General features: G+C 69.0%; 56 protein-coding genes and 2 pseudogenes (1 of these 58 running past the window's edge). 36 read left to right on the top strand and 22 right to left on the bottom strand.

Annotated features, from left to right (window positions below):
* Positions 1-195: 195 nt before the first annotated feature.
* From MBA17_RS21805 to MBA17_RS21795, 3 genes are read left to right on the top strand one after another with little or no spacing between them, the layout of a single operon-like run.
* Positions 196-1,041, top strand: coding sequence for a peptidoglycan-binding domain-containing protein (locus MBA17_RS21805; protein WP_238498371.1), 846 nt, complete (start codon positions 196-198; stop codon positions 1,039-1,041).
* Positions 1,042-1,099: 58 nt separating this feature from the next.
* Positions 1,100-1,990: a peptidase inhibitor family I36 protein gene (locus MBA17_RS21800; protein ID WP_238498370.1), complete on the top strand. Its 891-nt coding sequence runs from the start codon at positions 1,100-1,102 to the stop codon at positions 1,988-1,990.
* Between the two features lie 33 nt (positions 1,991-2,023).
* Positions 2,024-2,971: a peptidase inhibitor family I36 protein gene (locus MBA17_RS21795; RefSeq protein ID WP_238498369.1), complete on the top strand. Its 948-nt coding sequence runs from the start codon at positions 2,024-2,026 to the stop codon at positions 2,969-2,971.
* A gap of 54 nt (positions 2,972-3,025) precedes the next feature.
* Here MBA17_RS21795 and MBA17_RS21790 read toward each other — a convergent pair whose 3' ends face one another.
* Complete coding sequence (locus tag MBA17_RS21790) at positions 3,026-3,523, bottom strand: NBR1-Ig-like domain-containing protein (RefSeq protein ID WP_238498368.1); 498 nt, start codon at positions 3,521-3,523, stop codon at positions 3,026-3,028.
* 798 nt (positions 3,524-4,321) lie between these two features.
* Complete coding sequence (locus MBA17_RS21785; RefSeq protein ID WP_238498367.1) at positions 4,322-4,462, bottom strand: hypothetical protein; 141 nt, start codon at positions 4,460-4,462, stop codon at positions 4,322-4,324.
* Positions 4,463-4,703: 241 nt separating this feature from the next.
* Here MBA17_RS21785 and MBA17_RS21780 point away from each other — a divergent pair, with 241 nt between their 5' ends.
* Together MBA17_RS21780 and MBA17_RS21775 are read left to right on the top strand one after the other, a co-directional pair.
* Positions 4,704-5,543, top strand: a complete 840-nt coding sequence (locus MBA17_RS21780) for an alpha/beta fold hydrolase (RefSeq protein ID WP_238498366.1) — start codon at positions 4,704-4,706, stop codon at positions 5,541-5,543.
* Positions 5,544-5,720: 177 nt separating this feature from the next.
* A complete protein-coding gene (locus tag MBA17_RS21775; protein WP_238498365.1) occupies positions 5,721-6,893 on the top strand; it encodes a hypothetical protein in 1,173 nt (390 codons plus the stop codon).
* Positions 6,894-7,057: 164 nt separating this feature from the next.
* Here the strand turns inward: MBA17_RS21775 and MBA17_RS21770 are convergent, their stop codons facing one another.
* Positions 7,058-7,462: a nuclear transport factor 2 family protein gene (locus MBA17_RS21770; RefSeq protein ID WP_238498364.1), complete on the bottom strand. Its 405-nt coding sequence runs from the start codon at positions 7,460-7,462 to the stop codon at positions 7,058-7,060.
* A gap of 86 nt (positions 7,463-7,548) precedes the next feature.
* On the opposite strand from MBA17_RS21770, the gene MBA17_RS21765 reads away from it, so the two are divergent.
* From MBA17_RS21765 to MBA17_RS21750, 4 genes are all read left to right on the top strand, one after another.
* A complete protein-coding gene (locus MBA17_RS21765) occupies positions 7,549-8,109 on the top strand; it encodes a TetR/AcrR family transcriptional regulator (protein WP_238498363.1) in 561 nt (186 codons plus the stop codon).
* Between the two features lie 163 nt (positions 8,110-8,272).
* Entirely contained in the window at positions 8,273-9,583 is a 1,311-nt protein-coding gene (gene nhaA, locus MBA17_RS21760; protein WP_238498362.1) for a Na+/H+ antiporter NhaA, read from the top strand.
* 36 nt (positions 9,584-9,619) lie between these two features.
* Entirely contained in the window at positions 9,620-9,772 is a 153-nt protein-coding gene (locus MBA17_RS21755) for a hypothetical protein (RefSeq protein ID WP_238498361.1), read from the top strand.
* Between the two features lie 170 nt (positions 9,773-9,942).
* The gene (locus tag MBA17_RS21750) at positions 9,943-10,218 is read left to right on the top strand and encodes a hypothetical protein (RefSeq protein WP_238498360.1); all 276 of its coding nucleotides are present in this window, start codon (positions 9,943-9,945) and stop codon (positions 10,216-10,218) included.
* 91 nt (positions 10,219-10,309) lie between these two features.
* On the opposite strand, the pseudogene MBA17_RS50505 reads toward MBA17_RS21750, so the two are convergent.
* Positions 10,310-10,459, bottom strand: a pseudogene (locus MBA17_RS50505) (IS30 family transposase); the annotation flags it as partial.
* A gap of 227 nt (positions 10,460-10,686) precedes the next feature.
* Between MBA17_RS50505 and MBA17_RS21745 the strand changes: the two are divergent.
* From MBA17_RS21745 to MBA17_RS21735, 3 genes are all read left to right on the top strand, one after another.
* The gene (locus tag MBA17_RS21745; RefSeq protein ID WP_238498359.1) at positions 10,687-11,352 is read left to right on the top strand and encodes a choice-of-anchor C family protein; all 666 of its coding nucleotides are present in this window, start codon (positions 10,687-10,689) and stop codon (positions 11,350-11,352) included.
* A 746-nt stretch (positions 11,353-12,098) separates the two neighbouring features.
* The gene (locus tag MBA17_RS21740) at positions 12,099-12,548 is read left to right on the top strand and encodes a helix-turn-helix transcriptional regulator (protein ID WP_238498358.1); all 450 of its coding nucleotides are present in this window, start codon (positions 12,099-12,101) and stop codon (positions 12,546-12,548) included.
* 112 nt (positions 12,549-12,660) lie between these two features.
* On the top strand, positions 12,661-14,196 hold the full coding sequence (locus tag MBA17_RS21735) for a long-chain-fatty-acid--CoA ligase (protein ID WP_238498357.1): 1,536 nt from the start codon (positions 12,661-12,663) through the stop codon (positions 14,194-14,196).
* 13 nt (positions 14,197-14,209) lie between these two features.
* Here the strand turns inward: MBA17_RS21735 and MBA17_RS21730 are convergent, their stop codons facing one another.
* A complete protein-coding gene (locus tag MBA17_RS21730) occupies positions 14,210-15,082 on the bottom strand; it encodes a helix-turn-helix transcriptional regulator (protein ID WP_238498356.1) in 873 nt (290 codons plus the stop codon).
* Positions 15,083-15,185: 103 nt separating this feature from the next.
* On the opposite strand from MBA17_RS21730, the gene MBA17_RS21725 reads away from it, so the two are divergent.
* Positions 15,186-15,956, top strand: coding sequence for an SDR family oxidoreductase (locus MBA17_RS21725; protein ID WP_238498355.1), 771 nt, complete (start codon positions 15,186-15,188; stop codon positions 15,954-15,956).
* A gap of 258 nt (positions 15,957-16,214) precedes the next feature.
* Here MBA17_RS21725 and MBA17_RS21720 read toward each other — a convergent pair whose 3' ends face one another.
* Positions 16,215-16,922 carry a Clp protease N-terminal domain-containing protein gene (locus MBA17_RS21720; RefSeq protein WP_238498354.1) on the bottom strand — a complete coding sequence of 236 codons (708 nt, stop codon included), beginning with the start codon at positions 16,920-16,922 and terminating at the stop codon, positions 16,215-16,217.
* 176 nt (positions 16,923-17,098) lie between these two features.
* Positions 17,099-17,854 carry a GbsR/MarR family transcriptional regulator gene (locus MBA17_RS21715; protein ID WP_455432812.1) on the bottom strand — a complete coding sequence of 252 codons (756 nt, stop codon included), beginning with the start codon at positions 17,852-17,854 and terminating at the stop codon, positions 17,099-17,101.
* 312 nt (positions 17,855-18,166) lie between these two features.
* On the opposite strand from MBA17_RS21715, the gene MBA17_RS21710 reads away from it, so the two are divergent.
* The gene (locus MBA17_RS21710) at positions 18,167-19,399 is read left to right on the top strand and encodes a serine hydrolase domain-containing protein (RefSeq protein WP_238498352.1); all 1,233 of its coding nucleotides are present in this window, start codon (positions 18,167-18,169) and stop codon (positions 19,397-19,399) included.
* Between the two features lie 54 nt (positions 19,400-19,453).
* Here MBA17_RS21710 and MBA17_RS21705 read toward each other — a convergent pair whose 3' ends face one another.
* Positions 19,454-20,824 (bottom strand): ATP-binding protein, encoded by a 1,371-nt coding sequence (locus tag MBA17_RS21705; protein ID WP_238498351.1) that lies wholly within the window; start codon positions 20,822-20,824, stop codon positions 19,454-19,456.
* Positions 20,821-21,504, bottom strand: coding sequence for a response regulator transcription factor (locus MBA17_RS21700; RefSeq protein WP_238498350.1), 684 nt, complete (start codon positions 21,502-21,504; stop codon positions 20,821-20,823). Before MBA17_RS21700 ends, MBA17_RS21705 begins: the two co-directional genes overlap by 4 nt.
* A gap of 113 nt (positions 21,505-21,617) precedes the next feature.
* On the opposite strand from MBA17_RS21700, the gene MBA17_RS21695 reads away from it, so the two are divergent.
* On the top strand, positions 21,618-22,325 hold the full coding sequence (locus MBA17_RS21695) for an ABC transporter ATP-binding protein (protein WP_238498349.1): 708 nt from the start codon (positions 21,618-21,620) through the stop codon (positions 22,323-22,325).
* The gene (locus MBA17_RS50500) at positions 22,322-24,634 is read left to right on the top strand and encodes an FtsX-like permease family protein (protein ID WP_238498348.1); all 2,313 of its coding nucleotides are present in this window, start codon (positions 22,322-22,324) and stop codon (positions 24,632-24,634) included. Before MBA17_RS21695 ends, MBA17_RS50500 begins: the two co-directional genes overlap by 4 nt.
* A gap of 204 nt (positions 24,635-24,838) precedes the next feature.
* Here MBA17_RS50500 and MBA17_RS21685 read toward each other — a convergent pair whose 3' ends face one another.
* Positions 24,839-25,453, bottom strand: a complete 615-nt coding sequence (locus MBA17_RS21685) for a TetR/AcrR family transcriptional regulator (protein WP_238498347.1) — start codon at positions 25,451-25,453, stop codon at positions 24,839-24,841.
* A gap of 196 nt (positions 25,454-25,649) precedes the next feature.
* Between MBA17_RS21685 and MBA17_RS21680 the strand changes: the two genes are divergently transcribed.
* Together MBA17_RS21680 and MBA17_RS21675 are read left to right on the top strand one after the other, a co-directional pair.
* Complete coding sequence (locus MBA17_RS21680) at positions 25,650-26,024, top strand: nitroreductase family deazaflavin-dependent oxidoreductase (protein WP_238498346.1); 375 nt, start codon at positions 25,650-25,652, stop codon at positions 26,022-26,024.
* Between the two features lie 656 nt (positions 26,025-26,680).
* Positions 26,681-27,877, top strand: a complete 1,197-nt coding sequence (locus MBA17_RS21675; protein ID WP_238498345.1) for an erythromycin esterase family protein — start codon at positions 26,681-26,683, stop codon at positions 27,875-27,877.
* A gap of 75 nt (positions 27,878-27,952) precedes the next feature.
* Here MBA17_RS21675 and MBA17_RS21670 read toward each other — a convergent pair whose 3' ends face one another.
* The 3 genes and pseudogenes from MBA17_RS21670 to MBA17_RS21660 all read right to left on the bottom strand — a co-directional run bounded on the left by MBA17_RS21670 (position 27,953) and on the right by MBA17_RS21660 (position 32,402).
* A complete protein-coding gene (locus tag MBA17_RS21670) occupies positions 27,953-30,919 on the bottom strand; it encodes an ATP-binding protein (RefSeq protein ID WP_238498344.1) in 2,967 nt (988 codons plus the stop codon).
* A gap of 217 nt (positions 30,920-31,136) precedes the next feature.
* A pseudogene (locus MBA17_RS21665) lies at positions 31,137-31,277 on the bottom strand (response regulator); the annotation flags it as partial.
* Between the two features lie 3 nt (positions 31,278-31,280).
* Positions 31,281-32,402 (bottom strand): histidine kinase, encoded by a 1,122-nt coding sequence (locus tag MBA17_RS21660; protein ID WP_238498342.1) that lies wholly within the window; start codon positions 32,400-32,402, stop codon positions 31,281-31,283.
* Between the two features lie 452 nt (positions 32,403-32,854).
* Between MBA17_RS21660 and MBA17_RS21655 the strand changes: the two genes are divergently transcribed.
* From MBA17_RS21655 to MBA17_RS21640, 4 genes are all read left to right on the top strand, one after another.
* Positions 32,855-34,009, top strand: a complete 1,155-nt coding sequence (locus MBA17_RS21655) for a sensor histidine kinase (RefSeq protein WP_238498341.1) — start codon at positions 32,855-32,857, stop codon at positions 34,007-34,009.
* Positions 34,006-34,665, top strand: a complete 660-nt coding sequence (locus tag MBA17_RS21650) for a response regulator (protein ID WP_238498340.1) — start codon at positions 34,006-34,008, stop codon at positions 34,663-34,665. The genes MBA17_RS21655 and MBA17_RS21650 overlap by 4 nt, the downstream gene beginning before the upstream one ends.
* A 144-nt stretch (positions 34,666-34,809) precedes the next feature.
* Positions 34,810-37,428 (top strand): RCC1 domain-containing protein, encoded by a 2,619-nt coding sequence (locus MBA17_RS21645; protein ID WP_238498339.1) that lies wholly within the window; start codon positions 34,810-34,812, stop codon positions 37,426-37,428.
* A 183-nt stretch (positions 37,429-37,611) separates the two neighbouring features.
* Positions 37,612-38,169, top strand: coding sequence for a DinB family protein (locus tag MBA17_RS21640; protein WP_238498338.1), 558 nt, complete (start codon positions 37,612-37,614; stop codon positions 38,167-38,169).
* 318 nt (positions 38,170-38,487) lie between these two features.
* On the opposite strand, the gene MBA17_RS21635 is transcribed toward MBA17_RS21640, so the two are convergent.
* Positions 38,488-39,195, bottom strand: coding sequence for an SDR family NAD(P)-dependent oxidoreductase (locus MBA17_RS21635; protein WP_238498337.1), 708 nt, complete (start codon positions 39,193-39,195; stop codon positions 38,488-38,490).
* 79 nt (positions 39,196-39,274) lie between these two features.
* Here MBA17_RS21635 and MBA17_RS21630 point away from each other — a divergent pair, with 79 nt between their 5' ends.
* The 3 genes from MBA17_RS21630 to MBA17_RS21620 all read left to right on the top strand — a co-directional run bounded on the left by MBA17_RS21630 (position 39,275) and on the right by MBA17_RS21620 (position 42,093).
* Positions 39,275-39,685: a winged helix-turn-helix transcriptional regulator gene (locus MBA17_RS21630; RefSeq protein WP_274385720.1), complete on the top strand. Its 411-nt coding sequence runs from the start codon at positions 39,275-39,277 to the stop codon at positions 39,683-39,685.
* 281 nt (positions 39,686-39,966) lie between these two features.
* Entirely contained in the window at positions 39,967-40,596 is a 630-nt protein-coding gene (locus MBA17_RS21625) for a TetR/AcrR family transcriptional regulator (protein WP_238498336.1), read from the top strand.
* Positions 40,597-40,716: 120 nt separating this feature from the next.
* Positions 40,717-42,093 (top strand): hypothetical protein, encoded by a 1,377-nt coding sequence (locus MBA17_RS21620; RefSeq protein ID WP_238498335.1) that lies wholly within the window; start codon positions 40,717-40,719, stop codon positions 42,091-42,093.
* A gap of 184 nt (positions 42,094-42,277) precedes the next feature.
* Here the strand turns inward: MBA17_RS21620 and MBA17_RS21615 are convergent, their stop codons facing one another.
* A complete protein-coding gene (locus MBA17_RS21615) occupies positions 42,278-43,024 on the bottom strand; it encodes a hypothetical protein (RefSeq protein ID WP_238498334.1) in 747 nt (248 codons plus the stop codon).
* Positions 43,025-43,113: 89 nt separating this feature from the next.
* Here MBA17_RS21615 and MBA17_RS21610 point away from each other — a divergent pair, with 89 nt between their 5' ends.
* A complete protein-coding gene (locus MBA17_RS21610; RefSeq protein ID WP_238498333.1) occupies positions 43,114-43,368 on the top strand; it encodes a hypothetical protein in 255 nt (84 codons plus the stop codon).
* Positions 43,369-43,465: 97 nt separating this feature from the next.
* A complete protein-coding gene (locus MBA17_RS49575; protein WP_274385719.1) occupies positions 43,466-43,597 on the top strand; it encodes a hypothetical protein in 132 nt (43 codons plus the stop codon).
* Between the two features lie 359 nt (positions 43,598-43,956).
* On the opposite strand, the gene MBA17_RS21605 is transcribed toward MBA17_RS49575, so the two are convergent.
* A complete protein-coding gene (locus tag MBA17_RS21605) occupies positions 43,957-44,769 on the bottom strand; it encodes a hypothetical protein (RefSeq protein ID WP_238498332.1) in 813 nt (270 codons plus the stop codon).
* A 425-nt stretch (positions 44,770-45,194) separates the two neighbouring features.
* On the bottom strand, positions 45,195-45,941 hold the full coding sequence (locus tag MBA17_RS21600; RefSeq protein ID WP_238498331.1) for an NADPH-dependent F420 reductase: 747 nt from the start codon (positions 45,939-45,941) through the stop codon (positions 45,195-45,197).
* A 91-nt stretch (positions 45,942-46,032) separates the two neighbouring features.
* Between MBA17_RS21600 and MBA17_RS21595 the strand changes: the two genes are divergently transcribed.
* The 6 genes from MBA17_RS21595 to MBA17_RS21570 all read left to right on the top strand — a co-directional run bounded on the left by MBA17_RS21595 (position 46,033) and on the right by MBA17_RS21570 (position 49,920).
* The gene (locus MBA17_RS21595) at positions 46,033-46,680 is read left to right on the top strand and encodes a TetR/AcrR family transcriptional regulator (RefSeq protein ID WP_238498330.1); all 648 of its coding nucleotides are present in this window, start codon (positions 46,033-46,035) and stop codon (positions 46,678-46,680) included.
* A gap of 158 nt (positions 46,681-46,838) precedes the next feature.
* Positions 46,839-47,735 (top strand): RNA polymerase sigma-70 factor, encoded by an 897-nt coding sequence (locus MBA17_RS21590; RefSeq protein ID WP_238498329.1) that lies wholly within the window; start codon positions 46,839-46,841, stop codon positions 47,733-47,735.
* 62 nt (positions 47,736-47,797) lie between these two features.
* Positions 47,798-48,541, top strand: a complete 744-nt coding sequence (locus tag MBA17_RS21585; protein WP_238498328.1) for an SDR family oxidoreductase — start codon at positions 47,798-47,800, stop codon at positions 48,539-48,541.
* The gene (locus tag MBA17_RS21580; RefSeq protein WP_238498327.1) at positions 48,538-48,936 is read left to right on the top strand and encodes a hypothetical protein; all 399 of its coding nucleotides are present in this window, start codon (positions 48,538-48,540) and stop codon (positions 48,934-48,936) included. The genes MBA17_RS21585 and MBA17_RS21580 overlap by 4 nt, the downstream gene beginning before the upstream one ends.
* A gap of 52 nt (positions 48,937-48,988) precedes the next feature.
* A complete protein-coding gene (locus MBA17_RS21575) occupies positions 48,989-49,414 on the top strand; it encodes an HIT family protein (RefSeq protein WP_238498326.1) in 426 nt (141 codons plus the stop codon).
* Positions 49,411-49,920 carry a nucleoside 2-deoxyribosyltransferase domain-containing protein gene (locus tag MBA17_RS21570; protein ID WP_238498325.1) on the top strand — a complete coding sequence of 170 codons (510 nt, stop codon included), beginning with the start codon at positions 49,411-49,413 and terminating at the stop codon, positions 49,918-49,920. The genes MBA17_RS21575 and MBA17_RS21570 overlap by 4 nt, the downstream gene beginning before the upstream one ends.
* A gap of 75 nt (positions 49,921-49,995) precedes the next feature.
* Here MBA17_RS21570 and MBA17_RS21565 read toward each other — a convergent pair whose 3' ends face one another.
* From MBA17_RS21565 to MBA17_RS21550, 4 genes are all read right to left on the bottom strand, one after another.
* Positions 49,996-50,442 carry a nitroreductase family deazaflavin-dependent oxidoreductase gene (locus MBA17_RS21565; RefSeq protein ID WP_238498324.1) on the bottom strand — a complete coding sequence of 149 codons (447 nt, stop codon included), beginning with the start codon at positions 50,440-50,442 and terminating at the stop codon, positions 49,996-49,998.
* Positions 50,439-51,500, bottom strand: coding sequence for an alpha/beta hydrolase (locus tag MBA17_RS21560; protein WP_238498323.1), 1,062 nt, complete (start codon positions 51,498-51,500; stop codon positions 50,439-50,441). The genes MBA17_RS21565 and MBA17_RS21560 overlap by 4 nt, the downstream gene beginning before the upstream one ends.
* A gap of 95 nt (positions 51,501-51,595) precedes the next feature.
* The gene (locus MBA17_RS21555) at positions 51,596-52,126 is read right to left on the bottom strand and encodes a PadR family transcriptional regulator (protein ID WP_238498322.1); all 531 of its coding nucleotides are present in this window, start codon (positions 52,124-52,126) and stop codon (positions 51,596-51,598) included.
* A 101-nt stretch (positions 52,127-52,227) separates the two neighbouring features.
* Positions 52,228-52,821 carry a TetR/AcrR family transcriptional regulator gene (locus MBA17_RS21550; RefSeq protein WP_238498321.1) on the bottom strand — a complete coding sequence of 198 codons (594 nt, stop codon included), beginning with the start codon at positions 52,819-52,821 and terminating at the stop codon, positions 52,228-52,230.
* 71 nt (positions 52,822-52,892) lie between these two features.
* On the opposite strand from MBA17_RS21550, the gene MBA17_RS21545 reads away from it, so the two are divergent.
* The 3 genes from MBA17_RS21545 to prfH all read left to right on the top strand — a co-directional run bounded on the left by MBA17_RS21545 (position 52,893) and on the right by prfH (position 55,830).
* Entirely contained in the window at positions 52,893-53,693 is an 801-nt protein-coding gene (locus tag MBA17_RS21545) for an MBL fold metallo-hydrolase (protein ID WP_238498320.1), read from the top strand.
* Between the two features lie 290 nt (positions 53,694-53,983).
* On the top strand, positions 53,984-55,171 hold the full coding sequence (locus MBA17_RS21540; RefSeq protein WP_238498319.1) for an RNA ligase RtcB family protein: 1,188 nt from the start codon (positions 53,984-53,986) through the stop codon (positions 55,169-55,171).
* Positions 55,168-55,830 (top strand): peptide chain release factor H, encoded by a 663-nt coding sequence (gene prfH, locus MBA17_RS21535; protein WP_238498318.1) that lies wholly within the window; start codon positions 55,168-55,170, stop codon positions 55,828-55,830. The genes MBA17_RS21540 and prfH overlap by 4 nt, the downstream gene beginning before the upstream one ends.
* 97 nt (positions 55,831-55,927) lie before the next feature.
* Here the strand turns inward: prfH and MBA17_RS21530 are convergent, their stop codons facing one another.
* On the bottom strand, positions 55,928-56,060 hold the 3' end of the coding sequence (locus MBA17_RS21530) for a GNAT family N-acetyltransferase (RefSeq protein WP_238498317.1). It continues 452 nt past the right edge of the window; only the last 133 of its 585 coding nucleotides appear in the window; its start codon lies off the right edge, out of view; its stop codon occupies positions 55,928-55,930.

Genomic DNA, 56,060 nt, shown 5'->3' with positions numbered 1-56,060 from the left:
GTCAGGCACCCGTAAGAACCTGCGCAGCTGAGGGCTGTGCCATCGGATCACCTGTCAGATGGCGCGTACGCCCGTACGGAGGAGCCTGTCGGACAGGCTGACAACACCGATCTTCTTGCGGACACGTAAGCAATCCGAAACGTTGATTTCCGCCGCACAGGAATCGCCCCCCCAGTGCCTGAATCAGGAGTAATGATGAAGCTGCCCTCACGCGCCGCCATCCTCATGGCGGCCGCCCTGCTCGCTTCGCTGGCCGAAGCGCCCGGGACGTCGGCGGCAGATACGGCCGACGTCAGGGCCCTTCCGAGCGTGAACATGGAAGCCACTGTCAAGGCGGCCCAGATCGACCCGCGGCGGCCTGACGACACGCTGACCCCGGGCGCCAAGGCCAGCGTGCTCCTCGTTGAGCGGGCGCTACGCGACCGGCGGCTCCTCGACGCGAAGTGGGTCGACGGTTACTTCGGCACCACAACGGTCGCCGCCTACGCCGACTACCAGAAGTCTCTCGGCCTCACCGGTCTCGACGCCAACGGCCTGCCGGGCAAGATGTCGCTCTCCAAGCTCGGATCCGGCCGCTTCAAGGTCACCAACATCATCGATCCGGGCGCCCGGGTGTCCACCGGCGGTTTCGTCATCAACACCCGAACGCGAAACATGCTGGCCAAGGCGAAGCGGCTGCTCGGCCGCGACCTCAAGCTGGATCAGGGTTCGTACAACCCCGGGGGCGACCCCACGTCCGCCGGCACCCACGACGGCGGCGGCGTCGTCGACATCTCGGTAGAGGGGATGAAGCCCGCCACCCGGACCGCGGTCGTCCGCGCGTTGCGCCTTGTCGGCTTCGCGGCATGGGTGCGTAACCCCCGGCAAGACGACTGGCCGTGGCACATCCACGCCACTGCCATCAGCGACACCGGCCTCTCCAGCCAGGCCCAGCATCAGATCGGCGACTACTACCTCGGCCTGAACGGGCTCGCCGGCCGTGGCCCGGACGACGGCCCGAAGGTGACCATCCGCACCTGGGAGGAGTACCGGCGCCGCTGACTCCACCCGCTCAGCTGACCATCCGAAACTCAGGCTCCGCAGACAGAAGGAGAACAGCATGACAACGCTCACCAGGATCCTCACCGCGGCGACCGCCGCGATGGCGCTCGGCGGGACCGTACTCGCCACCGCATCACCCGCCTCGGCCGCGAACCGCGACGGCATCTGCCAGCCCGGCGAGTTCTGCTACTACTTCAACAGCAACACCCAAGGATCGGTCTCCGACTTCACCGGATCGATCGGCGACTACTCCACCACGCAGCCCTCCTGCTACGACTTCAAGGGACCCGGCGCCGGCAAGGGCAAGTGCATCAAGAACGCCGCCGCCTCCGCCTGGAACCGCAGCAGCCAGACCGTCCGCGTCTACTTCAACAGCGGTCACACCGGCGCCTACCAGGACTTCGCCCCAGGCGCCAAAGGCAACCTGACACCCACCCTCAAGAACCAGAACGCCTCGCACAAGTTCAGCCCGTCATCATCAGCGCGCGGCAACATGTCGTTCTCGCTGTACACGGCCAGCGGCAAGATCACCTGCGGCTTCGACGGTTACAGATCCACCCCCGGCCGGCACGAAGGCATCGACATCGCCCGCGGCGTGGGCGCGAATGTTCACGCCCTGGTGGCAGGCCAGGTCATCAACCTCGCACGCGGGCGCACCGGCAGGGCGGGACTTTCCACGATCGCCATCTACAACGCCTCATTAAAGAAGACGGTGATCTACCTGCACTCCGCTCCGCTGTCCTCCTTGCGCGTGGGCCAGCAGGTCAGCCGAGGCCAGATCATCGCCAAGGAGTCGTGGCATGGGGTGTCGAGCAAGTCATCCGCACACACCCACGTCGAGATGCGCCCCGGACGGCACGCGCGTGCGGCCAAGAGCGTCGGCGACCCGCACCTGGAGAACCCGAACCCGACCTCGTTCTGGAACTCCCAGGGCTACAGCGTCCGATAACGCACCGCGGCCTCCAACAAGAGGAAGACAACTGTGCCTTTACGAACTGTACGGATGATCTCGCGGCTCGCCGCGGCGACCACCGCGATGGTGCTCGGCGGGACCGTACTCGCCACCGCAGCACCCGCCTCGGCCGCGAACCGTGACGGTATCTGCCAGCCCGGCGAGTTCTGCTACTACTTCAACAGCAACACCCAAGGATCGGTCTCCGACTTCACCGGATCGATCGGCGACTACTCCACTACGCAGCCCTCCTGCTTCGATTTCAAGGGACCCGGCGCCGGCAAGGGCAAGTGCATCAAGAACTCCGCCGCCTCCGCCTGGAACCGCAGCAGCAAGACCGTCCGCGTCTACTTCAACAGCGGCTACACCGGCACCTTCCAGGACTTCGCCCCTGGCGCCAAAGGCAACCTGAAACCCGCCCTCAAGAACCAGAACGCCTCGCACAAGCTCCTGAGTTCCGCACCGCCGACCGGGTGCAAGACCGACGGCACGGACACCAAGCTGCCCACGACGATCCTCGTGTACCGGAAGTCCCTCAATCGCGTGGAGCGGGTGGAGTTCAAGACCTACGTCAAGAACGTCCTGCCCAACGAGTGGGTGTCGAGCTGGCCTGCGGAGTCCCTCAAGGCCGGGGCGATGGCCGTCAAGAACTTCGGCTGGTACTGGGCGCTGCGCTCGAACCGCAAGACGCCGAGCGGCCAGTGCTTCGACGTCTACGACCACACGTCGAGCCAGGTGTACAAGCCCGGCTCCGCGAAGGCGGTGACGAGCGCCGCGGTGGACGCGACGTGGGGCACCCGGCTGACCCGCAACGGGAAGATCTTCCGGGCCCAGTACTGCTCAACGACGACGGCGTGCGGCAACTGGGTCAACGGGGACTGGATGTCGCAGTACGGCTCTCGCGATAAGGCCAGAGCGGGCTGGAGTTACTCCAGGATCCTCCGGAACTACTACACGGGAATCGTTCTCAGCTCCTGAACCCCCTGAGACCGTCGGACTCTGGTTCCCCGCCGTGTCATGCGCGGCGGGGAACTAGAGTCCGTCGACGATGATCTGGAAGTTGACCGGCCGGCTTCCGGGGAACACGACCGTTCCCGAGGCGTCCACCATCTTGAATCGCACGTAGCACAAGCCCGGCTTCCTCGGCGTGGTGATGTCAGTCCGGATGTCGACTGTCTCGCCGGGTTGCGTGTCCTTGATCGGCACGTCGGGAATGGTCTGGCATTGATCAGCTTGTTGCGTGAGGTCGAGGCGCCGCAGCGAATATCCCTTCCACGGCACGGTTCCGGCGTTCTTGAGCCGCCATACCTTGGTCATGGTCGTGTCGGCGCCGACGCGTGTGCAGTCGGGGAGCGTGACGTCCGCGATGAACACGGCCGCATCGCCCTTGAATAACGGCGGGGCCGGAGGCGGGTTGGTCGAACGCACCGGGCACCCTGGGGACAGCGCAATCGATGGGCTGCCGGACGGGTTCGGGCTGGGTTCGTCGGGCGTGGAGTCGCGATTGACGGTGACCACGATGAGGATCACTGCCCCCATGGTGACGGCCGCTGTTGCGAACGCGGCCGGGCGGGTCAGCCGTAATCGCCCTCTGCTCCCCCGCGCAGGAAGCAGAGGCTGGACGTCGCCCGCGATCTCGTCGGGCGGCGTAGGCACGGATGCCGAGGTCTCGTCAGCCGACCAGGGCGCTTGCGACCCGATGGCGAGGTGCGCGGTACGAGGTTCCGCGGCACCTGTGGCGGGGTCTGCGAGTCCACCAGGCGGACGGTCCACCGAGATGTCCGCGCGGATTGCAGGATCCTCGGCGCTCACCGATCTGACCGCCCGGTTCGCTCTCTCCCAGCGTTCGCGATACGCGGCCGGGTCCGCGCCGCACGCCTTGACGAACTCGACGGTGGTCTCCCAACTCGGGAGCCGGTTACCCTTCGTGGCTTCGTGCAACGTCGTGTGGGAAATCGCCCCCGACCGGCCGGACATCTCCCGGAAAGGTGGATTGCCGACCGAGTCGCGCAGTCCCCGCAGGGTCGCCGCGAAGCCCTCGATCGCCTCCGCCCGTGCACGCCTGTCGCCCACCGTGCGAAGCTAACAGCACCCACGGTCTTCACTCAACCCGAACCGGTATCGGCGCGAAGCCCGCCCGGCTCATCCCCGCCGGCGACTGGAAGCGACTGAGCACCCGGCGTCTGCGCCTGTTGACCGCCGGCCGAGCTCAGCGAACTGGGTCTGGTGAGCCCGTGGCGCGCATGCTCCGGCCCTACTTCCCCGCCCTATCCCCGGCGACCGACGGGGGCTGGAGTTGGTGTGGAATGCCTGGCCGGCTCGGCCCCATCAGCCCGCGGCCCACCCGCCGCAGAACACCTCATTGAGGAGCTTCCCCAGCGCCTTCGGGAACACCTGCGCTTGGTCGATCGCGGCGTCCCCGGTGGCAATCGAGGCGGTCAGGGTCTTGCCGTCGGACGTGCTGTACATCAGCGCCCCGTAGCCATTGACGCTGCCTCGCGGTCCGGGCCAACGTCCTGCACGTACAGCCCGAGGCCGTAGCGGGGCCGTCCGATCATGGAATCTCCACGCCTCCGCAGCCGCCACCGCCGTGACGGCGGACCCTGCCCTAAATCAGGTGCGTTACGGTGCTTGAGCGTTGAACCTCGTTCAGCACACCAGCACCACGGGGTATGGCACGGCCGGTCACGAGCGTAAGAGGGGGCCTTTCATGCCCGAGCTGGAACTCTCGGCGGGAACCATCGACTACCAGGACACCGGCGGCGACGGCCCGGTGGTCGTCCTGCTGCACGGCGTCGCGATGGACGGGTCGCTCTGGCGCCACGTCGTCGCCGGGCTCCGGGACGACTACCGCTGCGTCGTCCCCACCCTCCCGCTCGGCGGCCACCGCCGCCCGATGCGCCCGGACGCCGACCTGTCGATCCTCGGCGTCGCCCGGCTGGTGGACGAGTTCCTCGAACGGCTTGATCTGAGCGATGTCACGCTGGTGCTCAATGACTGGGGCGGCGCACAGAGCCTTGTCGCCGACGGCCGCGCGGCCCGCATCGGCCGGCTCGTCATCACCTCCTGCGAGGCCTTCGACAACTACCCGCCCGGCCTGCCCGGCAGCAACCTGGTCACCTCCGCCAGGCTGCCCGGCGGCCTGGCCCTGGCCTTCAACCTGCTCCGTCTGAAGCCGATGCGCCGACTCCCGGTGACCTGGGGCTGGATGACCAAGCGGCCTGTGCCGCCCGAGATCATGGACGCTTGGTTCCACCCCGTACTCAGCTCCGCCGACGTCCGCCGCGACCTGCGCAAGTACGTCCTCAGCACCCCGCCGAAGGCCGAACTGCTCGCCTGGTCCGAGGCGCTTCGCATCTTCGACCGCCCCGCCCTCATCGCCTGGGCCGGCGAGGACCGCGTGATGCCCCCGTCCCACGGCCGCCGCCTGGCCGAGCTGCTTCCGCACGCCAAGCTCGTCGAGATCGCCGACAGCTACACCCTCATCCCCGAAGACCAGCCCGCCGTCCTAACCGCCCACCTCCGGGACTTCCTCGAGGGCCAGCCGTGAAAGCACCGGGAGCCTCTTCGGGCCTACGGAGGGTTTGGCCGTACGGAAGATCATGAACGGTGGCCGTTGTCCATGGGAGTAGCCAAGGAATCCGCAACCTCGCCCCACCGGCCGCCATCCCGGCACCCGTCTCGATCTTGAATCCCGTGTCCTGTTCGCGCTGATTAAGATCGTGCCATGTCGATTCGGAAGCAGGTCACACTCCCAAGACCGCTCACGGTCGGCGACGTGGTGGCCGCCCATTCGGTGGATCTTGGGGAGTGGACGGCCGCGCAGGTTGTTCGCCTCGATGCCGATTCACAGACGGCGGCGGTGCTCGAGTTGGACTGGTCCGGTTCCGAGCCATCGTCCGTGGCCGACCTCGGCGACGTCGCCCCTCTCCTGCTCACCCACCACTCATGGAACGGGACGCTGTCCTTCTGCAACCACGGATGGGGCCTCCCTCGCAGTCATAAGGTTGTCGGAGCGATGCGCCTGCTCCATGACGGACAGGCGAACAGCTGGGCTTCCGAATGGAATCTCGGCGACCAACTCGCTCGACAGCGACGGTGGGACCGCGGCGTCCACGAGGACCCGGTCGCGCCGTGGAAGGCGGAGTACACCGGCGAGACGGTCAACGAATTCCTTGGCCGACCAGCAGCGCCACGATCAGAGGTCACGCATCTGACGATCAGGGACATCGACTCCCTCGACTGTGCCCAGCTGGTCCAGCGTTTCCCTGCGTTGACTCGGCTTCACCTGCACGGACGTCTCGGCCTGCTCTCCGCCGCGAACGATCTGAACCAGCTCACCCGTCTTCGGCGGATCCGCATCGTTGACCTGTTCGGGATGACCGAGGAAGAGCGCCTCAGGCCGACTCGAGTGCCAGAGCTGGAATCGGTGGACCTCTACGGCATCCCGGCCGACTACGCATCGGCGATGCGCAGGACCTGGCGGCCCGAGGTCCCCGCAGGCACCTCTGTGTCCATCTACCGGGCACGCAAGCCCGAATGGGTTGAGGAGAACCGGAACAATCCGTTGCGCGACTGGGATGGCCGCGAACAGATCAGCGCCACCATGTACAAGAAGGCCGTCGCCCAATACAAGACGACGCGGAAGGCGGTCCTGGAGGCGTTCGCTGAAGAGCCCGTCGACGCCCGATCGACACGGATGGAAGAGATCGGGTACGCCTACGGAGAGGCATTCAACCGCCTTGACCAGCGATCGGGCTTCATCGAGACCGTCGAACGCGAAGAGCTCTTTGGCGCCCTCGACCACATCATGAACGAAGCCGAAGCGCTCCACGGCCCGAGCCTTGAAGACGCCCGCGACAGCCTCGTCTCCGGAGTGGAATCCGTCCGAGACTGGTAGTAGGCACGCCATCGGGCTTGGCCGCTTCAACACGACGGCGTACCCCGGTTCCCCGGCATCGTCGCGTCAATTTCTGCGGTGGCGGCGCGCTCGGGGAGCGCGGACATGGCATGGGCGCCCTGCTGGGCCGGTACTCACCGACACCGCTGCGGATGACAGAGAACTCAGGCCAGGGCCTCGGCGATCGCCGCCTGGTCCTGGTACTCGCGCCAGTGCACGATGCGCCCGCCCGTGGCACGCAGAACCACCACGAACGCGGCCTGCGCTCGCGTGCCACTCCCCGGCATCGTGGCCACCATCTGATACTCGGCGATGATCACCTCCGGGTCGGCAGTCTCGTGGATCATCACGTCCCGGAATTCCTCGAACGCGATGGGGAGGGCCTCACGGCCCGCCCGCGTCATGGCCACGACCTTCTCGCGGCCCTCGATCCTGCGGTGCCCGACGCGAGCGAATGGCTGCTCCACAACGATGTTGTCGGCCAGCATCTCCTCGTCCAGGCCGGCCTCTCCGGCGAGGGCGTTGCGCTGGAAGCGGGCGAAGAGGTCTCGCGGGGTGTGCTCGGACATGGGTTCCCTTCGGAGTGGACTAAGATGAGTTGAAGACTCATGTTGAAAATATGAGTCTCGGACTCATCTTGTCAACGAGTGGACGAATGACACCGAGCAAGCCCATGCGCGCCGACGCCCGGCGCAACCGCGCCCGCATCCTCGCCGCCGCCGAAGAGGTGTTCGCCGAACGAGGCGCCTCCGCGTCCACCGAGGAGGTCGCCGCCCGCGCCGGTGTCGCCATCGGGACGATATTCCGCCACTTCCCCACCAAACGCGACCTCCTCGCCGCGATCATGAAGGATCTGCGGCGGCGCCTCATCGACAAAGCGGAAGCCCTCGTCGCCGACGGTGACCCCGGAACCGCGTTCTTCGACTACTTCACATTCCTCGTCGGAAGCTCGGCCAGGGTAGGCGCCGTTGTGAGCCTCCTTGCCGAGGAGGGCACGTCCATTGAGCCAGGCGAGCAGATCATGGCGCTCGACCACACCTTCGGCACGCTATTGGACGCCGCGCAAGAGGCCGGGACCGTCCGCCCCGACGTCCATCTCGACGAGGTCATGGCTCTCCTCGCCGCCGCTACCCACGGCGCACTGGCTACCGCCTGGTCCGACGACCTCCGGCACCGAACGGTGACCTTGCTCCTGGACGCCTTCCGCCCCCGCTGAGGGCCGCTCGCCCACGCCTCGAACTCCGGCCCGGCTGCGTGTACACGTGCGGACTTGATCCCCCTCTGAGGCTCTTCATCCCTCCTGATACGTTGTTCATAGGTGCGCCGGGAAGTCTGGTCGGCAAGTAAACGACCCGACCCCTGCCTCGAAGCGGAGCCTCATGCCCGGCACCACCCCTCACCGCACGCCTGGCCTGCTCAGCAAGGGCACCTGGCCAGAAGCACGGCGGATCGCCGACATCCTGCGCAAGGAGACCGTCGGCGGGATACTCCTGCTGGCCGGCGCGGTCGCGGCGCTGGCGTGGGCGAACTCGCCGTGGGCGCAGGCCTATGCGGATCTGCGGGCGATCCGGATCGGGCCGGCCGCGCTGCACCTGGATCTCGACCTCGCTACTTGGGCCGCCGACGGGCTGCTGGCCATCTTCTTCTTCGTCGCCGGCCTGGAACTCAAACGCGAGTTCGTCGCCGGCGACCTGCGTGATGTGCGGCGAGCGGCGGTGCCGGTGGCCGCCGCGCTCGGCGGGGTCATCGTGCCCGCGCTGCTGTATCTGGCGGTCGCGGGCGGAGCCGGCGCGGCGCGGGGGTGGGCGATTCCCACCGCCACCGACATCGCCTTCGCACTGGCCGTGCTGGCGGTGATCGGCCGGTTCCTGCCGACGGCATTGCGGACGTTCCTGCTGACGCTGGCGGTGGTGGATGACCTGATCGCCATCGTCATCATCGCCGTCTTTTACACCGCACAGTTGTCGGTGCTGCCGCTGCTGGGCGCCCTGGTGCCGCTGGCCGCCTTCGCCGTACTGGTCCAGCGGCGGGTGCGCTCGTGGTGGCTGCTGCTGCCGCTCGCCTTCGCCACCTGGGCGCTGGTACACGCCTCGGGCGTGCACGCCACCGTGGCCGGGGTGGCGCTGGCTCTGACCGTGCCGGTGTTGCGCGGCAAGCGGGCGGGCGGGGGCGGCCCCGAGGCCGGGCCGGGGCTGGCCGAGCACTTCGAGCACCGGTTCCGGCCGATCTCCGCCGGCGTCGCCGTACCCGTTTTCGCCTTCTTCGCCGCCGGGGTGGGCATCGGTGGGCTGGACGGCCTGGCGGAGGCCCTGACCGACCCGGTCGCGCTGGGCATCGTGATCGGCTTGCTGGCCGGCAAACCGATCGGCATCCTGACCGCGACCTGGCTGGTGTCCCGCTTTACCCGCGCCTCTCTGGATGAGGGCCTGGCCTGGATCGACGTGGCCGGGCTGTCGATCCTGGCCGGGATCGGGTTCACCGTCTCACTGCTGATCGGGGAACTGGCCTTCGGCGCCGGCAGCGACACCGACGTCCGGGTCAAGATCGCCGTCCTGGCCGGTTCCCTGGCCGCCGCCGTGGTGGCCACGGTGATCCTGCGGCTGCGTGCACGGGTCTACCTGCGCATCCACCAGGCAGAGACCCTCGACCTGGACCACGACGACATTCCTGATCTGTACCAGGCCACCTAGGCCCTGCACGGAGTTGAGATCACGAAGTCTCAGACCGTGATGGGGATCTTGGCCTTCTCCATCGCCGAGGTGAGGACGAACACCACCAAGCTCGCGAACGGGCGGCAGGCGGAGATGCGTGTCTCCACCTCGTTCCAGGCGATCGGCTGGACCGACGAACGCCCAGAACTGCCCACGCATCGGTACTGAGTCGCTCACCAATCCGCGCGCGAGGGCCGGCCGAAAGGTCAGCGGCGCTGAGGGTACGGCGACACCGGGGGTGGCGTGAGGCCGGCTGCCGGGGGGTGATTATGATCACGGTCGTGGCGGAGACGATCTACCTTTCCGCCGCGGTAGTTGACCCCCCGAAGGGATGCTTCATGTCCACCAAGCTCACCCGCGCCGCCGCGACCTCGTTCGCGGCGATCGCCCTGGCGACGGCGGGTTCCGCGCTGGCCGCGCCCGCCAGTGCCACGACCGCCCCCGCCGCGTCTGTCACCTCGGTCGCCCCCGCCTCCACCTGGGTCAAGTACGGCGACTACTCGTCCCAGGCGAAGTGCGTAGCCAAGGGCAAGGCGCTGAAGGCGAGCGGCACCTACCTGTCGTACTACTGCGAGTACACCGGTTTCTTCACGCTGATGGTGCTGACCAGGTAACCGCCTGACCATCTGCGGCCCGGAGGCATCCCTCCGGGCCGTTTGTCGTGTCCGGGGGCCGATGCGTGCGCCGCCGGTGTCAAGGGGCACTTCTCTTCCCCGTGCGGTAGTTGATGCCGATGATTCGGCACGCCTCTCGGCTGCTGAACCCTTGATCCATAAGGCGGAAGTATTCCTCCCGCTCACGGGTCAGCTTCCGCCGCCCCTGAGGGGCCCGGATCTTGCGGATCTGGAACTCCATCGCAGTCCCCAAGCTGGGGTGTTGCGACGACCGCTAGAACGGAAGGGGAGGGGCGCTCTCTGCGTTCCGCGCCTACATCCGCCGAGAGACCAAATCCCGCTTTCTCGCAACAAATACCTTTCGCACTCCATTCACCCTTCGACGAACGCTTGGATTGTTTAAGTGCTCTCCAATAGAGCCATACTTCATCGGAAAGAGCCACCACTCGCAAATCCGAAAGGATTAACATGGATATTCCGGATACTCCGACGAAATCCCCCGCCCCGCGCCCCGCCGGCACCACTCGATGGTGGCGCCGGATCTCGCGCAGCGCCGCCCTGATCGCCGCGCTGACCGGTCTAGGCGTCATCACGGCCACCCCCGCCGGCGCCGCCGTCCAGGTCCCCGACGGCAGCTTCGAGTTTCCGCAGGTCCCCCTGAACACCTTCCGCATCTTCACCACCGGCCAGTCCATCGGAGCGTGGACGGTGCGAGGCACCGTCGACCTCAAACACGAGGGGTTCTGGGAGGCGGCCGACGGAGTGCAGTCGGTCGACTTGAATGGCTCCGGAACGCACAATTTCCAAGGCGCCGTCTACCAGACCGTCTCCACCCCTAGATTCCTCCTCCGCAGATACATGGTGACCTACCAGCTTGCCGGAAACCCGGAGAGCGGCCCGAGGGTGAAGACCGGTGAGGCGCGCATCAACGGAGAGGTCGCACAACGCTTCTCCTTCGACACCGCCGGAAAAACCACGACCGACATGGGCTATGTGACAAAAAGGTTCTATTTCAAACCTTCCAGCTCATCCACCACACTGGAATTCGCCAGCACGACCGATCCCGCATCCGCGTACGGCCCGGTGATCGATGACGTCAGGGTCTGGGATTGTCTGGTGTTCCTCTGCCGCTGAGTCGACTGTTTCCAGGGTGGGATGCAGGGTCACCCATCAGGTCCCGGCGGCGCAACCGTTGCCCGCCGGGACCGGCGACCATGACGGACTGCGATCCTTCGAGCGACACGCGGCGGATCTGGAGCGAATCGTCGCGGCCGCCCGAGCACAACCCCGCCCAGGACGCTAGAGGCTGACCACGCGATGCACCGACGACAAGACCTGAACGACTGCACTCTGTGCAGGGCTTCCGGATCTTTCGCGGTTTCCGAGACGGGTCCAGTCGGGTGCGGTGAATCCGCGTCTCCGGTGCCGCTGAGTGGAGCCCGAGATCAGTACCTTCACGAAAAGGGCTTCCGCCACGACGATCAGAGATTGAGACGAACTCATCCGGCGAAGGAGGCGTGATGTCGCATCTCTGGCGCGGCTGGTGTTTACTCCGCCCTGGCCTCCTGCTGTACGGCGGAACCATCGGTACGAACCAGCTGCACGCGCACCATGCGGTCCACCTGATCGTGTCCGCAGAGCCCTTCACCATGGCCGACGCCCATGGCCGGCGGTTGACCACCCGGACCGCGGTCATTCCCCCCGACATCGGCCACGCCGTACTCACGGGAGCTCGCGGGGCCCTGCTGGCTCAACTCGAACCCGGCAGCTCGCCAGGCCGTTCCCTTCTCGCCCATTCAGGTGCGGGGGCCAACGCCTCGACCTGGGGTCCGCCCTTCCCCCACCTCACACACGCCGGCCCGAGCCCGAGACACCGCCGGGTGGCAGCGCCGCTCATGTTCACGAAACCCTCGAACGGCCATGAACACTCCGCCGAGGCCGCGGCCGCCCTGAAGATCGTCGAGGACTGGACGGGCCAACGTAGTGCCGAAGTAATCCCGATTCACCCGGCGGTGGAGATGGCGATAGCCGTGATCCCCACTCTCCTGATCGAGGGGCCGGTGCGTCTGGGCGTGGTTGCGGACGCGGTGCACCTGTCGCCAAGCCGGTTGGCGCATCTGTTCAGCGCACACGTTGGGATTCCACTGCGACCCTATGTGCGCTGGCAGCGCATGCAGCATGCGATCAGGCTGGTGGCCGCAGGAGAGTCGTTGACGATGGCCGCCCACGGCGCCGGATTCACCGACGGGTCACATTTCACCCGGGCCTTCAGGCACAACTTCGGGACCGCGCCCTCCACGATGGCCGCCGCCATCGACTGGCTGCCCTGAATCGACACGTTCGTACAAGCCCTGACCGCATCGGCGCCGCATCCTTGTGACGTACGAACGTCCCCTGAGACGCAGCCGGGGCAGGTAGTCGAACCGCCGAGAAAGGGTCGCGATGCTCAATCTGTCGATCATTCTGGATGACAGCGCCCGCAATGCTCCAGACCGCACCGCTCTGGTCTTCGGCGACCTGCGCCTGCCGTACTCCATGGTGAACTCCGTTGCGAACCAGGTGGCCAACCTCCTGGTGGCCCGGGGGATCGGCAAGGGCGACAAGGTCGCGCTGCTCTGCCCGAACCTGCCCTATTTCCCCTTCGTCTACTTCGGCATCCTCAAGGCCGGGGCGACCGTGGTCCCGCTCAACGTGCTGCTGCAGCCGCGCGAGATCGTCTACCACCTGACCGACAGCGACGCCAAGGCGTTCTTCTGCTTCGAGGGCTCCCCCGAACTGCCCATGGGCGCACGCGGGCGGGAGGCCTTCGACGCCGCCGAGGGCTGCGAGCTCTTCTTCGTCCTGCCCGCCACGCCGCTGGCCGCCGAGTCGGAGCACGGCGAATCGTTCTGGGCGGCGCTGGGCGGCATGTCCGGGGAGTTCGAGACGGTGCAGACCGCGCCGGACGACACCGCGGCCATCCTCTACACCTCCGGCACCACCGGTCAGCCCAAGGGCGCCGAGCTGACCCACATGAACATACTGACCAACACCATCGTCAGCGACGAGATGTTCCCCACCGACCCCGACGGCGACGTCACACTCACCGTGCTGCCGCTCTTCCACTCCTTCGGCCAGATCGCGGTCATGAACGTGAGCGTGCGCCGCCGCGCCACCCTCGTACTCCAGCCGCGCTTCGAGCCCGGCGAGGCGCTGGAGCTCATGCGCAGGGAGAAGGTGACCATGTTCGCCGGGGTGCCGACGATGTTCTGGGCGATGCTGTCGAAGATCCACGCCGACGGGGCCGAGGCGCCCTCGACGCTGCGGGTGGCGGTGGCGGGCGGGGCCTCCTCTCCGGTCGAGGTGCTCAAGGACTTCGAGGGCACCTTCGGCATCCCGATCCTGGAGGGCTACGGCCTGTCGGAGACCTCCCCGGTGGCCAGCTTCAACCAGCCGGGGCGGCCCACCAAGCCGGGCAGCATCGGCTTCCCCATCTGGGGCGTGCAGATGCGGCTGGTGGACGATGGCTGGAACACCATCGAGGGCGGGGGCCCCGGTGAGATCGCCATCCGCGGGCACAACGTCATGAAGGGCTACTACGGGCGGCCCGAGGCCACCGAGGAGGTCATGCGGGACGGCTGGTTCCGCACCGGCGACATCGCCACCCGCGACGAGGACGGCTACTACGCCGTCATCGACCGCACGAAGGACATGATCATCCGGGGCGGCTTCAACATCTACCCGCGCGAGCTCGAGGAGGTGCTGATGACGCACCCGGCGGTCTCGCTGGTGGCGGTGGTCGGCGTGCCCCACGACTCGCACGGCGAGGAGGTCAAGGCCTACGTCATCCCGGCGCCCGGCGCGACGGTGGGCGAGGACGAGCTCATCGCCTGGTGCAAGGAGAACATGGCGGCCTACAAGTACCCGCGGACCATCGAGTTCCGCGAGAGCCTGCCGATGACGGCGACCGGCAAGATCCTCAAGCGCGAGCTGCGCTAGGGGTACTCAGCGATCAGGTCTCAGCAGTACCGAGGGCTCGGAGTGGACGTTCAGGGGCGGTGCGGTGAGGTGAGGTGGCGGCGAGGGAGCCGAGGAGGTTGAGGGCCTCGCTGCCGGCCGAGCCCGGCTCCGCGTGGTAGACGACGAGTTCCTGGCCGGGGCTGGAGCGGACGTCGAAGGTCTGCATGGACAGTGTCAGCGGTCCGACGTGGCGGTGGTGGAAGCGTTTGCTTTCCAGCGCTTTGCCGCGGGCGTCGTGCCGGGCCCAGAGCCGGGCGAACTCGGGACTCGATTCGAGTAGTTCGGTGAGCACCCGCCGTACCCGCGGGTCGTCGGGAGCCTCGCCGTAGCCGAGCCGGAAGCCGGCCACCGAGTTGCGCGCGACGTCGTGCCAGTCGCGGTAGAAGGTTCGGGCGGCGGGTTCGGTGAACACCACGTGCATGAGGTTGCGCGAGTGCGACCAGTCGTGGAAGAGCGCGTCGGCGATCGCGTTGGAGGCGAGCACGTCGTAGGCGCGGTTGTAGACGATGGCCGGGTTGTTCGGCCAGGCGGACATCAACTGCAGGAGGCTGGGGTCGACGTGATCGTTGACAATGGCGGTCCGCTCGCGCGCGCTGAGCCCGGCTATGCGGAACAGGTGCCGGCGGCCGTCCTCCGGCAGGTGCAGGGCCGCGGCCAAGGCCTCGACCACCTGCGCTGATGGGCTCCGTTCACGGCCTTGCTCCAGCCGGACGTAGTAGTCGACGCTGACTGCGGTGAGCGCCGCGACTTCCTCGCGCCGCAGGCCGGGGACCCTGCGGTGCCCGGTGCTGGGAAGTCCGGCCAACTCCGGGGTGACCTGCGCCCGCCGGGCCCTGAGGTAATCGCCGAGTGCGGAGGATGTCATGCGACCATGCTAGGTCGCAGGTCAGCGCGTGTGGGTGGGTGCGTCACTCCCAGGGAGAACGGCGCCCTTCCAGCCGTCGGCCGACTCGGCCAAGGTCGAAGTCATGCCAACTAACCGATCAGAAGTCGACATCCCGGCCGACCGCAAGGTGGTCCTGGTCACCGGGGCCAGCAGCGGCATCGGCGAGGCCATCGCCGCCCGGCTGGTGCGCGAAGGACACCACGTGGTCGCGGGTGCGCGGCGGACCGATCGCCTGCGGGCGCTCGCCGAACGCACCGCACAGGAGGCCGCCCGCTCCGGCGGCGGCCTGCACCCGGCGCGGCTGGACGTGACCGACCGCGCCGACGTCGGCGCCTTCATCGCGGGGGCGCGCGACCGCTTCGGACGGGTCGACGCCCTGGTGAGCAACGCCGGGGTCATGCCGCTGTCGCGGCTGGACCGTCTGCTGGTCGAGGAATGGGACCGGATGATCGACGTGAACGTCCGCGGACTGCTGTACGGGATCGCCGCGGCCCTGCCGGTGTTCACCGCGCAGGGCGGCGGCCACTTCGTCACGATCGCGAGCATCGGCGCCCACCAGGTCGTGCCCACCAGCGCCGTCTACTGCGCCACCAAGTACGCCGCCTGGGCGATCACCGAGGGCCTGCGGCAGGAGTCCGATCCCTCGATCCGGGTCACGACCATCTCCCCGGGGGTGGTCGCCTCCGAACTCGCCGATTCCATCACCGACCCCGGCGCCGCGCAGGGCATGCGCGCCTACCGCGCGCACGCGATCGAGCCGGACGCCATCGCCGGAGCCCTCTCCTATGCCCTCGCGCAGCCGCCCGACGTCGACGTCAACGAGATCGTCGTACGGCCCGTCCGCCAACGCTGACCGGCGCGCTCGTCACCTGCCCTCGCGCAGCCACCCGACGTCGACGTCAACGAGATCGTCGTACGGCCCGTCCGCCAACGCTGACCGGCGCGCTCGTCACCGTCGACGGCGGATGGACCGCCCAGTGAGCGGGCCTGTCTTCGTCGTCGGCACGGGCCCTCGGTGGCGGTGCCCCCGTGGCCCGCCGTCCCGCCGGACTGGTCGCCGCACGGTTCTGAGGGGCCCCGGTGCAGCAATGCACCGGGGGCTACCCGGCGCCTACGCGTCGCCGGGCGGTCCCGCGAGCTGGGACTCCACGCGCTCCTTGGTCACTCCCAGGCGTGCGAACTCGGCGGCCGGGCCCTCGCCGAGGGACAGGACGCCGAGCAACACGTGCTCGGCGCCGATGTGGTCGTGGCCGAGCCGCTGGGCCTCGCCGTGGGTGAGCTCCAGAACCTTCCTGCCCTGCTCGGAGAAGGCGATGTGGGTGGCCGGGGCGGTCTCGCCCGGGGGCCCGATCAGGCCGGCGATCGACTCCCGGAGGGCGTCCGGCGAGACCCCGAGGGCAGTCAGGGCCCTGCCCGAGGGCGCCTCGGGCAGCCGGAGGAGCGCGAGGACGATGTGCTCGGCGCCGATGTGGTCGTGCCGCGCCCGGCGGGCCTCCTCCTGGGCCTGCACCACCACGGTGCGCGCCTCGGCGGTGTAGCGGGCGAAGGTCCGCAGGTCGGCCTCCGCCGTCTCGGTAGGCGTCTTGGGCACGAACCGCTTCTGCGCGGCCTGCTTGGTGACGCCCAGGCTCTGCCCGATCTCGGCCCATGACGCGCCCTGCATCCGGGCCAGGGCCACGAAATGGCCGACCAGGTGATCGGCCATTTCGCCGAGATGCTCGGCGACGACCACGGCGTCGGTGAGGAAGTCCAGGGCGTGGCCGTCGGCATGGCGGTTCTTGACCGCGTCGATGAGGTCGTCCAGTTGAGGGGTGTCCATTCGTCAACCCTAGGTTGACGAACAGGCGTCGTCAACTCCAGGTTGACGGAAGGGATCGCACCGCGCGGGACGGGGGTTGCCGACGGCACACGCGCGAACGGAACGGTCTTCAAGCCGCCTGATCGAGGAGGCTCGCCGTCTCGTGCAAACGATCATGAGGTGAACGCCGGGCCGGCCTACGGCTTCCCGCGCGTCGCTTCGCCGTACTGACCTGCCGTTGTTCGTCCCGCGGAGGAGTCCTTCTGCCATTGCTCGGCCGCCTGGATCATGGCGTGGCCGACGTGCCAGAAGAACTGACCCATGTCCTGCAGCCGGGAGCCGGCGGGTGTGACGGCGCCGAGGACCTCAGCTCCTTCACGGGCGAAATCCGCCATCATGGCGTTATGGCGGGCGCTGGTCATCCAGCCGCGGACCCAGACGTCGGCGTCGATGACGTATCGGTCGCGCCGCCGGCGGGGGTCGCGTTCCCGCCTGATCAGTTGCTGCTGTTCGAGCTCGCCGACGGCCTTGGAGATGGACGCCGGGCTGACCTGGAGGCGCCGGACCAGCTCGGCGGCCGTCAGGCTGCCACTGTCGTTGAGGTACAGGCAGGTCAGCACCCGAGCGCTCATCCGCGGCAGCCCCGTATTGATCATCAGCGCTATGAACCTCTCCACCAGATCGCGGACCGCTTCGGGGTTTCGCCCGTGCGCGGGAGTGGTGGCCGGTGACATCGGGGCCGGGGTCGGCCTGCGTCGTCGAGCACGTTGTGCGGTCGCCTGATGCGCCTGGTCGGCCTGGTAGCCGCCGGGGCCGCCGTTGCGGATCACCTCTCTGGTGATGGTGGAGATCGGTCGTTCCAAGCGGCCGGCGATCTCGGTGTAGGTGAGCCCTTCGACCAGTCCTTCGGCGATCTGCCTTCGGTCCAGCTGGGTCAACCTGCCTCCAGGCATCGGTGTTGCCTCCTGATTGCTCGGACTCGTTGGCCAACTCGTCTACGGGTTGATGGACAGTATTGCGTTCGCAGACATCTCATTGCAAATTTGTCGGGGGCGTTCTTGCATTCGCTTTCATTCTCATTGCAAGATATCGTGAAAACCCTAGTCAGAACCGTCGAATCCCGCACTTTGTGTTGACTGATTCGTAAATGCAAGTTAGCTTTTGCTCTAACGCAAACGAGTACTGTCGCGACTGAAGCCCTCATGACGTCCTCCCAGCTGAGCGCGCTCAGATCTCCACCCACCGTCCCCTGTGAAAGGAACGACATGACCACCTCCCCCTCCGCCAAGGCTGGACTGCTCCTCACCGCGGCGGCCATGGCGGCGACCGCCTTGACGGCCCCCACGGCATCCGCGTCGGCAGCGGATGCCCCTGACCATGCCGCGGTCCAGAAAGTGCTCGATCAGGCCGTGGCCGAAGGCCGTTTTCCGGGCATGGTCGCCGAGGTCCGCGACCGCGACGGCAGGTGGTACGGCTCGGCGGGCGTGGCCGATACCAAGACTGGCCGCAAGCGCCAGCCCCACGAACGGTTCCGCATCGGGAGCGCCACCAAGGCGTTCACGGCCACCGTCGTTCTGCAGCTGGAGGCCGAGGGCGAGCTGAGCCTTGACGACACCGTGGACAAGTGGCTGCCCGGCGTGGTCCAGGGCAACGGCAACGACGGCAGCACGATCACCATCAGGCACCTGCTCAACCACACCAGCGGGATCTTCAACTACGGCAACGACCCGGAGGCGGCCGCCGAGTTGTCCGGCCTCGCGTTCTTCGAGCACCGCTACGACAAGTACACACCCGAGCAGCTCGTGAAGCTCGGCCTGCGCAATCCGCGCTACTTCCCGGAACCGGGTCAGGGCTTCGTGTACACCAACACCGGCTACATCCTCGCCGGGATGATCATTGAGAAGGTGACCGGCGGGACGCTCGCCGACGAGATCTCGCGGCGGATCGTCCGCCCGCTGGGCCTGACCGGGACCTACCTGCCGGGCGAGGAGACGAAGATACGCGGCCCGCACCCGCGGCACTACTCGACGTTGTTCTCGGCCGAATCCGACGCCGAGATCTACGACGTGACCGAGATGAGTGCCACCACCGCCTGGGCAGCGGGCGGCGTGGTCTCCACCGTCGGCGATCTCCACCGATTCACCGGCGCGCTGCTGCGCGGCCGGCTTCTCCAGCCCGCTCAGCAGCGGGAGATGTTCACCATGCTCGAGACCGGGGTCAAGATGCCGGACGGCACCTGGAAGGACACGTGGATCCCCGACACCACCTACGGCCTCGGCGTCTTTTCGTGGAAGCTGTCGTGCGGCGCGACGGTCTGGGGCGTCGGCGGCGCCATCACCGGCGGGTTCTCCTTCTCGATGGGCACCCGCGACGCCACGCGCATGATCGCCACCAACACGAACATCGACCGGTATGGCCGCTACAACTCGCTCGACACGATCAAGAATGTGCTTCAGGCCGAGTTCTGCCCGTCCGGTTCCCAGACGCGCAAGCAGTGATGATCAGCGGTACCGGCATGTGCGTACTGCCCGCTCCAGCCTTGCCCGGATCTCTCATCGTCGTTCGCCGAGGGTGAAGCCGACGATCGCGCCACCGCCGGGCCGGTTGGCGGCGAAGGGGGTGCCGCCGTGGCGGAGTGCGACGTCGTTGACGATGGCGAGGCCCAGGCCGGATCCGGGGAGTGCGCGGGTGGCCACGGCGCGGTAGAAGCGGTCGAAGACGCGCCGCAGGTCGGCCTCGTCGATGCCGGGCCCGCGGTCGCGGACTTCGATCCTGCTGCGGTCCGCGATCAGTTCGATGGGCTGGGTGCCGTCAGGGTCGAATTTCGCGGCGTTGTCCAAGAGGTTGACGAGGGCGCGCTGCAGCGCGGCGCGCCGTACGGTGACGACGGCAGGGGTGGCACGCACCAGGATGTCCCGCCCGGTGCGCCGGCGGCCGGTGGCGGCGGCGTGCTCCGCGAGTTCGGCGAGCTGGAGGGCGACCGGCTCCTCGTCGTCGAGTTCGTCGGCCGCCAGTTGCACCAGTTCGTTGACCAGATGGGTCAGCTCGCGCGCTTCCTGGCCCAGGTCGTGCAGGAGGTCGGCTTGGGCGTCGGGCGGAAGTTCGCCGAAGCGCCGCAGGATCGCGATGTTGGTGCGCAGGCTTGTCAGCGGGGTGCGCAGCTCGTGCCCGGCGTCGTGGACGAGACGCCGCTGGTCCTGTTTGGCGCGGGCGAGCCGACCGAGCATGTCGTGGAAGGAATGGCCGAGCCGGCCGATCTCGTCGTCTCCGGTGACGGGCACGACGAGATCCAGTCTGCCGGTGGCGGCGACTTCCGCGGTGACGGCGGCCAGCCGCGTCAGGCGGCGGGTGATCCGGCGTGCCAGCCACCATCCCGCGCCTGCCGCGATGACGATGACGGCTCCGGCCAGCAGCATGATGGACTGCCGGAGCTGCGACAGGAGGGTTTCCGTGTCGCTGAGCCGCTGGGCGATCCGGATCGCGCCGCGGCCGTCGCCGAGCGCCACCGTGGCGGTGCGATAGCGGGACCCGCTGAGGGCGATCTCGCGCTGGTTGCCCGCTCCGGCGCGCTGAGCTGGGGCGAGGGCGCGGTCGAGTCTGTCGAACGGGAGCGGGACGGGGCGTTCCTTACCGACCGGGGTTCCCTGGGGCCCGATGACCTGCACGGTGATCCGCGTGGCGTTCAACAGCTTGGGCAGGACGTTCTGGCGGGGGTCGCCGGTGGTGAAGTCCTCGGCCGTGAACCGGCCCTGCCGTACCTGAACCCGCAGATCATTGACGATCCCGGCGAAGACGGATTCCTCGTCGGCGCGCACCATGCCGGCGGCGGTCTCGTAGCTGAGCCCGCCGACCACCGCCGTGGCCAGCGCGACCAGGCAGGCGAAGGCCAGGGCCACGGTGGTGCGCAGGCTGCGCCGCGTCATGGCCGCCTCAGCGTGTAGCCGACCCCGCGCACGGTGTGGATCAGCGGCGGATGCCCGAGCGGATCGAGCTTGCGGCGCAGGTAGCCGATGTAGACGGTGAGGTTCTTCGACCCCGGGCCGAAGTCGTAACCCCAGATGCGCTCGTAGACGGTGGAGTGTCCGAGAACGATGCCCTCGTTGCGGGCCAGCAGTTCCAGCAGGTCGAACTCGGTGCGCGACAGGGCGAGCTCCCGCGCGCCGCGCCAGGCGCGCCTGGCGTCGGGATCCACGCGCAGGTCGGCGATCTGAAGCACGCCGTTGTGTCCCCCACCGGGACCTGTACGGCGCAGCAGCGCGCGCAGGCGGGCGAACAACTCCTCGATCTCGAACGGTTTGGCCATGTAGTCGTCCGCCCCGGCGTCCAGGCCGGCGACCCGGTCGGAGGTCTCGACCCGGGCGGTGAGCATCAGAATCGGCGTACGGTCGCCCTCGGCGCGCAGCACCCGGCACACGCCCAGTCCATCGACGCCGGGCATCATCACATCCAGCACCAGCACGTCAGGGCGCTCGCGGTGCGCGGCGGCCAATGTCTGCACCCCGTCAGGTACGGCGATCACCCGGTACCCCTCCAGATGGAGGGCACGTCCCAGAGACTTCCGGATGGGCCCGTCGTCCTCAGCGAGCAGCACGGTGTACGTCACCTGCGAATCGTGCCAGTATCGCCGCTTTCGTCGCGGCCGGCAGTGACCTTTCTTACCGTCCTCTTCCCCGGCTCACACTGGGCTCTCGCCCTGGCGGGCCACGCTGGCCAGCCATGACTGCAGACACCATCACGCAAGAGCCCGTCGTGCGGGTCGACGGCCTGCGCAAGAAGTACGGCGACGCTGCGGCGCTGAACGGCGTATCACTGCGGATCCACCCCGGGGAGTCGGTCGCGGTGATGGGCCCCTCGGGTTGCGGCAAGTCGACCCTGCTCAACATGGTCGCCGGCCTGGACCGTCCGACCTCGGGGAGCATCGTGGTCCAGGGTGAGGACCTGGGCGCCATGAACGAGACCGGGCTGGCCCTGTTCCGGCGCCGGAACATCGGCATGATCTTCCAGTTCTTCAACCTCATCGACGACCTTCCCGCCTTGGACAACGTCGCCCTGGCCGCACAACTGGCAGGGACCTCCGGCCGGCAGGCGCGCAAGCGTGCCCACGAACTTCTCGAGGAGCTCGGCGTGGCCCACCGCGCGGACAGCTATCCGGCGACGCTGAGCGGTGGCGAGCGGCAACGCGTCGCCGTGGCCAGAGCCCTGATGAACCGCCCGCCCCTGCTGCTGGCCGACGAACCGACCGGCGCCTTGGACAGCCACTCGGGCGAACAGGTGACGAACCTGCTGAACGACCTCAACAGGCTCGGCCACACCCTGCTGATCGTCACCCACGACCCACGCCTGGCCGCCCGCTGCGCCACCCGCCTGATCGAGTTCGCCGACGGCCAGGTGGTGCGCGAGAGCACGCTGGAGCCGACCCCGTGAGCGCGGTGTGGCGAGCCGCTCGCGCGGCGGCATGGCGGCGCAGGCTCCAGACGGCCGTGATCGGGCTGGTCGTGCTCTGCTCGGCCACCACGGCCATGCTCGCGCTGGGGCTGCTCGACGCCGCCGCCTCCCCCTTCGACGAGGCATTCGGCGAGCAGAACGGCGCCCACGTGGTCGCCTCCTTCGACTCCTCGAAGGTCACGCGCGCGCAACTGGAGGAGACCGCGCGCCTGCCGGGCGTCGAAGCCGCGGCAGGCCCGTTCGACCAGATGGTGATCGCCGTCCCCAAGGGCGCGCGAGCCGTCCCCGCGGGCCCGCTCACGGTGGTGGGCAGGGCCGATCCCGGGGGCGCGGTGGACCGCGTCGAGATCGTGCACGGGCGCTGGCCCACCGCCCCCGGCGAGATCGCGATCAACCAGCGTTTCAACGTCCCGCCCAAGCCCGGAGCCCTGGGCTCGAAGCTCGAACTCCCCGGGGGCGGGTCGCTCACCGTCGTCGGCTTCGCCACCAGCATGAGCCAGTCCGCGGGGGCCTGGGTCGTGCCCGAGCGACTGGCCAAGGTCAAGCCGCCGGCCGGCCAGATGCTCTACCGGTTCTCCTCCGCCGCGACAGAGGAGCGGGTGCGTGCGAGCCTGGCCGGCGTTACCGCGAAGCTGCCCCAGGGATCACTGGACGCCTCCCGCTCCTATCTGTCCATCAAGGCGGCCTTCTCCGGGCCGAGCGACGACTACCTGCCTTTCATGACGGTCTTCGGCGTTCTCGGGCTGATCGTCTCCGTCCTGATCGTCGGCAACGTGATCAGCGGCGCGGTCATCTCGGGCTTCCGGCACATCGGCGTGCTCAAGGCCCTGGGCTTCACGCCCAACCAGGTGGTCGCGGTCTACCTGGTGTTGGTCTGCCTGCCCGCCGTAACGGGCGGCGTCCTGGGCACCGCGCTCGGCGGCCTGCTCACGGTGCCCGTGCTCGAGACCGCCTTCGCGGGGATCGAGACCGGCACCGCCACCATCGCCGTCGGTGCCTGGGTGCCGGTCGTCTGCCTCCTCGGCATGCCTGCCCTCGCCGTACTCGCCGCGCTGCTCCCCGCCCTTCGGGCGCACCGGCTGCCCGCCGCGCCGGCGATCAGCGCGGGCAGCGCGCCACGCGCCACGCGCGGCCTGCGGATGCAGCGCCTGCTCAGTGCGACCCGGCTGCCACGTTCGGTCAGCCTCGGCCTGGCGCAGCCGTTCGCCCGCCCCGGACGTTCGCTCATGACCATGGGCGCCATCGTGCTCGGAGTGACCACGGTGACCCTCTCCACCGGCCTGACCAGCACGATCCTCGCCTTCAGCGAGGCCGGCGGCGGCAGCGGGAAGGCCACCGAGTTCTTCGTACGCGCCGGCAGACCGGGGATGGGGCCCATGCGTACGCTGAACGATCCGCAGGCCGAGGCGATGCTTCGCTCCCTTCCCGGCACCCTCACGGTCACTCCCGGCGTCTTCCTGGGCGTGCATCTGACCGGACAGCGGCAGGCGCTCGATGTGCACTTCCTGCGGGGTGACACCCCGAGCATGGCCGCCCAGATCGTCAGCGGGCGCTGGCTGGAAGGGCCGGGCGAAGTCGTCGTCCCGCCCGCCTTCCTGTCTCAGCGTGGGCTGAAGGTCGGCGACCAGATCACCCTGGAGTCGAAGGGCGAACAGGCGCGGGCGAGCATCGTCGGCGAGGTCATGGAGGGTGGCCCTCGCTTCATCTGGTCCTTGTGGGAGACGCTGGAGACGCTCGCTCCGCAGATCCCGGCCGACCTCTATCAGGTCCGGCTCAAGGCCGGCATCGACGCCGAGGCCTACGCCCAAGCGGTCAAGGCCGCCGATCCCGGCCTGCGCGCGGAGATCGACGCGGACGAGGGCGAGTCCATCGATACCGTCACGGTGGTCGGCTTCGCCTCGGTGTTCACCGTGCTGCTCACGCTCGTGGCGGCGCTGGGCGTCTTCAACACCGTCGTGCTGAACATCAGGGAGCGCCGCCGCGACCTGGGCATGCTCAAATCGATCGGCATGACGCCGTGGCAGGTCACGGCGATGACGACGACCTCCATGGCGTTGCTGGGCGCGGCCTCCGGGCTGCTGGGCATCCCCCTCGGGATGGCCGGGCACCGCGCCCTGGTGGACAACGTCGGCTCTGTCGTCTTCCCCGACTTCATGAAGGACGTCTGGCACGTGCCGCAACTCGTCCTCCTGGCGTTCGCGGGCGTCACGATCGCCGTCCTCGGCGCGCTACTCCCGGCGTGGTCGGCGGCCCGCCTGACGAGCGCCAAGGCGTTGCACAGCGAGTAGACCCCCGTCACCACCGCTTTCTGGCCGGCTCGTGGACCGGCCACCCCCTGCCGCCGGTGCCCGGCACTCGCCGGGTAAAGGCGGTTCGACAACACTCTCTGAGCTTTCTTACCCGGTGCTGCACGGACGTGCGCGCGTTCGCCTTGTTCCCGATGAGTTTCTGGAGGAGGGGCAAGGTGAGTCTCACGTAGCGGTATCGGGGCTCTACCTCCGGCGAGCTTCGAGCGCATCCAGAATCAGGTCCAGGCCGTAGCCGAACTCGCTCATGTGGTCATAGCCCGGCTGCAGGGCATGGTCGACGATCATCTCTGTGAGGTACGGCAACCCGTCCACCGGCAGATGCTCGAGGATGCCGCCGGCCACTTCCTCGACGTCGTCCGGCGTCGTCACCGGCAGGTTCGCCTCCTGGAGGACGAACCCGCCGATGTAGCTGTCGATGAGCGAGACAGCGTGCGCGGCCATCGGGAGCGTGAACCCCGCCTCCCGGAGGACACCGAGGACGGCGTCGTGGTGACGTAGGGTCGCCGGCCCCGGGTTGCGACGGGAGTCCATGAGGCCGAGAGCCCAGCTGTGCTGCGACAGGACCGCACGCGCGGAGGAGGCGCGCGCACGGATCGCGTCGCGCCAATCGTCGCACTCGGCACTGGGTAGCTTGATCGCCGCGAACACCATGTCGACCACGCCGTCGAGGATCGCGTCCTTGTTCGGTACGTGGTGGTAGAGCGACATCGCCTCCACGCCCAGTTCCTGCGCCACCCGTCGCATCGTGATCGCCTCCACACCGCCGCGATCCGCGACCCGGATCGCGGCTTCCAGCACGAGACCTCTGCTGAGCGGTTGCGGTGGTGGCGACACGACGGCTCCGGGGTATGGGTGGGTTGACAACCTTACAAGCGTAAGTCAGCCTTACATACGTAAGCCACCTTACAGATGTAAGTCCTCCCGGGCCGGGCATTAGACGGGAGAACGTCTGACCTACGACGCGCCCCGCCGGCGCGAGAGAAGGAGATTCCCGATGCCGATGCCGAAATGGTGGGGGCACGTGAACAAGCGGGTGTTCAACCCTCGCGCGATCGCGGGCGGGAAGTGGCCGGTGCTGACTCACGTCGGTCGCATCTCTGGCGTGACGTACCGCACGCCGCTCGATGCGCATCCTGTCGACGGCGGCTACCTGTTCGTTCTGGTGTATGGATCGCGCTCGGACTGGGTGCAGAACGTCCTGGCAGCCGACGGCGCGCGGCTCCGGGTCGGCGGGAGAGAGATGGAACTCGCCGCCCCACGCCTCGTCGGGGAAGACGAGGCGTTCCAGGCCCTCTCCGATGAGGTGACACGCCCACCGAAGGTGCTCCGCATCACCGAGTTCCTCCGTATGGACCTGGTCGCAGGCTGACGATCGACGTCCAGCGCGGAGCCTCGACCATCCTGTCCGTTGCCGGAGGAGGCGGTGGACGCGCCGCAACCCGCGAGCGTGACCCCGACCGCGACAGCCACGGCCAGGATCACTCCGGCACGACGGCGGCCAGTGGACATAGGGGAAACGGGGAGCCAGGAGAGAGGTTCGTCGATTGCGTGACCATCAGGCAAGCAAACGAATCCACAGATCAACCGCGTTGTCATCGTTTCATCACATGATGGGAGACCGGCCGTCACGTATGACTTCACCCGACCGGCGGGGGGCTGCGGCAGCTGCGTTACCCAGCCGCAGCCCTGCCGATTGGCTTCCAGGAGCGGGTTCTACGGGGCCGTGCAAGTGCTCCCACAAGGCGTGGGAGTTTGTGAGTGGTTTGCGCGGGATATGTGAAGGCCGCTGCGCAGGCTGTCCTTCATGAACTACGCGTTTCAAGCAGAGGGCCTGGTCAAACGGTTCGGGAAAGCCACAGTGCCGTCTGCGGTACGACCGGGCGCGTCGCACACGGCACGCCGTCCGAGCGCAAGCAGATCCTCGGCGGCCAGACCATCGCCGTCCGGCCCGAGGACCCGGCCGGCCTCACCCGGGTGGCTCCTCGTCGTCGCCCCGCTCGCGCTCATGGCCGACGGGCGGCACTCATGAACATCATCTCCGCGCAGTCCTTGGACCCGATGGCGTCTCTGGACGACCTGGAACCCCTGCGGAAGCTGGTCGCGGATGCGCGGGTGGTCGCGATCGGGGAGAGCGCCCATCTCGTCCGCGAGTTCTACCTGGTACGGCATCGCCTGCTGCGGTTCCTGGTCGAGCAGTGCGGTTTCACGGTCTTGGCGTTCGAGGCGCCGTTCACCGAGGCGCAGGCCATCGACGCGTGGGTCCAGGGCGGACCCGGGACCGTCCAGGAGGCTGCTGCCCGCGGCATGGACCACGGCATGGGCGACTGCCGGGAAATGCACGACCTGCTGACCTGGATGCGGGAGCACAAGGTTCGCTTCGCCGGAGGGCTCGGCGGCTCCTCTCGCACCGCGCTCGGAGAGGTCCTGACCTATCTGCGTGCTGCGGATCCGGACGCGCTGCCCCTGGCCGAGGCCGCCTTCCGGCTGCTCGGTGGCGAGCGTGACGTGCCCAGCATGAAGGCCGCCATGGACTACGCGAGGCGGGCGCCGGCCGTACAGGACGAGGTGACCGCCATCATCAGCCGACTGATGGTCCGCATGGAGACCATGACCGGATATCAGCGCGGCCAGGGCCGCGCGACCGCGCACGCCGCCGCACTCCGGCACCTGCGTAGCGCCTGGTATCTGGATCACGGGTATCGCGACCTCGCCGGGCGCGGCCTGGCCGTGGGTACGGCATGCCTGGACGCCTTCGCGGCCGAATCCGTGCTGCGCCTGGTCGAGGAGGGCCATCGGGTCGTGGTGGCGACCCACAACACCCACATCCGCAAGACGGTCATCGAGCACGAGGGCGATTTCGGACTGTTCCCGCAGGGCCACCACCTGGCTCGGGCGCTTGGCGACGGCTACGTGTCCATCGCGGCCACCAGCAGCCGCGGCCGCACCGCGAGCGGCCAGGTCGCGCCCGATCATCCTCTCGGGATCGAGTCGCGGGACGTGCCGCTGCCGCCGCTCACCCCCGACTGCATCGAAACGGTCTTCGACGCCCAGACGCCGTTGGCGGTCGCCGACCTTCGCACTGCGGACCAGCCGGAGGCCTTCCAGCGCATCCGCATGCTGGACTACTTCATGGACCTGCCGATCTGCGACGCCTACGACGCCGTCGCCCACGTCCCGGAAACCCACTGCGTCGACTCCGTCGGGGAGATATCACCCTGGTGAGATCGATAGCGGTCGCTTTCGACGCCGGCGGCCACCTGCACCCGAACGAAGGCGATGGACGACGCCGTGTAACGATCAACCCGCCTGCACGGCGGCTCGGGCCAGGGCGAGCGCCACCCCGCGATCGAGGCGGCGACCCCGGTCGTAGGCGTCACGGTAGCGTTCACCCAGGTGGGCATGCAGGTCGTGCGCCAGCCGTACGACATCGGGGTGGCGGGTGTCGGCGCCGCCGCGCAGCGCGTGCGCGGCGCCGAGCAGTTTCGTGGCGGCGCCGGGCGCGGCGCGGCGCAGCCCTGCCACCCCGACGACGACCAGCGCCACCAGCGGCATGTCCCTGCTCTGCTCGGCGAGGGCCAGCGCCTGTGCCAGTCGCCGCCGCGCCGACTCGAGGTCGCCCCTGGCCGTCTCCAGCTGCGCGGTCGCCAGCTGGAGCAGGACGGGGAGGGACGGGTCGCGTGAGGCCGTACGGTGGCGGGCCGCGTCGTCGAGGTACCGCGCGGCCGTGTCGAGGTCACCGTCGTATCGGGCCAGGTTGGCCAGGAGGACGCGGGACACGCCGAGCTGGTGGGCGGGCAGGTTGCTGGTGACCATGTCGAGCAGCTCGGTGCGCGCGTTGCCGACGTCTCCTGTGTGAATGCGGATCATCGACAGCCAGACCTGCCGGACCTCGTCGGCGCCGAGGTCGCGGGTCAGCGCGATCGACTCCGCCAACGAGGCGACGCTCTCATCGAAGTCACCCAGCGTGGACTGCGCGAACGCCAGATGGCTCAGCGACATGGCCAGCCCCCACCGCTCACCGGCCTCCCGGAACGCCGCCGTCGCGGCCAGGAGGTCGCGGCGCATGGCCGCCATGTCGCCGAGGGTGCCGTCCAGGAAGGAGCGGACGAACCACGACATCGCCCGCGACCGCGGGTAGGAGTCGGAGGGTGGTTCATCGATCGCGGCCAGCCCCGCGGTGGCATCGCCGCAGATCAACGCGACCATGGCCTCGATCAAGACCGTGGACGCCGGGTCGGCGCCTTCGGCGCGGGCCAGCGCCAGGAACCTTCCGGCGTCGGCTTTCGCCTGCGCGAGTTCGCCGGACAGGACGGTGTTGAGGAGGTAGACGACCGCCACCTCGGCATCGTCCGCAACGGCGAGCACGGCGCGCAACCGGCCGGCGACCTCGGCGTGATCCTCGCTGATCGTCCAGAAATAGCCGAGCGCCGCGGCCAGCCGCACCGCGGTATCGGCGTCGGCGGTATCGCAGGCGAAATACACGGCGGCGCGGAGACTGTCCCGCTCCGCCATCAGCGCCGGAGGTTCGGCGCGTTCGGCGAGGTCGAGAAAGTATGCGGCGTGTGCAGCCCTGGCCCTGGTGATCTCGCCCGTCTCGGCGAGCCGTTCCAGACCGTACTCCCGGATCGTCTCCAGCATCCGGTACCGCGGTTCGGCGCCGCCGACGAACTGGAGCAGCGACTTGTCCGCCAGCGCGTCCACCGCTTCGTGACCGCACACCCGAGTCGCCGCCTGCGGCGTGAACGAGCCGGGGAACACCGCCAGCCGTTCCGCCGTCCGGCGCTCGTCGTCGGGGAGCAGGTCCCAGCTCCAGGCCACGACGGCGCGAAGGGTCCGATGTCGCGGCAGCGCCGTACGGCTGCCTCCGGTGAGCATCTGGAACCGGTTGGCCAGCCCTGCCGCCAACTGTTCGACGGTCAGGTACCGCAGCCGGGCCGCGGCCAGCTCGATCGCCAGCGGCAGCCCGTCCAAACGGTCGCAGATCTCGGCCAGGTCTGCGGCGTTGGCGTCAGTGACCGCGAACTCGGCCCGTACGGCTTTCGCGCGGTCGGCCAGCAGCCGGACCCCCTCTCCGGGTCGAAGCGGCGCAACCGGGCACAGGGCCTCGCCGAGGATGCCGAGAGGTTCGCGGCTGGTGGCCAGCACACGGAGCTGGGGACAACTCCCGAGCAGGTCTTCCACCAACCGCGCCGCCGCGTCGATCAGGTGCTCGCAGTTGTCCAGCACCACCACGATGTCGGCGGCGGGAAGCGTGTCGGCCAGCCGGCCGGCCTGGGTCAACCCCAGCGCGCCGGCGAGAGTCTGGGGAAGGTCAGCCGGATCGGCTACCGGCGCCAACTCCACCAGCCACACTCCGCCGGGCACGTCGGCGGCCAGATCGCGGGCGATCTGGGTCGCGAGCCGGCTCTTGCCGACGCCGCCGGGGCCCACGAGGGTGACCAACCGGTCTTCTCGTAGCCGTGCGGCGATCCTTGCCCGCTCGTCGGCGCGCCCGACGAAACTGGTCAGCGGCGTACGCAGATTGCCGCGTGGCCTGCCGCCCGGCGCCGCCCGTTCGCCGCGAAGGACCGCGAGATGGATCTCCTGCAGCTCCCGTCCCGGGTCGGCCCCCAGTTCCTCGGCGAGGAGAACGCGAAAGTGCTCATAAGCGGCCAGCGCCTCGGCCTGCCTGCCCAGCGCGTGGAGCGCCTTGATCAGCAGGCCACGCAGCCGTTCCCGCAGAGGATGGGCGGCCACCAGCTCTTCCAGCTCCGCCACCACGGCCGAAAGATCCGTTGAAAGCTGGAATTCAGCCGTCACCCGATCTTCGATCGCGGCTAGCCGCAGCTCGTGCAGCCGTGCCGCGACCGGCATCAGGGCGACCTCGGACAGAGCCGCATCCCGCCACAACCCCAACGCTTCGCGCAGTCGCCGTACGGCCGTGCCCGGATCTCCCTCGCGCAGCGCCAGGCGGCCCTCTCGCGCCAGACGCTCGAACCGCATGACATCCACCGCATCCTGTGGAAGATCCAGGCAGTAGCCGCCCGGCCCCTGCCGCAACGAGCCCTCCGGAAACAACCGTCGAAGCCGCGACGCCAACGCCTGCAACGCGTGCACCCGATCGGCGGGACCCTCCTCCGGCCAGAGCGCCCGCGCGAGCGACGCCGATGAGACGAAGCGCCCCGCGTCCAGCGCCAGCCGGATGAGCAGGGCACGCAGCCGAGCGCCTCCGACCCGCACGGATTCACCGTCGGCGGTCACCTCCAACGTGCCCAGAACCCCCACACGCACCTCATGCCGGTCTGGCGTGGTCCGACGCGTCTCGGTCATGGTGGCGGCTCGACCGTCAGGCCATGCGGGAGGGCGGTCAACCCGGCGAGTCCGTCGCGGTCAAGGACAGCCGGCGCGGCACCGGCGATAGCGGCGGGAGTGAAGGGTCGCGGTCGAGGCATCGTCGTCAGTTTACGATGTACGCCTACCGGTGAGTACCACGTACCAGTTATCGATGACGCAGCGTGGCCTGGACGGCCGCCTCGCCGTCTTCTGCTTCGGCGAGCACGGTGATCTCGCCCCCGAGCGGGAGCAACGAGGCCGGCGCTATGCGGAGGAGTGCCTCGTCGTCGGCCATCGGTCGCCCTTCCATGTTCTAGAGGGCAGTCTTGGAGCGCAGGTGCGGGAATGCCGCCGCCGTGAGGAACCGCCCGTCCTTCTGCTCCACCGTCAGTTCGCCTCCGTCGCCCGCCACGCGTTCCCTGAGGGTGGCGAGTCCGCTGAGTTCGGGAAGCAGGTCCTCTCGCGCGCCGTCGTTGACGATGGTGATGCCGGACTCCGAGAGAGTGATCCGCACCTGCTCGGCTTGGGCATGCCGCAGGATGTTGGTCGTCGTCTCCCGGAGGACCTGGCCGAGCAGCTCGCCTGCGCGGGTGTCGGCCTCGGCCTTCCGGTCGACGCGCACGTCGATGCCGGCGGCTTCGAGGAGGTTCTTGGCGTTCTCCAGCTCCGCGGACAGGTTGAGCCGCCGCTGTGCGTAGGCGAGCTCCTTGGTCTGCGTGATGGTGTCGCCGACCAGGGCGTGAATCTCCCGGAGCTCCTCCTCCGCTCTTCCGGCGTCGGTGCGTACCAGTTTCTGGGCCAGCGCGGTCTTCAGCTTCACCACATGCAGTGTGTGGCCCTGGATATCGTGCAGGTCGCTGGCGAAACGTATGCGTTCCCGGGCGACGGCCAGTTCCGCTTCGCGTTCTCGTGCCTTCTCCAGCTCCGCGACGAGGCTGGAGACCCGCTGGTTGAGGGACGTGAGGACGACCCCCACCACGGCGACGCCCGTGGAGACGAGGACGTACTCGAGCAGAATGCCGAGAACGTCCCCGTGTGAGACCAGCAGCCTCGCCGCGAGCCCTGCGGCGACGAAGGCGATCAGTCCCAGGGCTGCCGCGCCTCGGTGGCGCGGCAGCTGGTGGATGACCATGGTGCCCACGATGGAGATGCCATAGGACGCCGTTGCGCTGTCCACCACCAGCACTCCGAGCAGCCACACGGCCGCGGTGACGATCAGACAGGGAAGTGCGACGCGAGAGATGCTGCCCGCTATCCATCGCGCGACGGCCACCTGGGCCGCTATCAAGCCCAGACCCAGGACGGCGGCCTGCCACCAGGTCTGGGCATCGATCGCCACCAGGAGTGCCCCTACGGCGGAGAGCGACGCGGACACTATGTTGAGATTGAGTGTGCGCAGCTGTCCCTGCGTCGCCTCGGTCTGCTCGGACGTCATGTGAGCTCCTTCCTGGTCGGCCTCACCGGTCATCAGCCAACTGCTGTGTGATCAGGCCGAGCAGCGGAACCGCCAGAGCACTCACCACGGTCAGAGCCGCGGCCGTCCACATTAGCCACTGGTCGTTCGCGGACCAGGACTCCATGCCGTCGGGGGGAAAGACCGACGCCGAGGTGATGGAGGAAGAACGCCGCGCAGACCAGCAGGAAGACGGCCGTGTCGACCGTCAGCACAATGCGCAGGGGTCGGGTGTCCACGTGCGGCTCTCCGGGATCGAACAGCAGAGTTCCGCCCCAGTCTTCTTCCTGCTCCGTGGCGCCGACAGTGACACTGCGTCATGACCTCAGCTGAAGAAAACGCCCTGGCGAAGTGATGACGCAGTGTCACTGGCTGGTCCCCGGACTCCGCCACCGGCGCGCCGGCCGGGTCGGCGCCACCACTACGCTTCCCCAATGATCGGTCTACGGCGGGTTCCCGACCTGTGGCACCGGTTCGACGTCACGGTCCGGGATCTCCCGCTCGGGCTGCTGCTCTTCACCGCGTCGTTCCTGCCTGCGTTCCAGAATCACGGAACGCAGGTCGGCGGCCTGCCGCACCGCCCCTTCGATGTGCTGGCCGTCGCGGCGGTCGCGCTCGAATGCCTCCCGCTCGCCGTACGCCGGCGGTGGCCGGCCGGCTGTCTCGCCCTGGTGTCCCTCGGCTTCGCCGTCGACCAGCTCCGCGGCTACCACTCGCTCGCGGGCACCGGGCTGGCCATCGCGGTGCTGAGCATGGGGGCCCATCTGGAACGGCGCCGACGCGCCAACCTGATCCTCTTCTCCGCGGCGTACGTGCCGCTTGCGGTCGCGCTCTTCCAGCTCGGTTCGGGCGAACCTGTGGGCGAGTTCGTGACGTTCTACCTGGCGCTGGCCTTCGTATGGGGCATCGGGGCGTGGCTGCGCTCCACCCGGGCCGCGGAGGCCGAACGCCGCCGCCGCGTCGCCGAGGACACCCGCGCCGCCGAACGCACCCGCATCGCGCGCGAACTCCACGACGTCGTGACCCACCACGTGACGGCGATGGTGGTGCAGGCCGAGGCGGCGCGGTATCTGACCGCGGCGCCCGATCGCCTCGACCAGGCCCTGACCGCGGTCACCGACACCGGCCGGCGGGCCATCACCGACCTGCGGCACCTGCTCGATCTGCTCAACCCCGACCACGGCACCGAGGCCAGGACGCCACCCGTCGGTAGACTTCTCACGCTCGTGGAGCAGACCCGCCGGGCCGGGCAACCGGTGGAGTTCACCGAAGAGGGCGCACCGGCGGAGTCCACCGGCAGCGCCGACCTCGTGGCCTACCGGGTCGTGCAGGAAGCCCTGACGAACGCCCTCAAGTACGCCAACGGCAGCCGCACCTCGGTCCGGGTGCACCACCGCGAAAGGGAGATCACCGTGGAGGTCAGCACGGACGGCTCCGGCTCGCAGGCCGGGTTCCCCGACGGGAGCGGGCGGGGGCTCGCCGGCCTCCGCGAACGGGTCGACGTCTTGGGCGGCGACTTCAGCGCGGGCCGGCGGACGGGCGGCGGCTTCGTCGTGCAGGCACGTATACCTGCGGGGAACCCGTCGTGACCGCGCCGATCCGGGTCCTGGTCTGCGACGACCAGGTGCTGGTCCGCACCGGGCTGGTGACGATCATCGACGCCCAACCCGACCTTGAAGTGGCGGGCGAGTGCGGTGACGGGCAGGCCGCGGTCGACCTCGCCGGTCGGCTGCGCCCGGACGTCGTGGTGATGGACATACGCATGCCGGTGCTCGACGGCATCGAGGCCACCCGTCTGCTGGCCGGTGCCGGGGTGCCGAATCCCGTCAAGGTGCTCGTGGTGACGACGTTCAACCTGGACGAGTACGTCTACGAGGCGCTGCGCGCGGGGGCGAGCGGGTTCCTGCTCAAGGACGCACCGCCGGCCCAGCTGCTGCACGGGATCCGGACCGTGACCACGGGCGCGGCACTGCTGGACCCCGAAGTGACCCGCCAGCTCGTCGGCAGGTACGCCGCCCGGATCCGGCCCGCCGAGGGCACCCCGCAGGACATCCCGCTGACCCCTCGCGAACTGGAGGTCCTTCGCCTCATCGCGGACGGCCTCTCCAACAGAGAAATCGCCGGGGTCCTCGTGCTGAGCCAGGAGACCGTCAAGACCTTCGTGTCGCGCATCCTCACCAAGCTCTCGCTCCGCGACCGCGTCCAAGCGGTCGTCTACGCCTACCGCCAAGGCCTGGTGGCCTGACGGACCGCGCGGGCAGTGGGCGTGTGGCGTTCGAGCGGATGACCGGACCGAGACGCCCTCCGGCTCCACAAGTTCGTGGTGTCTGTGACGTATGTTTCCAATGTGAATGATCTTCCGCATCGACAGAGGCGAGGACGCCGCCTGGTGACGGCCGTACTCGCCCTCGCGGTCGGCGCTTTATCGGGCGCGCTGGGAGCGCCCCTGCCCGTTGCCGCCGCGCCCGACCCCGTGCACGATCACAGCAAGCTGAAGGGAATCGCGCCCGGCACGTACGGCCCGCTTCCCGCCGGATTCTCCACGACCGAACTGTCGGTGAAGTTCCGCGAGGAGCGGGCCGTACGCCTGCGCGGACGGAGTGTGGTGGCGGCGGACGCCGACGAGGCTGCCACGATCCGGACGGTGCTGGCGAAGTACCCGGGCGCGTCGATCAGGCCGCTCTCGTCCCTCCCCGAGGAGCGGGTGGCGCGGGAGGGCACGCGGCTTGAGGAACGTGCCAGTCGCGACCTGCCGGATCTGAACTCGTGGTTCCGCGTCACGCTGTCCGATGGGATCGAGGGACTGCTGCGCGACCTGAACGCGCTCTCGTCGGTGGAGATCGCCCAGGCCGAGCCGATCCCGGTGGAGCCTGTCGAGCCGCTTCAGGTACACCAGCGGTATCGCAACCCGGTGGGCTCCGCCCAGGGGACGGGGGTCGACGCCGACTACGCCAACGCGCAGCCGGGCGGCATGGGCGACGGCATCAAGGTCACCGACATCGAGGCGCAGCCCAGCGTGCTGGCGGGGAACAGCTCAGTGGGCGCGTTCTCGGCCGGCGCCGACCACTCGCTCATGGTGGCCGCCTCGAACCCGTCATCCGGGGCGGTGTGGGCCTGGGGCGGCAACAGCCAGGGGCAACTCGGCAACGGCGCCACCACCGGCAGCCCGGTCCCGCTGGCGGTCCCCGGGCTGACCGCCGTCCGATACGTCTCCGCCGGCGACGCCTACTCGGTCGTCGTGAAAACCGACGGCACGGTGTGGGCCTGGGGCGACAACAGCCAGGGCCAGCTCGGCAACGGCACCACCACCGACAGCCCGGTCCCCGTACAGGTCCCCGGGATCACCGGCGCACAATGGGTGAGCGCGGGCGACGACGGCCACGTGCTCGCCGTACTCTCCGACGGGACGGTTCGGGCCTGGGGCGACAACAGCCAAGGCCAGCTCGGCAACGGCACCACCACCGACTCGCCCAGCCCCGTCACCGTGCCGGGACTCACCGGCGTTTCCGTCACCGCGGGTACGGCAGCGGCCGGCTCGGGGCACTCGGTGGTCGTGCTCGCCGACGGCACCGTGCGCGCGTGGGGCGACAACGGTCAGGGCCAGCTCGGCGACGGCAGCACCACGAGCAGCCCGTCCCCGGTCACCGTCCCCGGCCTGAGCGGGGTCAGGGAGGTCAGCGGCCGAGGTGATCACGTTCTGGCGCTGCTCACCGATCAGACGGTGCGGGCCTGGGGCGACAACGACCACGGCCAGCTCGGCAACGGCAGCACCACCGACAGCGGTAGCCCGATTCAGGTCCCCGGCCTGACCTCGGTGTCCGGCATCGCAGGGGGGACCAGGCACAGCGTCGCCACGTCGACGGGGAGCGGCGGAACCGTCCGGGCCTGGGGCGGCAACGACCAGGGGCAACTCGGCGACGGCACCACGACGGGCCGTACCAGCCCGGTATCGAGCACCGCGGCCGTCCTCGCCGCGGTAGCAGCCGGTCAGGCGCACACGATCGGCGTCTCCGGCGCGCGCCTGCACGTGTGGGGCGGCAACGGCCAGGGTCGGCTCGGCGACGGCAGCACCACCGGCCGGGTGAGCCCGGTCCCGCTGAGCATGGCGCTCAATCAGTGGAACCTCTGCCACATGGACCTCGCCGGCCGCCAGGGCGTCGGCGAGCCGCCCGTCCAGACACCGAGTCTGTTCGGGGACCCGTGCGCCTCTGACGACGAGGTCTCCCACGGCACCGCGGTGGCCGGGGTGATCAGCGCCGAGGAGGACAACGGGGCCGGCCTCGCCGGGATCGCGCCGAACGCCGCGCTGCACCTGACCGGCACCGCCGTACCCGACACGATCACCTATGCCGCCACGCGTTCCCAGCCGGGGGACGTGATCCTGGTCGAAGCCGCGCTCGCGCCCGCCAGCGCGAACGGCAAGTGGTACCCCTATGAGTACAACAGCGCCGTCTACGACCAGATCGTGCTGGCCACGGCAGCGGGAATCACCGTCATCGAGGCGGCGGGCAACGGCGGGAACGATCTCGACGACCCGAACGACATCTATGCCTCCACCATCATGAGCCGTCCGGACTCCGGCGCGATCATTGTGGGCGCGGGCTCGCCGCCCAGCCCGGGCGGAAGCAACTGCCAGGGCACCTCGCCACCGGCCGAGCTGACCCCGACGTCGACCACGACGTACGGCTCGCGAGTCGACATTCAGGCGTACGGCAGGTGCGTGGCGACCCTGGGCATCCCGGGCCTGCAGCACCTGACCCCGTCCGAGACCGACCCCGACAAGATGTACTACGACCGCTTCAACGGCACCTCCAGCGCGAGCGCGATCATCGCCGGCGTGGTGGCCGCCTTCCAGGGGGTGGCCACGCAGGCGGATGCCCCGCGGACGCCTGCGGAGGTGCGCCAGATCCTCAAGCAGACCGGCACCCCGCAGCCCACCGGGGACCCCCGGCACATCGGCCCCCAACCGAACCTGCAGACGGCGATCAACCACCTTCTGAACACCTGAACCAGCAGGGCAGGCATGATCCGCCCTGTTATCCGACACACCCGCTCGCGCCGGACGACTGAGCTCTGATGTCCACCGATCTGTACGGCGTGCGCGGCCTCGACCTCGACCGTCGGCGGGTGCGCTTCCGGATTTCGTCGTCTGCCGATGAGCGGTGGCCGAGCGGCTGACTATGCTCCTGTCATGAGCGAATCGACTCCCCAGCCTTTCCCGTCTGCGGCCCTCTCTGAGGAGGAGTCCCTGCTCTCAGTTCTCCAGCGCAACCGGCGGACCTTCGCTTGGAAGACGTCGGGGCTCGACGAGAAGGGTCTGCGTGCGACTACGGCCGCCACTGCGATGACGCTCGGTGGTCTCGTCAAGCATGTGGCTTTGGTCGAGGCGGACTGGCTGGCTGTGAAGCTGGCCGGCCGCGAGTACGGAGCCCCTTGGGACGCTGTGGACTTCGACGCCGACCCTGACTGGGAGTGGCGCACCGGGGCGCTGGACTCCCCGGAAGATGTCTACGCAGTGTGGCGAGACGCCGTCGAGCGGTCGCGCGAGATCGTGGCTGAGGTCATCAAGGAGCGCGGGCTCGACGGACCGGCGTCCTTCACCTGGCCGGACGGTCGCACACCCACTGTCCGCGCCATGCTCTTGGACATGATTGAGGAATACGCACGGCACACGGGCCACGCGGACATTCTTCGTGAGGCAGTGGATGGCCGCGTTGGTGAAGGTGCGCCCGAGGACTTCGCCTTCTAGCACGTCCCCGACTACTTCACGCGTGCTGGTGCCGGCGCGCCCGTGATCTTCCCTACGGATCCGCTGCGCGCCCTGACGGCGAACCGCACGTGAAAGGCGACGCTGAGGCCGCTGAGGCTCTGGACGACGGCACCATCTACGTGTGCCAGGACGGCCCCCGCGACGCCCCCGCGCTCCTCCTCATCCACGGGTCCGCCTCCTCGACCCGCTCGTGGGACCCACTGGTTCCGAACGATCGTGCTGACGGTCAGACCACGGCAGTGAGGCTGATCCGGCCCGGGTGACTGGTCGGTGAGGGCCGGGCGCGGGGCCGGGGGGTCAGAAGCCGATCGTGGTCTCGAAGGTGTCGCGAGCCTGGGCGAGCCGGTACCAGCGCTCAGCGATGGCGTCGGGGTCGCCTTCACCTCCACCGGGGACAATCGCGACGCCCACGCACACGTGCCCGACGTAGACGCCTTCGCCGGCCAGGTCGCCCTGGATGGAATTCGCCCACTGCCGCAGGCCCGCCTGGGCGATCCCGGCATTGCCGAGCAGCGGGATCGGAATGATCGCCGAAGCGCCCGTGGTGAACAACAGCGCCCCGTCGCCTTCCTTCCGCATCCCGGGCAGGACCGCCGCCACGGCGGTCAGCGCGCCTCCGACGATCAGGTCGACCTGGGAGCGGGCCGATTCCGGCGTGGTCTCCAACGCCGTGGTGATTCCCATCGCCGCGATGTCGGGCACCGGGCCGGCGCTGTGGTCCCAGGCCGGCGCCGGGCTGTAGGACAGCACCCCGATCCGGCCGAGGTCGGCGGCGGCGGCCGCCAGCGTGGCGGTCAGCCCCGCGCTGTCGGTGACATCGGCCGGGTAGACCCCGGCGGTGATCCCCTCCGCGGCCAGGGAGTCGGCGATCGGCTGCAGCTTGGCCCGGCTGCGGGAGATCAGCGCGACCGGGTGCCCGGCGGCACCGAACCGGCGGGCGATCGCCCGGCCCAGACCCGGCCCGGCACCGACGACGGCGATGGTGGTGGTGGTGGTGGAAGGCATGCAGCTACCCCACATTCGTTACGATTTGTAAGTAGCTCCACGATAGGAAACCCTTCCGACCCGTACAAAAGGCACATTGATGTTCGCAAGCCAAGATCCAGACCCGCGCATGGCGGCGGCCCGGACCCCACCGCATCCCTGCGCGAGCTGGCCCGACAACGGCCAAGGCATCCGCGACACCCTCGACCGCGTCGGCGACAAATGGTCCATGCTCGTCATCGGCGTCCTCGCCGCCGGGCCCCTTCGCTTCGGCGCCCTGTACGACCAGATCCCCGGCATCTCCCAGCGGATGCTCACCCTCACCCTCCGGCACCTGGAGCGCGACGGCCTGCTCACCCGCACCTCCTACCCCGAGATGCCGCCCCGCGTCGAATACCGGCTCACCCCGCTGGGCGAGAAGATGCGCGAGACCGCCTACGCCTTCGTCCAGTGGGCCACCGACCACAACGACGAGATCGAAGCCGCCCGCCACCGCTACGACAACCGCTGAGGCCTGCCGCGCCGCGAGCCGCAAGCAGGCGGATCAGCTCTTGATCGTGGTGGTGCTCCGTAGGGGATCCTCCACCGGAACGACCTTCCAGGGCACCCCGACCTGCACAGATCCTCAACCGAGACGCATCCGAACGAAAGTCACGCGAAGCCACCGACTCGGGCTCCGCCAACGGGACTTCGTTCCGATGCTCGTCGCCCCCTCCCCTGGCACCCCGTTCTTGTGGCAGCTCATGAATTATTCCGGTTGCTGGAAAATTCTTGTATACGTATATTTGGGTCATGCAGGAGTCGCGGCGTGAGCGGAAGAAGCGTGAGACCCGACAGCGGATCGTCATGACGGCTGTCCGGCTGTTCGAGGAGCAGGGGTATGAGCAGACCACGATGGCGCAGATCGCCGCGGCGGCCGATGTCGACCCCAAGACGTTCTCCAACTACTTCCGCAGCAAGGACGAGGTGCTGTGGGTCGGCACGGAGCGGGACTTCGACGTGCTGTTCCGGGCGATCGCGGAACGCCGGCCAGAAGAGAGCCCAGGCGAGGTGCTGGTGAGGATGGTCCAGGAGTACGCCGCCCACCGCCGCCCCAAGGTTCCTCCCAAGGAGCCCGAGGAGCTGTCGGCGACGGCCCGGCTGGTGCTGACCACGCCGGCGCTTCAGGCGAAGGGGCTGTACCTGCTGTTGGACCTGCAGCAGCGGATCGCCGGCGAGTTGCAGAAGGCGTTCCCCGACCAACTGGATCCGATCACCGCGGCGGCGATGACCGGATCCCTGCTGGGCGCCATCCAGCAGGCGAGCCTGGCCAGTGTCCAGCTCGGCCGTACACAGGAGGAGCTGTGGGAGGCGTCCCGGCGTGGCGTCGAGGTCGCCATGCACGGCCTGCTTTCGGTGCGGCAGCCCACCGAAAGCTCCTGACGAGGGCGCGACTCGGCTCAAGCACCATCGACGCCTCCGGGAAATGCACCTGTCGCCGGGCCCGATGGCCTGCCCACCGGCTGAGGACGACGGCATCGAAGGAGAGAGGACCAGCTCATCATGGGGAAAGAAGAAAGCGTCCGACGGCTCGCCCGTGACGCGCGACGCGCCATGCGGGAAGGCCCCGCAGCGCTCGCGCAGCGGCAGCGCGCCCGCCTCGCCGAGATGGTGGCCTACGCTCGCGCTCACTCGCCCTACTACCGCGAGCTGTACCGGGATCTGCCGGAGCAGGTCGACGACCCGGCGCTGCTTCCGGTCACCGACAAGAAGATGCTGACGGCCCGCTTCGACGACTGGGCCACCGACCGCCAGGTGACGCGCGAGGGGATCGAGGCATTCGTGGCCGACCCGAGCCTCGTGGGGCACCGGTTCTGTGGCCGGTACCTGGTGGTCACCACCACCGGCACCAGCGGTGTGCGCGGCCTCTTCGTACTGGACGACCTGACCATGGCCGTGCAAACGGGCCTCGGGTTTCGCGGCGGCAGCGGGCTGGCGGCCCGCGATGTCATCCGGACCCTCGCCCGCGCCGGCCGGACCGCCATCGTCACCGCACCCGGCGGCCATTTCGCCACCGTCGCGGCGCCGGCCCGGTTGGCCCTGGACAGGCCATGGCTCGGCCGGATGATGCGGGTCTTCTCGATCAACCAGCCGATGGCGGAGTTGGTGGATGAGCTCAACCGGTTCAATCCGGCCGCTGTCGCCGGCTTCGTGGGCATGCTCACGCTGCTGGCCGGCGAGCAGGAAGCGGGCCGTCTGCGTATCCACCCGGCGGTCGTCATTCCCGGCGGCGAGACGCTGACCCCGGACGCCCGGGAGCGGATCGCCACCGCGTTCCAGGCCAAGGTCCGCCCCGCTTACGCCTGCGGCGAGTGCGGCTTCCTCAGCGCCGGCTGCGCGCATGGCTGGTACCACGTCAACAGCGACTGGGCTGTCCTGGAACCGGTCGACGCCGACCATCGGCCTGTCCCGCCAGGTCAGCTCTCGCACACCGTACTGATGAGCAACCTCGCCAACCGGGTCCAGCCGATCCTGCGCTACGACCTCGGCGACAGCGTCCTGGTCCGGCCCGACCCCTGCCCGTGCGGCAGCCCGCTCCCCGCTGTCCAGGTGCAGGGCCGCGTCGCCGAGCTGCTCACCTTTCCCACCGATCGCGGGGAGCACGTCAGCATCTCGCCCATGGCCTTCGGTGCCGCGCTGGACATCCCCGGCATGGAGCTGTTCCAGCTCGTCCAGACCGCGCCCACCACGCTGCGCGTACGCCTACGGCTCGCAGACGGCGCGGACGCCGACCGCGTATGGCAGACCGTGCGCGACAAGGTCACCCACCTGCTCACCGAGCACAAGGTCGGCGAGGTCACGCTCGAGCGCGCGGACGAACCACCGCAGCAGTCACCCGGCGGCAAATTCCGCAGGATCATCCCACTGGCCATGCCGTGACTGCGTCACCACGCCCGCCCGCTTCGGGGGTGTTCTCCCAAGCGTGACCCCAGCCCCGGTTCTTCGAGCTCGCACGACTGACCATTTCATTCTTGAACGCCGACGGTGCTCGCGATGCCCCCGGGCGGGTGGCCCGGCCAAGCGGCCGGGCCACCCGCTTACGGATAACTCAGGTGAAGAACGGTCAGACGGTGGATCGCCAGTTGTTCAGGAACCACCACTTGGTGTCGAGGCCGATTAGTTCGTACACTCTTCCCGACTGGTCGAAGATAATACGTTCATTGCCCTTGTAGAAGCTCCACTTCACCGTGCCCTCGGCCTGGAGTGAAACGTCGTCGAGGTCGCGCTTGAAGCGTTCGGGCAGGAACCAGAGATCCGCCAACGGCCGTGTCGGAATCTGGTAGTTGCCACCCCGGAAGATCACGTAGCTTTCTCCGCGAACCGCCATCTGGGTAACCGACCCGTCGATGTAGACGCTGATACCGTCGTATGGGGACGGAATCGTCGTCGGTCCGGAGACGACACCGCCGTCCTCAAAAACGATTGCCTGGTTGCCCTTGGTCCAGACGTGCTGCCAGCGATAGCCCGAGCCGCTGATGTAGATGCCCGCCGAGTCGACGTCGTGGGTGAACTGCTCGGGCAGGAACGGCCATTTCGCTTGGATACTGGCAGGTCCTTCGATGATCCCCTTGTCGTTGAAGATCACGTACTGGCTGCCGATCAGCGCCATGTGCTTCCACACGGTCCCCTCATTGACCGTGGTGACCGCGTCGAAGTTGCGTAGGGCCGCTGTCGAGGCGCTCAGGACAGAGGCTCCCGGGACAGAGGCGCTCGCAGGCAACACTCCCGTCCCGAACACGGCGACCGTGCCGATCAGCAGAGCGATCAGCTGCCACCACCGAGAATGCCTTCCCTTGGACCTTTGATGCACGAGCTACTCCGTTCACTCAGGCCGAATTTTCGGCTCGTGGACACCATTCGGAGCAACCAGCCGAGTGGATAGCCCGCGCCAGGATTTCGATGAAATTACTTTCCGCTGAAACGCTCTCACGAATTGTGCGGCTAAAAAGACTCGCCGTAATTCCCCTGACGGCCTGGAGCTCCTATCGCCACGGCAAGAAGAAAGTTGGCATTGGCCTGGAGAAATGGCCTGATCAACCCGTGGTCGGCATCGTCGTTGCGGTGGCCGCCATCGTGCTCGCGCAGCGTCGCCGACCGAATTCACCTGGGAATGACCGTATCCCCGCCGTATTGACCGGGCTCGGAACTGGCTGAATGGCTACTTCGCCATAGGCTCAGCAGCATGTCCGTACAAAGCTCACAGCTCACGTACAAGCCGCGTATCTCGTATGACGCCGGCAGAATCACGAGCTTGGCGAAGACAGCGGATGAGCTGTACGCCGAGTCCTACGGAATGTGGCGCGTCGACCCACACGCTCTGGGGAGCCACAGCGGGGACCTGCTGTCGTACTTCGAGGCGGGCAAATACCGCAACACCGAATAGCGTCCCTCAGCTCGGATCTGGATCGGGTGGTTCGGCGGTCAGCCGATCCCTTGCAGTGCGGACAGCAGGAGCGTCTGGTGCCGGTGGATGAGTTCGCGATCGGCTGTGGCCCAGGCGATGGCTGCTTCGGCATGGCGGCGGCGAACGCGGAACCGGCGTCGCGCGTACGGCGTACCGTATCGCCGGCCCGCACCACGTGCAGGGCGTTGTTTCCGCCAGTGAGAGGCTCCTCGGTCACAACAACCATGGTGCGTCATGCGTCTCCAGGAACGCGCCCTCGGCCGTGATCTCGGCGAGCGTCTTCCGGCCGGCGCCGCATGCGCACTTCTCACCCCGCGACCGCGCCTGCCTCGTCGGCGTTACCGGCGATCCCAGATGGTCGCTTCCACGATCAGCTCGGAAGTGCCCGGCATGCTCGTCACCGTGAAGTAGCCCAAACGGCCGCTCATGGTTTTGAGACAGGCCATGGACCCCTCCTGGACGGCCAGCGCCCGCCGCGCCAACAGGCCGCTCATCTCGAAGCATTGCCGATAGTCCGGCGGCTCCGAACCATCCCACGCCGCAATGGCGGGAGCGACGACTTCGCCGGGGTGACAGTCGCACTCGAGGCCGAGATCACCGATCACTGCCCGGGTCGGCGGCACATTGTCCAGCCACCATCCCGTGGGAGCCCCATTGCTGTAGATGAGCAATTGGCCATGCCAGCGCACTCTCACGGTCGGCGCCCTGGGCTTGGGCTGCGTGGGCGGGGCCGAACTGGGCTCGGGTGGCGGCGAATCCTTCGGAGACGAAGGCGTCTCCGGTGCCGAACTGGGCTCGGGTGGCGGCGAATCCTTCGGGTCCGAAGTCGTATCCGGGGCTGAGCTGGGCGTGGTCGACACGTTGGGAGAAACAGGCGGTTCATCGGCGTTGGAAGGCTGCGGCGGGTCCGCCGTAGGACTGCCGGATGAGCCGTCAGCCTGGCCCGAACCTCCCGCTTCCGCCAGAGTCGGCACGTAGAGAAGCAGCCCCAGCAGGAGCGCGAACACCCCGATGGCCCCCACGGCCTTTCGAACCCTCGACGAGGTGAGCGCGGGAAGCTCTACCCCACCCAGATTCACGGACTGTCCGATCACCGCCCCGGCGAGAAGCACCACGCCAACGACCCACAGCGTCCCAACGAAAGCGAGCAAGCCAGCCCCCCACGCAGGCGCGATCAATTCACTGAACCGGAGCGTAACCACCGCGTCTCAACCCGAGCAACAGCCAAGACCCGTGGATCAAGGTCTTTTGGACGGCGAGCCTGTCCCTTGAACTGACCCCTGAGGACCGGGTCGATCCTGTGGGATGCCGGACCGGTGAAGCCGGTTGTGCTCCGCTTTCTCGCGACTCCGGGCCCTCTGCCGAAGAAACCCGCTCTGCAACTGACCGCTCCTATGCCGGCAGTCCTGCCTTGCGGTCACTGATCCCCCGTTGAGCGACCAGGAGCCGATCAACGGGGGTCAGCTCGGCGGCAGGGCGCTGTCGAGCTCGTCGACCACGACGACGTCGCGGTCCGTGACGTCCGCGTCGAGGGCATCCCCCACTGACAGTGGCCGGCCGCGCATCGATTCACCAGTCACCGCTTAGGGAAGCTTCCACCTGCGCTCCCCCGGACGACGCTGCCGGTCAGTGCCCGGATCTGATCGGCAGGCACCGCAACGCCCGGCGTCTCCAGGAACCAGCGGTAGGCTTCCTCCCCGCCGAGCCCTTCGGGCGGCCGCACCGGAAAGTACGGCCGCACGTAGACCGGCGTTTCGGGCTCGCTGCGCCAACTGTCGGCCAGCGTGCCGATGTCGACCGCGTCGTAGCCGAGAGTGTCCAGCAACGCGGCCACCTCGGCCTTGGCGGCCGGGTCGTCGCCGGCGATGGGCAGGGCGCTGCGGTCGGGCGCGCCCGCGGGGCGGGCGTTGGTGAGCAGGCGGTGGAAGTCGATGTTGTTGAACGCCTTGACGACGCGAGCACCGGCCAGGTGCCGCTGGACCAGGGCGCTGGAGGTCAGCTCACCCGCGTCCAACTCGGCGATGCGGCCGTCGCGCTCAGGGTAGTAGTTCATCGTGTCGATCACGGTCCTGCCCGCCAGGGCGTCGGCGGGCAGCCTGTCGTAGGCGTGCAGCGGGACGGTGGCCACCACCAGGTCTCCGGCTTCAGCGGCCTCGGACGGTGTGGCCGCGCGGGCATGCGCACCGAGCTCGGTCACAAGGTCGGCGAGGGTCTCGGGGCCGCGGGAATTGCTGAGGACGACGTCCATGCCGGCGGCGACGGCGAGGCGGGCCAGCACGCCGCCGATCATGCCGGTGCCGATCAGTCCGAGGGTCTTCGTCATGCTGCCAGGCCTCCAGGTTCGCTTACATCTGCAAGTTATCCTCCACATGCAAGAATACCTACAGATGTGCAGGAACGATAAGGTGGCAGACATGGTCACGGTCGGAGGCAGCAGCACCCCGAAGGTCGACCGACGCGTGCGGCGGACCCAGGAGGCCCTGCAACGCGCCCTGATCCGGCTCGTCGGGGAGCGAGATCTGTCCCAGATCAGCATCGCCGACGTCGCCGAACAGGCCGAGGTCAGCCGGTCCGCCTTCTACGACCACTACCGCGACGTGCACGAGCTGGCCGAGGCCGCGTGCACCGCCGTGATCGACGACCTGATAGCGTCCCTGCCCGCCCTCGACCCGGTGAACACCGACGAGGATCCGACCCGGTCGCTTCAGGCCTTCTTCGCCAACCTCGCCGAGCACGCCGGCCTCCACCGCGGCCTGCTGGGGCCGCAGGGCAGCGCCCGCGTCATCGACCACGTGCGCCGCCGCATCACCGAGGCCGTCCACACCGCCGCGCGCCGGACCGCGGCCGGTGACGGCGCACCCGAGTCCGCTGCTTCGGCGGCCGACCTGCCGCTGGACGTGCCGGCCGCCTTCACCGCCGGCGCGCTCGTCGGCGTGGCCGCCGAATGGCTCCGACGCGGATGCCCGCACTCACCCGCCGAGATGGCCGCCTCGACGTGGCCTCTCCTGGCGGCCCTCCACCACCTCGACGTCGGCACCCCACCCTGCCGGCAACTGCCCTGAGCCGAGCACCACGGTGGCGTGGGAGTTCAGGGGAGGTGCAGACGCGGCGGCCATCAATACTCGAAGCGACGGGCGCGTACCCCCAGGGTCACCTACATCAGCCAGCCGTACTGAGGTCGGATATCGGCCCGGCTTGATGGCCTGGAAGGCTGGCGGGCGTGACGGTTGATGCGGTCGAGGAGTTCGAGCGGCACCGCTCGAAGCTGTTCGGGTTGGCGTATCGGATGCTGGGTTCGGCTGAGGAGGCCGAGGACGTGGTCCAGGACGCCTTCCTTCGCTGGCACCACGCGTCGGCTGTCGAGTCGCCGTGGGCGTGGCTGGCCAAGGTGGCCACCAACCTGTGTGTGAACCGGTTGACGTCGGCGCGTGCTCTTCGGGAGAGCTATGTCGGTTCGTGGTTGCCTGAGCCGGTGCTGACCGCGGACAACGCTCTGGGGCCGCTGGACACCGCCGAGCGGCGAGACCTCGTCTCGCTGGCCTTCCTGGTGTTGCTGGAACGGCTCAACCCCGTGGAGCGTGCGGTGTTCGTGCTCCGTGAGGCCTTCGGCTACAGCCATCGACAGGTGGCCGAGGTCATCGATTCCTCCGAAGCGAACTCCCGGCAGCTGTACCGGCGTGCTCGCCGGCGGCTCGCCGACGATCCCGGGAGCGCCGAACGCCGGGTGGACCACGCCTACCGCCACGACCTGGTGGCGGGTTTCCTGGCGGCTGCGCAGGAGGGGGATCTGCCAGGGCTGGAAAAGCTGCTGGCCGAGGACGTGACCGTGTGGGTGGACGGCGGCGGCAGGGTCGGCGCTGCCAGGCGGCCTGTCTCCGGCGCCGACAAGGTGGCGCGCTACCTGGTAGGTGCGCTGAACACCACCGGTCAGCGGGTGCAGTTGTCGATCGCGGAACTGAACGGCGCTCCTGGCCTGCTGGCCCTGGCCGGTGAGGAGCTGATCGGCGTGCTGGTGCCGGAGATCGCGGGCGGCCTGATCAGCGAGATTCGCATCATCGCCAATCCCGACAAGCTTCGGTTGTCACATTCGGCTGGTCAGTCCGGTTCTTATAGGTGACCTGACAACCGCGCGAGGCCGAAGCACACTCGGCCTCGCGCTCTCCGTGGGGGTTGCCACCCATGACGAACCCGATCCTGGTGACGGGCGGTACCGGCCGACTCGGCCGTGCGCTCGTTCCACGACTTCTGTCCGCCGGCCATGCCGTACGCGTGCTGAGCCGCAAACCGTCTTCCGACGAGAGGACGTGCCGCGGTGACCTGATCACCGGCGAGGGTCTGGAGGCGGCGGTCGGCGGTGCCGGCACGATCATCCACTGCGCGACCGGTAACGGCCGTGCGGACGAAGACGCTACCCGCAACCTCGTCCGGGCGGCGAGGCGAACCGGCCGGCCTCACCTGATCTACGTGTCCATCGTCGGCGTCGATCAAGTGGATATTTCCTACTATCGGGCGAAGCTGGGGTGTGAGCGGCTTCTGGAGGAGTCCGGGCTGCCGTTGACCATCCAGCGCACGACTCAGTTCCACGAGCTCATCGTCTGGATGTGCACGGTCCAGCGGTGGCTGCCGGTGATCGTGATGCCTGCCGGGGTCAGCTTCCAGCCCGTCGACGCCGGCGAGGTGGCCGCCCGCCTGGCCGACCTGGCCGGTGCGGCACCGGCGGGCCGGGCGCCTGACATGGGCGGGCCCGAGGTGCGTGCCGCGGCCGATCTGGCCCGCGCCTATGCCCGCGCGCGCTCCAACCGCCGGCCGGTGGTGTCAGTGCCGCTGCCTGGCGCCGGTATCCGCGGCTATCGAGCAGGGGGCCACCTGGCCCCCGGCCACGCCGTCGGACAGATCACCTTCGAACAGTTCCTCGCCGGATGAGCGCGCGTACGTGGCTCCGCGGAGGTCTGGCCTTCCTCGCCGCGGCACAGTTCGTCGTGGGTTGCTGGGCGCTGTTGCTTCCCCGCTCGTTCTTCGACATCCCGTGGGTGGGGATGCGCATGCCGTACAACGCGCATCTGATGATGGATTACGGCGCGATGAGCCTGGCCACGTCGGTGGCACTGGGCGTGAGCGTCTTCATCGTACGGCGGAGCATGGTCCGTACGGCGCTTGCCGTGTACCTGGTGTTCGCCGTTCCGCACCTGGTGATCCACCTGCGGCTGCTGCACCATCTGACGCCCGGAGAGCGCGTGCCGTTGCTGATGGCGCTTTCGGTGGCGACCGTGATCCCGCTGGTGCTGTGGCCGCTCACCACCAGCCTCAAAGAGGCATAAATCCCGTATTTCTGAAGAGAGGGCTGTAATGCCCGAAAACAAGGAGGAAACTATGCAGATCGCAGGCGCCACGGCGGAGCGCTCCCCCGCCGCGCGCGCCCGGGCCGGGTGCGTCTTCTGCGCCATCGTGGCCGGGCAGGCCCCGTCCACAATGATCCGTGAATGGCCTGAGGTCATCGCCATCGCGCCCCGCTCCGGGGGCGTCACCCCCGGACACGTCCTGGTGATCCCGCGCGAGCACGTCGCCGACGTCGGCACCGACCCGGCCGTCTCCGCCCTCACGATGGCCGCCGCCGCGCAGCTCGCCGGAGAGCTGCCCGCCGCGAACGTCATCACCTCCAAAGGCAGCGCGGCCACCCAGACCGTCTACCACCTGCATCTGCACGTCGTCCCCCGGGTGGCCGGCGATGATCTGCCGCTCCCCTGGACACCGCAGCACGCCGCCCGCGCCGCCGGGCAGAACGGAGACTCCCGATGACCACCACGACCCTGGTCATGGCACGCGAGCCGATCCCCGGCGGGGCGTCGGTGTTCCTGGCCGGCCCCACCCCACGCCTTGGCGGCGCGGTGGAGTCCTGGCGCCCGGCCGCCGCCGCCGAGCTGGCCGGGCAGTGGTCCGGGCCAGGAACGCTGAGCGTGCTCTCCCCCGAGTCCCGCGGCGGAAACCGCGCCGCCCACTACGACGACCAGGTCGACTGGGAGACCGCCGCCCGCGCCGCCGCCGGCGCGATCCTGTTCTGGATCCCCCGCGACCTGAACGTGCTGCCCGGCTTCACCACCAACGTGGAGTTCGGCCTGGACGTGACCACCGGCCGGGCCGTACTCGGATGCCCGCCCGACTGCCCGAACCCCGAACGCAACCGGTACCTGATCCACGTCGCCCACCGCCACGGCGTACCGGTGTGTGACACGCTCGCCGGCACCGTGAGCGCCGCCCTGGCCATCCTCACCAGACACCCGGACGCCGCCGGCGAGCTGCCCTGATCCCGTTCCGTGTGGTCGACGGCCGTCCGGCATCCGGCACGGCCGCAACGCCTCTCAGACCCCTGCAGATCATCGTCAGCCGAAGTCCGGCACGGCCGCCCGCTCGATGATCACGATCGGGATCTGCCGTGATGTCTCCCGCTGATAGCCGGTGTAGCGCGGCCATATCCCGGTCATCGTCTCCCAGAGGCGGAGCCGTTCGTCCTCGGCCGCCAGGCGGGCCACCGCGTCGAACACCTCGGCCCCGACCTGCACCTTGACCTGTGGCTGAGCGAGCAGGTTGTGGAACCAGAGCGGATGGTCGGCGGCGCCGCCGTTGGAGGCGACCACGAGGTAGCGGTCGCCGTCGCGGCCGTAGATGAGGGCGGTGCGGCGAGGGAGCCCTGAGCGGCGGCCGATCGTGGTGATCAGCAGGGTGGGCGCGCCGTGGAAGTGGTGGCCGCGAGTGCCGCCGGACTCGGCGTAGCTCTTGACGTGCCTGGCCACCCACCCGGTCGGGCTGTCGATCGGCTCTTGGCTCATCGGGCCGCTCCGCCCACGCGACGGTCGGCCCACTCGCGTGCCTGCACGAACCAGTGGGGCGCGGTGCGGTGGCCATTGAGCACGTGCCCGACGCCGGGGACCAGGACGGTCTCCAGCTTGGCGCGGACACTGTAGAAGGGGGCCTCCTGGGCGTGCAGCGCGGCGGAGGAGGATCGGGCTCCGGCCAGCAGCTTGTCGTGCTCGCCGTTGACGATCAGTACGGGGGCCTGGATGCTCTTGTTGATCGAGGGCGGGGTGTAGGAGTCGCCGGGCGGGAAGACGTCTGTCGTCTTGGTGGCCTCGTCGGCGGCGATGACCTTGGAGTCGGCGTTGGGCCGGTGGTAGAACCAGGTGGCCCGCAGGCCGGGCCGGGTGGTGAGGTAACCGTCGTCGAGCCCGCGCCCGGCGAAGCGGGGGTCGTCGGCGGCGCGGTAGATCCCCGCGCCCAACTGCTCGAAGGCGGCCTCGTTCGGCACGCTCGACTCGCCGGTCAGGATGACCCCGTCCACCTCGGCTGGATGTGCGGCGGCCACCGTGCGGGCAAGGGTCGAGCCCAGCGAGTGGCCGACCAGAACGACCTTGGCGAACCGGCCGCCGCCCAAGCGGCCCTCGCGCAGTTGCCGGATGAGCCGGCGGATGACGATCTGATGGGTGTCCTGCCCGAAGCGGGCGCTCGGCGGGTAGGAGCTCGCCCCGGTACCGAGACGGTCGATGGCCAGCGTGGCGTACCCGGCGGCGGTCATCGTCTCCACGTAGGAGGGGCGCTGCCGGTCGCCGCGCATCCGCCAGTAGGCCTGGCCGTAGAAGCCGCCGGGAATGAGCAGCTGAACGGTGGCGGTACGGCCGCGCGGCAGGCACAGAGTGCCGACGACGCGCTGGTCGGCGGGCCCGCTGGAGGTCATCGCCACCTTGGCGCTGACTGTCCGGCAGACGGGGGCGGCGTTCGCCGTCGCGGGGATCGCCGTCGCGGGGATCGCCGTCGCGGGGATCGCCGTCGCGGGGATCGCCGTCGCGGGGATCGAGACGAGCGCCAGAAGTACCGCTGTCGTGATGCGCATGGAGCTCCTTCGATGTAACCAAATTTGGGTAACCAAATTTGGGTATCGAACTATGACTCATCCACCTCTCCGCCGTCAAACTGCTTTCCGGCCGATCAGGCCGGTTCCTCACCGCGTTCCAGCCGCCCGATCAGGTCACGGGTCCACGCCGCCTCACCCGCCGCCTGCGCCGCGCGCAGGGCGAACAGCTCTGCCACGTTCCTTGGACGCTTTCCCTCCTGGGCCGTGGCCACGATCCGCGCCCGCTCGTCCTCCAGGGCGCGCACCCGCTCCTTGAGCAGCGCGATCACCTCCCCCTCGGGCAGCGCGGGGAGCAGCACGAGGGCTGCGTTGAGCGGCTCCGGACGCCGATCGGGCACGCTCAGGGCGCTTCTGAGCAGCCCGAGGAACTCCGCCTCGCCCTTCTCATTGATGGCGTAATCGACGCGGCCCGGCCATTCGTGCACCTCGCTGGTGTCCAGCAGACCTTCCTTGGCCAGCTGACGCAGCGCGTGATAGATCGAGCCCGACCTGAGCCCTGCCCATTGCCCGGCCTCCCACGACTCCAGTTCGGAGCCCACCAGGTAGCCGTGCGCCTGACCGTGCAGCCGCACCACACCGAGGACCAGCAGTCGCGTCGCCGACATCGTCTCCCTCACTCGCCGGGGCCCGGCACCCGTCAAGCAATCGCCCTGCCGACCAGGCTAGCGGCCGGTTCGCAGGTGGCCGTTCCGACCCGAGTGGCGGATCATGAGGGCAGGAGGCGGGCCAGCGCGCGGCGGGCGCGGGTGGCGGCCAGCGGGTCGTGGTGCAGTTGTACGGCCTGCGCGGTGGCCAGGGCGACGCCGTTGAGCTCGAAGGCGAGCTGGTCGAGGTCGGTGTCGCGGGGGAACTCACCGGAGTCGACGGCGGCGCCGAGCTCGTCCAGGATGTAGGCCGACCATTGGGACAGGGCGGCGATGACGGCGTCCCTGACCGGGCCGGGGCGGTCGTCGAACTCGGTGGCGACCGAGGTGAGGAAGCAGCCTCTGTGGTCGTCGGCCATGTAGTCGAACCACTCGCCGAACGCGCCCGCCAGCCGTTCGGCGCCCGGCCGCGCGCCCACCACCCGCGCGGGCACCCGCCGGATGAACCTGTCGACGGCGGCGTCGAGGACGGCCAGTTGCAGGGCCTCCTTGGTACCGAAGTGGCCGATCACTCCGGCCTTGCTCATGCCCAGCTCGCCGGCCAGGCGGCCGATCGTGACACCTTCCAGGCCGTCGGCCGACGCCGAGGCCAGGGCGCACTCGATGATGCGGGTGCGGGTGGCGGCCGTTTCGATGACGGACTTGCGCGGGCTCATGGTCCGAGCATAACCTACCGATCGTTCGCCAAAAACATACGAACGTTCGTAATATAAAGGAGTTTGCCGTCATGCGAACCCACCACCTCAACTGCGGATCGGTGCGAGAGATCGAGGCCACCTACGACGGACCGGCGCCCGCACACGCGGTCAACCACTGCCTGCTGATCGAGACCGACACCGACGGCCTGGTGCTGGCCGAGACCGGTCTCGGCCTGGACGACGTGCGCGACCCCGCAGGCACCCTGGGCGCCGACTGGGTCGAGATGGCCCAGCCCGTACTCGACGAGCAGGAGACCGCCGTCCGGCAGATCGAACGCCTGGGCTACTCCCCCGCCGACGTGCGGCACATCATCGTCACTCACCTGGACGTGGACCACTGCGGCGGCCTGCCCGACTTCCCCCACGCCCGAGTCCACGTCATGGCCGCCGAACTCGACGCCGCGCTGGCCGAGGCGCCCAGCTTCCGCTACCGCCCGGCGCACTGGGCGCACGGCCCGCACTGGGTCACCTACACCGTCACCCGGCCCGCCGAGCAGTGGTTCGGGTTCGACGCCCTGCCCGCGCAGGGGCTCTCGGACATCCTGCTGGTCCCGCTCGGCGGCCACACCCACGGCCACACCGGGGTGGCGGTCCGGGACGGCGACCGCTGGCTGCTGCACGCGGGCGACGCCTACTACTACCACCGCGAAATCCAGCCCAACCCGCACCCGCACCCGCTGCTCGACTTCGTCCAGACCACCTCGGAGGTGCACCACGACCTGCGCCTGGGCACCCACGCCCGGCTGCGGGAACTGGTGCGCGACCACGGCGACCAGGTCAGCGTCTTCAGCGCCCACGACCCGTGGGAACTGGCCCGCTTCGCCGCCTGACTCCGGCCAATCGATCACCCGCCCCCGATCCACACGGGAACATCCCAGCGGCTTTTCAGGGGCGGGCATCCGTCACTCGGAGCGAGTCAGCCGGACATATCCGTACGGGTTGGAAACCGTGCTACCCACGGCGGCCCGTACGGCCGAAAACCGTTTGCCGGGCGCGGTGGGTTAAGGGAACGTGGTGTCCATGACGTTCTGACGGACAGCATTCCCGTTACTCCGAGGCCACGGTGCCGACTCGCGCCGTCACGCCGTCCGCCCATGCCCGTTCAGCGAAGAGAGCGTCGTTGTCTCAGCAATACTCCCTGCCAGAGTCCACCCCGGCCAGGGGTTCGGCCACCGTCACCGTGTTCGCCTCCCCCACGAGCTGGATCGAGTCCGATGCCCTCGCGCAGTGCCACCAGGTGGCCGCCCTCGACGGCATGATCCACGTCGCCGGCATGCCGGACCTGCACCCCGGCAAGGGCGCCCCTGTCGGCGCGGCCATGGCGTCGAGCGTGTTGTACCCGTTCCTGGTGGGCTCCGACATCGGGTGCGGCATCGCCGTGTTCCCCATCGCACTCAGGCGCGCCGTACCAGAGAAGCTCGCTGCCCGGTTCCCCGACCTCGACCGCGCGCTGGACCCCGAGCAGGATGCCGACGACCCGGCCTGGGCCGTTGTGGAGGGCGATATCCCCGCCGGTCACACCGAGGGTCTCGGGACGGTCGGCCGGGGTAACCACTTCGTCGAGCTGGCGCGGATCGAGACCGTCTTCGAGCCGGACCACGCGAGCCGTCTCGGGATCGCCGCCGACGATCTCGTTCTCGTCGTCCACAGTGGTTCCCGGGGGCTGGGCGAGCGGATCCTGCGGGGGCACACCGCGGTCCACGGCGCGGGCCCCACCCCTGACCCCGGCTCCTACCTGGCGATGCATGACGACGCCGTACGTTGGGGATCGCTCAACCGGCGGCTGATGGCCGCCCGGGTCGCCCATGCCCTGGGGGCCGAGCCCACCGAGCCGATCGTCGACCTGTGCCACAACCTGGTCGAGATCCGCGACGGGCACTACCTGCATCGCAAGGGGGCGGCACCGGGTGACGGCCGCGACGTGCTCATCGCCGGTACGCGAGGCACCCCTTCCTACCTCGTGGCCGCCCACGCCGGGCCGGATGCCGGCCATTCCGTGGCGCACGGCGCGGGCCGCAAGATGTCACGCGCCGACGCCCTGCGCCGGGGCCGGGCCAAGCACACGGTCGAGGAACTGCGCCGTACACCGGTGGGGTCGCTGGTGGTGTGCGGCGACCGCCAACTGCTCTTCGAGGAGGCGCCGACGGCGTACAAGCGCATCGAGCAAGTGATCGCCGACCTCGTCGACCACGACCTGGCCACGCCCGTGGCCACCACGGTCCCCCTGGTCACCTACAAGACGCCCACCCTCGGGTCCACGCCCCAGCAGGATCGCCGGGACAACCGCCGCAGGCAGGGCCGGCGGTGAGCGTCCACCTGCTCCTGTCGGCCGGGCGTGGACCGCAGGAGTGTGCCTGGGCGCTGGCCCGGCTGCTGCGCCGCCTGGAAGCCGACGCCGCCCGGCAGAATCTGGAGACCCATCGGGCCCAGAGCGTTCCCGGTGCACGACCCGACACCTACCGATCGGTCGTGGTCCAGATTGCGGGGGCCGGCGCCGAGGCGTTCGCCGCCTCGTGGACCGGAACTCTGTGCTGGCAGGCCCCCAGCCCCTACCGGCCCACCACCGGCCGCAAGAACTGGTACGTCATCGCCCAACCGTGCCAGGTCGACACCCCGCGCACGACGTTCTCGGAAGCGGACGTCGACATCGTCGCCTGCCGCACCGGCGGCCCCGGCGGTCAACACCGAGACAAGGCCAGCACGGCGGCACGGGCAACCCACCGCCCCTCGGGAATCGTGGTCGTGGTCGACACCGAGCGGCAGTTCGACCTCAACCGCCGCATCGCCATACGACTGCTACGCCAGCGCATCGAACAGGGCGACGAAGCGGCGGCGCGCACCGTCACCACCGCCCGCTGGCACATCCACGATGAACTCGTACGCGGCAACCCCACCCGCGTCGAACGTCCGGAGACCTCGGAACAGGACCTGGCCCCGCAGGAGCGGGCGCGCCGGCGACGGCGGTAGTCCGTACGGCCGCGCCCGCCGCGGTAACCGGATCGCACCCGCGCCGAGAGTGGGCGCGAGCCTGCGTCGCCTTCGTCCTCAACCTGTGGCAGTCGAGCTAGGCGCGATGGTTCTCGATCGTACGGTCGCCGGTCCGGACGTCGTCCGGCGACGCCTTGACGAACTTGCGCATCCGGACCAGCGGAACGGGTGTGCCGCCGGCAGGGTCCTCGATGTGCTCGATCGGCACG

The organism is Dolomitihabitans soli (assembly GCF_022213955.1).
In the GTDB taxonomy this organism is placed as follows: Bacteria; Actinomycetota; Actinomycetes; order Streptosporangiales; family Streptosporangiaceae; genus Streptosporangium_A; species Streptosporangium_A soli.
This window is presented reverse-complemented; position numbering and strand designations above follow the sequence as displayed.

Coding starts and splice junctions, on each gene's coding strand:
- MBA17_RS21630 (WP_274385720.1), top strand. CDS start 39,275: ATGTTCGCAAGCCAAGATCCAGACCCGCGCATGGCGGCGGCCCGGACC.
- MBA17_RS21620 (WP_238498335.1), top strand. CDS start 40,717: ATGGGGAAAGAAGAAAGCGTCCGACGGCTCGCCCGTGACGCGCGACGC.
- MBA17_RS21595 (WP_238498330.1), top strand. CDS start 46,033: ATGGTCACGGTCGGAGGCAGCAGCACCCCGAAGGTCGACCGACGCGTG.
- MBA17_RS21720 (WP_238498354.1), bottom strand. CDS start 16,922: ATGGACACCCCTCAACTGGACGACCTCATCGACGCGGTCAAGAACCGC.
- MBA17_RS21775 (WP_238498365.1), top strand. CDS start 5,721: ATGTCGATTCGGAAGCAGGTCACACTCCCAAGACCGCTCACGGTCGGC.
- MBA17_RS21600 (WP_238498331.1), bottom strand. CDS start 45,941: ATGACGAAGACCCTCGGACTGATCGGCACCGGCATGATCGGCGGCGTG.
- MBA17_RS21780 (WP_238498366.1), top strand. CDS start 4,704: ATGCCCGAGCTGGAACTCTCGGCGGGAACCATCGACTACCAGGACACC.
- MBA17_RS21655 (WP_238498341.1), top strand. CDS start 32,855: ATGATCGGTCTACGGCGGGTTCCCGACCTGTGGCACCGGTTCGACGTC.
- MBA17_RS21550 (WP_238498321.1), bottom strand. CDS start 52,821: ATGAGCCCGCGCAAGTCCGTCATCGAAACGGCCGCCACCCGCACCCGC.
- MBA17_RS21565 (WP_238498324.1), bottom strand. CDS start 50,442: ATGAGCCAAGAGCCGATCGACAGCCCGACCGGGTGGGTGGCCAGGCAC.
- MBA17_RS21545 (WP_238498320.1), top strand. CDS start 52,893: ATGCGAACCCACCACCTCAACTGCGGATCGGTGCGAGAGATCGAGGCC.
- nhaA (WP_238498362.1), top strand. CDS start 8,273: ATGCCCGGCACCACCCCTCACCGCACGCCTGGCCTGCTCAGCAAGGGC.
- MBA17_RS21580 (WP_238498327.1), top strand. CDS start 48,538: ATGAGCGCGCGTACGTGGCTCCGCGGAGGTCTGGCCTTCCTCGCCGCG.
- MBA17_RS21575 (WP_238498326.1), top strand. CDS start 48,989: ATGCAGATCGCAGGCGCCACGGCGGAGCGCTCCCCCGCCGCGCGCGCC.
- MBA17_RS21800 (WP_238498370.1), top strand. CDS start 1,100: ATGACAACGCTCACCAGGATCCTCACCGCGGCGACCGCCGCGATGGCG.
- MBA17_RS21730 (WP_238498356.1), bottom strand. CDS start 15,082: ATGACATCCTCCGCACTCGGCGATTACCTCAGGGCCCGGCGGGCGCAG.
- MBA17_RS21610 (WP_238498333.1), top strand. CDS start 43,114: ATGAAATTACTTTCCGCTGAAACGCTCTCACGAATTGTGCGGCTAAAA.
- MBA17_RS21765 (WP_238498363.1), top strand. CDS start 7,549: ATGACACCGAGCAAGCCCATGCGCGCCGACGCCCGGCGCAACCGCGCC.
- MBA17_RS21785 (WP_238498367.1), bottom strand. CDS start 4,462: ATGTACAGCACGTCCGACGGCAAGACCCTGACCGCCTCGATTGCCACC.
- MBA17_RS21675 (WP_238498345.1), top strand. CDS start 26,681: ATGAACATCATCTCCGCGCAGTCCTTGGACCCGATGGCGTCTCTGGAC.
- MBA17_RS21750 (WP_238498360.1), top strand. CDS start 9,943: ATGTCCACCAAGCTCACCCGCGCCGCCGCGACCTCGTTCGCGGCGATC.
- MBA17_RS21805 (WP_238498371.1), top strand. CDS start 196: ATGAAGCTGCCCTCACGCGCCGCCATCCTCATGGCGGCCGCCCTGCTC.
- MBA17_RS21640 (WP_238498338.1), top strand. CDS start 37,612: ATGAGCGAATCGACTCCCCAGCCTTTCCCGTCTGCGGCCCTCTCTGAG.
- MBA17_RS21745 (WP_238498359.1), top strand. CDS start 10,687: ATGGATATTCCGGATACTCCGACGAAATCCCCCGCCCCGCGCCCCGCC.
- MBA17_RS21710 (WP_238498352.1), top strand. CDS start 18,167: ATGACCACCTCCCCCTCCGCCAAGGCTGGACTGCTCCTCACCGCGGCG.
- MBA17_RS21695 (WP_238498349.1), top strand. CDS start 21,618: ATGACTGCAGACACCATCACGCAAGAGCCCGTCGTGCGGGTCGACGGC.
- MBA17_RS21560 (WP_238498323.1), bottom strand. CDS start 51,500: ATGCGCATCACGACAGCGGTACTTCTGGCGCTCGTCTCGATCCCCGCG.
- MBA17_RS21705 (WP_238498351.1), bottom strand. CDS start 20,824: ATGACGCGGCGCAGCCTGCGCACCACCGTGGCCCTGGCCTTCGCCTGC.
- MBA17_RS21570 (WP_238498325.1), top strand. CDS start 49,411: ATGACCACCACGACCCTGGTCATGGCACGCGAGCCGATCCCCGGCGGG.
- MBA17_RS21725 (WP_238498355.1), top strand. CDS start 15,186: ATGCCAACTAACCGATCAGAAGTCGACATCCCGGCCGACCGCAAGGTG.
- MBA17_RS21585 (WP_238498328.1), top strand. CDS start 47,798: ATGACGAACCCGATCCTGGTGACGGGCGGTACCGGCCGACTCGGCCGT.
- MBA17_RS21660 (WP_238498342.1), bottom strand. CDS start 32,402: ATGACGTCCGAGCAGACCGAGGCGACGCAGGGACAGCTGCGCACACTC.
- MBA17_RS21625 (WP_238498336.1), top strand. CDS start 39,967: ATGCAGGAGTCGCGGCGTGAGCGGAAGAAGCGTGAGACCCGACAGCGG.
- MBA17_RS21635 (WP_238498337.1), bottom strand. CDS start 39,195: ATGCCTTCCACCACCACCACCACCATCGCCGTCGTCGGTGCCGGGCCG.
- MBA17_RS21680 (WP_238498346.1), top strand. CDS start 25,650: ATGCCGATGCCGAAATGGTGGGGGCACGTGAACAAGCGGGTGTTCAAC.
- MBA17_RS21715 (WP_455432812.1), bottom strand. CDS start 17,854: ATGCCTGGAGGCAGGTTGACCCAGCTGGACCGAAGGCAGATCGCCGAA.
- MBA17_RS21770 (WP_238498364.1), bottom strand. CDS start 7,462: ATGTCCGAGCACACCCCGCGAGACCTCTTCGCCCGCTTCCAGCGCAAC.
- MBA17_RS21555 (WP_238498322.1), bottom strand. CDS start 52,126: ATGTCGGCGACGCGACTGCTGGTCCTCGGTGTGGTGCGGCTGCACGGT.
- MBA17_RS21735 (WP_238498357.1), top strand. CDS start 12,661: ATGCTCAATCTGTCGATCATTCTGGATGACAGCGCCCGCAATGCTCCA.